Annotated in this window: 50 protein-coding genes, 5 tRNA genes and 2 pseudogenes (1 of these 57 cut by a window edge); 20 read left to right on the forward strand and 37 right to left on the reverse strand. The window is 71.1% G+C overall.

The genetic code is table 11. The features are described 5' to 3' along the window. Positions 1-30: 30 nt before the first annotated feature. Positions 31-630 (forward strand): annotated as a pseudogene (gene cofC, locus ACFYZ4_RS19335) (2-phospho-L-lactate guanylyltransferase); the annotation flags it as partial. A 324-nt stretch (positions 631-954) separates the two neighbouring features. Here cofC and ACFYZ4_RS19340 read toward each other — a convergent pair. From ACFYZ4_RS19340 to leuC, 4 genes are all read right to left on the reverse strand, one after another. Further along, the gene (locus ACFYZ4_RS19340; RefSeq protein ID WP_351287692.1) at positions 955-1,635 is read right to left on the reverse strand and encodes an HU family DNA-binding protein; all 681 of its coding nucleotides are present in this window, start codon (positions 1,633-1,635) and stop codon (positions 955-957) included. A 144-nt stretch (positions 1,636-1,779) separates the two neighbouring features. After that, a complete protein-coding gene (locus ACFYZ4_RS19345; RefSeq protein ID WP_351287690.1) occupies positions 1,780-2,007 on the reverse strand; it encodes a hypothetical protein in 228 nt (75 codons plus the stop codon). Positions 2,008-2,144: 137 nt separating this feature from the next. Next, positions 2,145-2,738, reverse strand: coding sequence for a 3-isopropylmalate dehydratase small subunit (gene leuD, locus ACFYZ4_RS19350; RefSeq protein WP_384342349.1), 594 nt, complete (start codon positions 2,736-2,738; stop codon positions 2,145-2,147). Between the two features lie 3 nt (positions 2,739-2,741). Further along, positions 2,742-4,166: a 3-isopropylmalate dehydratase large subunit gene (gene leuC, locus ACFYZ4_RS19355; RefSeq protein WP_390784425.1), complete on the reverse strand. Its 1,425-nt coding sequence runs from the start codon at positions 4,164-4,166 to the stop codon at positions 2,742-2,744. A gap of 183 nt (positions 4,167-4,349) precedes the next feature. Here leuC and ndgR point away from each other — a divergent pair, with 183 nt between their 5' ends. Continuing rightward, positions 4,350-5,066 (forward strand): IclR family transcriptional regulator NdgR, encoded by a 717-nt coding sequence (ndgR, locus tag ACFYZ4_RS19360; RefSeq protein WP_007266782.1) that lies wholly within the window; start codon positions 4,350-4,352, stop codon positions 5,064-5,066. A gap of 195 nt (positions 5,067-5,261) precedes the next feature. Here the strand turns inward: ndgR and ACFYZ4_RS19365 are convergent. The 10 genes from ACFYZ4_RS19365 to ACFYZ4_RS19410 form a co-directional block, all read right to left on the reverse strand. After that, positions 5,262-5,334 (reverse strand) — tRNA-Glu (locus tag ACFYZ4_RS19365). A 23-nt stretch (positions 5,335-5,357) separates the two neighbouring features. Continuing rightward, positions 5,358-5,429, reverse strand: a tRNA-Gln gene (locus ACFYZ4_RS19370). A gap of 24 nt (positions 5,430-5,453) precedes the next feature. After that, a tRNA-Glu gene (locus ACFYZ4_RS19375) sits at positions 5,454-5,526 on the reverse strand. A gap of 61 nt (positions 5,527-5,587) precedes the next feature. After that, a tRNA-Glu gene (locus ACFYZ4_RS19380) sits at positions 5,588-5,660 on the reverse strand. 27 nt (positions 5,661-5,687) lie between these two features. Then, a tRNA-Gln gene (locus ACFYZ4_RS19385) sits at positions 5,688-5,759 on the reverse strand. Between the two features lie 86 nt (positions 5,760-5,845). Then, complete coding sequence (locus ACFYZ4_RS19390; RefSeq protein ID WP_390784426.1) at positions 5,846-6,574, reverse strand: HAD family hydrolase; 729 nt, start codon at positions 6,572-6,574, stop codon at positions 5,846-5,848. Between the two features lie 10 nt (positions 6,575-6,584). After that, positions 6,585-7,262: a DUF4241 domain-containing protein gene (locus ACFYZ4_RS19395; protein WP_351287680.1), complete on the reverse strand. Its 678-nt coding sequence runs from the start codon at positions 7,260-7,262 to the stop codon at positions 6,585-6,587. An 89-nt stretch (positions 7,263-7,351) separates the two neighbouring features. After that, positions 7,352-8,827 (reverse strand): glutamate--tRNA ligase, encoded by a 1,476-nt coding sequence (gene gltX / locus ACFYZ4_RS19400; protein ID WP_351287677.1) that lies wholly within the window; start codon positions 8,825-8,827, stop codon positions 7,352-7,354. Further along, complete coding sequence (locus tag ACFYZ4_RS19405) at positions 8,820-9,608, reverse strand: fumarylacetoacetate hydrolase family protein (protein WP_030708445.1); 789 nt, start codon at positions 9,606-9,608, stop codon at positions 8,820-8,822. The genes gltX and ACFYZ4_RS19405 overlap by 8 nt, the downstream gene beginning before the upstream one ends. Positions 9,609-9,705: 97 nt before the next feature. Continuing rightward, a complete protein-coding gene (locus tag ACFYZ4_RS19410; RefSeq protein WP_351287673.1) occupies positions 9,706-9,897 on the reverse strand; it encodes a hypothetical protein in 192 nt (63 codons plus the stop codon). Positions 9,898-10,475: 578 nt separating this feature from the next. Between ACFYZ4_RS19410 and ACFYZ4_RS19415 the strand changes: the two genes are divergently transcribed. The 9 genes from ACFYZ4_RS19415 to ACFYZ4_RS19455 all read left to right on the forward strand — a co-directional run bounded on the left by ACFYZ4_RS19415 (position 10,476) and on the right by ACFYZ4_RS19455 (position 21,983). After that, complete coding sequence (locus tag ACFYZ4_RS19415) at positions 10,476-14,138, forward strand: nitrate- and nitrite sensing domain-containing protein (protein WP_390784427.1); 3,663 nt, start codon at positions 10,476-10,478, stop codon at positions 14,136-14,138. 9 nt (positions 14,139-14,147) lie between these two features. Continuing rightward, the gene (locus tag ACFYZ4_RS19420; protein WP_030708442.1) at positions 14,148-14,561 is read left to right on the forward strand and encodes a roadblock/LC7 domain-containing protein; all 414 of its coding nucleotides are present in this window, start codon (positions 14,148-14,150) and stop codon (positions 14,559-14,561) included. Between the two features lie 152 nt (positions 14,562-14,713). Then, positions 14,714-15,106: a DUF742 domain-containing protein gene (locus tag ACFYZ4_RS19425; protein WP_030037344.1), complete on the forward strand. Its 393-nt coding sequence runs from the start codon at positions 14,714-14,716 to the stop codon at positions 15,104-15,106. After that, the gene (locus ACFYZ4_RS19430) at positions 15,087-15,671 is read left to right on the forward strand and encodes an ATP/GTP-binding protein (protein ID WP_266605322.1); all 585 of its coding nucleotides are present in this window, start codon (positions 15,087-15,089) and stop codon (positions 15,669-15,671) included. The genes ACFYZ4_RS19425 and ACFYZ4_RS19430 overlap by 20 nt, the downstream gene beginning before the upstream one ends. Positions 15,672-16,004: 333 nt before the next feature. Beyond that, positions 16,005-19,184, forward strand: coding sequence for a nitrate- and nitrite sensing domain-containing protein (locus ACFYZ4_RS19435; protein ID WP_390784428.1), 3,180 nt, complete (start codon positions 16,005-16,007; stop codon positions 19,182-19,184). Positions 19,185-19,194: 10 nt separating this feature from the next. Beyond that, on the forward strand, positions 19,195-19,608 hold the full coding sequence (locus tag ACFYZ4_RS19440; RefSeq protein WP_030037347.1) for a roadblock/LC7 domain-containing protein: 414 nt from the start codon (positions 19,195-19,197) through the stop codon (positions 19,606-19,608). Between the two features lie 93 nt (positions 19,609-19,701). Continuing rightward, the gene (locus tag ACFYZ4_RS19445) at positions 19,702-20,256 is read left to right on the forward strand and encodes a DUF742 domain-containing protein (protein WP_351287663.1); all 555 of its coding nucleotides are present in this window, start codon (positions 19,702-19,704) and stop codon (positions 20,254-20,256) included. Further along, positions 20,237-20,824, forward strand: a complete 588-nt coding sequence (locus ACFYZ4_RS19450; protein WP_215149809.1) for an ATP/GTP-binding protein — start codon at positions 20,237-20,239, stop codon at positions 20,822-20,824. Before ACFYZ4_RS19445 ends, ACFYZ4_RS19450 begins: the two co-directional genes overlap by 20 nt. Positions 20,825-20,987: 163 nt before the next feature. Further along, entirely contained in the window at positions 20,988-21,983 is a 996-nt protein-coding gene (locus ACFYZ4_RS19455) for a DUF4158 domain-containing protein (RefSeq protein ID WP_390784429.1), read from the forward strand. Between the two features lie 221 nt (positions 21,984-22,204). On the opposite strand, the gene ACFYZ4_RS19460 is transcribed toward ACFYZ4_RS19455, so the two are convergent. The 3 genes from ACFYZ4_RS19460 to ACFYZ4_RS19470 are packed head-to-tail and all read right to left on the reverse strand — an operon-like array spanning position 22,205 to position 24,921. Then, on the reverse strand, positions 22,205-23,497 hold the full coding sequence (locus ACFYZ4_RS19460; RefSeq protein WP_390784430.1) for a multidrug effflux MFS transporter: 1,293 nt from the start codon (positions 23,495-23,497) through the stop codon (positions 22,205-22,207). A 3-nt stretch (positions 23,498-23,500) separates the two neighbouring features. Next, a complete protein-coding gene (locus tag ACFYZ4_RS19465; RefSeq protein WP_351287655.1) occupies positions 23,501-24,145 on the reverse strand; it encodes an NAD(P)H-binding protein in 645 nt (214 codons plus the stop codon). Between the two features lie 23 nt (positions 24,146-24,168). Continuing rightward, on the reverse strand, positions 24,169-24,921 hold the full coding sequence (locus ACFYZ4_RS19470) for an MBL fold metallo-hydrolase (RefSeq protein ID WP_351287652.1): 753 nt from the start codon (positions 24,919-24,921) through the stop codon (positions 24,169-24,171). 81 nt (positions 24,922-25,002) lie between these two features. On the opposite strand from ACFYZ4_RS19470, the gene ACFYZ4_RS19475 reads away from it, so the two are divergent. Together ACFYZ4_RS19475 and ACFYZ4_RS19480 are read left to right on the forward strand one after the other, a co-directional pair. Beyond that, complete coding sequence (locus ACFYZ4_RS19475) at positions 25,003-25,632, forward strand: winged helix-turn-helix transcriptional regulator (protein ID WP_384342337.1); 630 nt, start codon at positions 25,003-25,005, stop codon at positions 25,630-25,632. A 134-nt stretch (positions 25,633-25,766) separates the two neighbouring features. Continuing rightward, positions 25,767-26,297, forward strand: a complete 531-nt coding sequence (locus ACFYZ4_RS19480; protein ID WP_390784513.1) for a recombinase family protein — start codon at positions 25,767-25,769, stop codon at positions 26,295-26,297. A 138-nt stretch (positions 26,298-26,435) separates the two neighbouring features. On the opposite strand, the gene ACFYZ4_RS19485 is transcribed toward ACFYZ4_RS19480, so the two are convergent. Both ACFYZ4_RS19485 and ACFYZ4_RS19490 read right to left on the reverse strand, forming a co-directional pair. Then, a complete protein-coding gene (locus ACFYZ4_RS19485; RefSeq protein ID WP_351287646.1) occupies positions 26,436-26,636 on the reverse strand; it encodes an acyl-CoA carboxylase subunit epsilon in 201 nt (66 codons plus the stop codon). Positions 26,637-26,659: 23 nt separating this feature from the next. Then, positions 26,660-28,243: an acyl-CoA carboxylase subunit beta gene (locus ACFYZ4_RS19490; RefSeq protein WP_351287642.1), complete on the reverse strand. Its 1,584-nt coding sequence runs from the start codon at positions 28,241-28,243 to the stop codon at positions 26,660-26,662. A 274-nt stretch (positions 28,244-28,517) separates the two neighbouring features. On the opposite strand from ACFYZ4_RS19490, the gene ACFYZ4_RS19495 reads away from it, so the two are divergent. Further along, positions 28,518-29,138: a YceI family protein gene (locus ACFYZ4_RS19495; RefSeq protein WP_351287639.1), complete on the forward strand. Its 621-nt coding sequence runs from the start codon at positions 28,518-28,520 to the stop codon at positions 29,136-29,138. A 31-nt stretch (positions 29,139-29,169) separates the two neighbouring features. On the opposite strand, the gene ACFYZ4_RS19500 is transcribed toward ACFYZ4_RS19495, so the two are convergent. The 6 genes from ACFYZ4_RS19500 to ureA form a co-directional block, all read right to left on the reverse strand. Continuing rightward, positions 29,170-30,528: a hypothetical protein gene (locus tag ACFYZ4_RS19500; protein WP_351287637.1), complete on the reverse strand. Its 1,359-nt coding sequence runs from the start codon at positions 30,526-30,528 to the stop codon at positions 29,170-29,172. 62 nt (positions 30,529-30,590) lie between these two features. After that, complete coding sequence (gene cimA, locus ACFYZ4_RS19505) at positions 30,591-32,219, reverse strand: citramalate synthase (protein WP_351287635.1); 1,629 nt, start codon at positions 32,217-32,219, stop codon at positions 30,591-30,593. 495 nt (positions 32,220-32,714) lie between these two features. Beyond that, positions 32,715-33,335 (reverse strand): TetR/AcrR family transcriptional regulator, encoded by a 621-nt coding sequence (locus ACFYZ4_RS19510; RefSeq protein WP_351287632.1) that lies wholly within the window; start codon positions 33,333-33,335, stop codon positions 32,715-32,717. A 29-nt stretch (positions 33,336-33,364) separates the two neighbouring features. Beyond that, a complete protein-coding gene (locus ACFYZ4_RS19515; RefSeq protein ID WP_351287629.1) occupies positions 33,365-34,411 on the reverse strand; it encodes an agmatine deiminase family protein in 1,047 nt (348 codons plus the stop codon). A gap of 34 nt (positions 34,412-34,445) precedes the next feature. After that, the gene (locus ACFYZ4_RS19520; RefSeq protein WP_390784514.1) at positions 34,446-36,128 is read right to left on the reverse strand and encodes an urease subunit alpha; all 1,683 of its coding nucleotides are present in this window, start codon (positions 36,126-36,128) and stop codon (positions 34,446-34,448) included. A gap of 56 nt (positions 36,129-36,184) precedes the next feature. Beyond that, positions 36,185-36,931 (reverse strand): urease subunit gamma, encoded by a 747-nt coding sequence (ureA, locus tag ACFYZ4_RS19525; RefSeq protein ID WP_390784431.1) that lies wholly within the window; start codon positions 36,929-36,931, stop codon positions 36,185-36,187. Between the two features lie 155 nt (positions 36,932-37,086). Here ureA and ACFYZ4_RS19530 point away from each other — a divergent pair, with 155 nt between their 5' ends. Then, positions 37,087-38,520, forward strand: coding sequence for a cytosine permease (locus ACFYZ4_RS19530; protein WP_390784432.1), 1,434 nt, complete (start codon positions 37,087-37,089; stop codon positions 38,518-38,520). Between the two features lie 77 nt (positions 38,521-38,597). Here the strand turns inward: ACFYZ4_RS19530 and ACFYZ4_RS19535 are convergent, their stop codons facing one another. From ACFYZ4_RS19535 to ACFYZ4_RS19545, 3 genes are all read right to left on the reverse strand, one after another. Then, positions 38,598-39,683 (reverse strand): branched-chain amino acid aminotransferase, encoded by a 1,086-nt coding sequence (locus ACFYZ4_RS19535; RefSeq protein ID WP_351287621.1) that lies wholly within the window; start codon positions 39,681-39,683, stop codon positions 38,598-38,600. Between the two features lie 229 nt (positions 39,684-39,912). Next, positions 39,913-40,953, reverse strand: a complete 1,041-nt coding sequence (locus ACFYZ4_RS19540; RefSeq protein WP_351287618.1) for a 3-isopropylmalate dehydrogenase — start codon at positions 40,951-40,953, stop codon at positions 39,913-39,915. Between the two features lie 78 nt (positions 40,954-41,031). After that, entirely contained in the window at positions 41,032-41,160 is a 129-nt protein-coding gene (locus ACFYZ4_RS19545; RefSeq protein ID WP_351287615.1) for a hypothetical protein, read from the reverse strand. Positions 41,161-41,901: 741 nt separating this feature from the next. On the opposite strand from ACFYZ4_RS19545, the gene ACFYZ4_RS19550 reads away from it, so the two are divergent. Then, positions 41,902-43,932: a phosphocholine-specific phospholipase C gene (locus ACFYZ4_RS19550; protein WP_351287612.1), complete on the forward strand. Its 2,031-nt coding sequence runs from the start codon at positions 41,902-41,904 to the stop codon at positions 43,930-43,932. Between the two features lie 40 nt (positions 43,933-43,972). Here the strand turns inward: ACFYZ4_RS19550 and ACFYZ4_RS19555 are convergent, their stop codons facing one another. After that, the gene (locus ACFYZ4_RS19555) at positions 43,973-44,512 is read right to left on the reverse strand and encodes a GNAT family N-acetyltransferase (RefSeq protein ID WP_351287609.1); all 540 of its coding nucleotides are present in this window, start codon (positions 44,510-44,512) and stop codon (positions 43,973-43,975) included. Then, positions 44,512-45,030, reverse strand: a complete 519-nt coding sequence (locus ACFYZ4_RS19560; RefSeq protein ID WP_390784433.1) for an SMI1/KNR4 family protein — start codon at positions 45,028-45,030, stop codon at positions 44,512-44,514. Before ACFYZ4_RS19560 ends, ACFYZ4_RS19555 begins: the two co-directional genes overlap by 1 nt. 109 nt (positions 45,031-45,139) lie before the next feature. Between ACFYZ4_RS19560 and ACFYZ4_RS19565 the strand changes: the two genes are divergently transcribed. Further along, a complete protein-coding gene (locus tag ACFYZ4_RS19565) occupies positions 45,140-45,841 on the forward strand; it encodes a nitroreductase family protein (RefSeq protein ID WP_384341854.1) in 702 nt (233 codons plus the stop codon). On the opposite strand, the gene ACFYZ4_RS19570 is transcribed toward ACFYZ4_RS19565, so the two are convergent. The 4 genes from ACFYZ4_RS19570 to ACFYZ4_RS19585 form a co-directional block, all read right to left on the reverse strand. Further along, positions 45,825-46,040, reverse strand: coding sequence for a hypothetical protein (locus ACFYZ4_RS19570; RefSeq protein ID WP_351584682.1), 216 nt, complete (start codon positions 46,038-46,040; stop codon positions 45,825-45,827). The genes ACFYZ4_RS19565 and ACFYZ4_RS19570 overlap by 17 nt on opposite strands. Further along, complete coding sequence (locus tag ACFYZ4_RS19575) at positions 46,040-46,933, reverse strand: hypothetical protein (protein WP_390784434.1); 894 nt, start codon at positions 46,931-46,933, stop codon at positions 46,040-46,042. Before ACFYZ4_RS19575 ends, ACFYZ4_RS19570 begins: the two co-directional genes overlap by 1 nt. A gap of 251 nt (positions 46,934-47,184) precedes the next feature. Beyond that, positions 47,185-48,816: an L-glutamate gamma-semialdehyde dehydrogenase gene (gene pruA / locus ACFYZ4_RS19580; protein ID WP_390784435.1), complete on the reverse strand. Its 1,632-nt coding sequence runs from the start codon at positions 48,814-48,816 to the stop codon at positions 47,185-47,187. A gap of 31 nt (positions 48,817-48,847) precedes the next feature. Further along, a complete protein-coding gene (locus ACFYZ4_RS19585; RefSeq protein ID WP_351287592.1) occupies positions 48,848-49,828 on the reverse strand; it encodes a proline dehydrogenase family protein in 981 nt (326 codons plus the stop codon). Positions 49,829-49,988: 160 nt separating this feature from the next. Here ACFYZ4_RS19585 and ACFYZ4_RS19590 point away from each other — a divergent pair, with 160 nt between their 5' ends. Both ACFYZ4_RS19590 and ACFYZ4_RS19595 read left to right on the forward strand, forming a co-directional pair. After that, positions 49,989-51,248: a PucR family transcriptional regulator gene (locus tag ACFYZ4_RS19590; protein ID WP_390784436.1), complete on the forward strand. Its 1,260-nt coding sequence runs from the start codon at positions 49,989-49,991 to the stop codon at positions 51,246-51,248. Positions 51,249-51,418: 170 nt separating this feature from the next. Beyond that, a pseudogene (locus tag ACFYZ4_RS19595) lies at positions 51,419-52,392 on the forward strand (NAD(P)-dependent alcohol dehydrogenase). Between the two features lie 28 nt (positions 52,393-52,420). Here the strand turns inward: ACFYZ4_RS19595 and ACFYZ4_RS19600 are convergent. Together ACFYZ4_RS19600 and ACFYZ4_RS19605 are read right to left on the reverse strand one after the other, a co-directional pair. Beyond that, positions 52,421-53,260, reverse strand: coding sequence for a hypothetical protein (locus ACFYZ4_RS19600; RefSeq protein ID WP_390784437.1), 840 nt, complete (start codon positions 53,258-53,260; stop codon positions 52,421-52,423). Positions 53,261-53,401: 141 nt separating this feature from the next. After that, positions 53,402-53,995 (reverse strand): TetR/AcrR family transcriptional regulator, encoded by a 594-nt coding sequence (locus ACFYZ4_RS19605; RefSeq protein ID WP_351287584.1) that lies wholly within the window; start codon positions 53,993-53,995, stop codon positions 53,402-53,404. An 89-nt stretch (positions 53,996-54,084) separates the two neighbouring features. Between ACFYZ4_RS19605 and ACFYZ4_RS19610 the strand changes: the two genes are divergently transcribed. After that, on the forward strand, positions 54,085-55,641 hold the full coding sequence (locus ACFYZ4_RS19610; RefSeq protein ID WP_390784438.1) for an MFS transporter: 1,557 nt from the start codon (positions 54,085-54,087) through the stop codon (positions 55,639-55,641). 66 nt (positions 55,642-55,707) lie between these two features. Here the strand turns inward: ACFYZ4_RS19610 and serA are convergent, their stop codons facing one another. After that, positions 55,708-55,964: the 3' end of a phosphoglycerate dehydrogenase gene (gene serA / locus ACFYZ4_RS19615; protein WP_351287579.1), read on the reverse strand. Its footprint extends 1,333 nt past the window's final position; the window shows 257 of its 1,590 coding nt (coding positions 1,334-1,590); its start codon lies beyond the right edge, outside the window; the stop codon is at positions 55,708-55,710.

Consider the following 55,964-nt stretch of genomic DNA (forward strand, 5'->3'; position numbering starts at 1 on the left):
AAGGGGTCCGTCACGAACGCCGTCTGGAGTCTGGTGGTCCCGCTGAAGCCTCTGGCGGTGGCCAAGAGCCGTCTCGCGGCAGCCGTGGGCGCCTCCCGTCCGGGGCTCGCGCTGGCCTTCGCGCAGGACACCGTCGCAGGGGCTCTGGCCTGCGCGGCGGTCGCGGATGTGGTGGTCGTCACGGACGACGCGGCGGCCGGTGCGGAACTGTCCCGGCTGGGCGCGCGGATCGTGCCGGACGCCCCGGCGGCCGGGCTCAACGCGGCGCTGGCCCACGGGGCGCGGGCGGTGCGGTCGGGGCGGCCCGGTGCCGCGGTGGCCGCGATGAACGCCGATCTGCCGGCGCTGCGGGCCCCCGAATTGCTACGCGTGCTCGAAAACGCCTCGGTATTTCCACGGGCATTTCTGGCGGATGCGGCCGGAATCGGGACGACCTTGCTTTCCGCTGCGCCGGACGTGGAATTGGCCCCCTCCTTCGGCGGGCCGTCACGGGCCAGGCATTCGGCCTCGGGGGCGGTGGAAATCGCTCTGGCGGACGTCGACAGCGTGCGCCGGGACGTGGACACGGCGGCGGATCTGCGGACGGCGCTCGCCCTCGGTGTGGGGCGTCACACGGCCCGATACAGTGCCGGTATGCAGGCGACCGCGTACACGTACGACTCCCAGACCCGCAGCGGCAGCGTGCTGCTGGACGACGGCACCCCGGTGCCCTTCGAGGCCCCGGCCTTCGACGCGGGCGGCCTGCGGCTGCTGCGGCCCGGGCAGCGGGTCCGGATCGAGACGGACGGCGAGGGCGCGGGCCTGCGCATCACCCTGGTGACGCTGCAGACCTTCTGAGGGCCCGGCCGGCCGGACAGTCGGACGGCCGTCCGGCCGTCTGACCTGCGACGGAACGCACCGCGGGCCGGCTTCCCCAACAGGGGGAAGCCGGCCCGGCGTGTGTGACCCGTACCCCTACTTCTTGCGGGCCGTGGTCTTCTTCGCGGTGGCCTTGCGCGTCGCCGTCTTCTTGGCGGGCGCCTTCGTCGCGGCGGTGACCTTCTTGGCCGCCGGGGCGGTCTTCTTCGCGGCGGCCGTGGTCTTCTTCGCCGTGGCCGTGGCCTTCTTGGCGGTCGCGGTCGCCTTCTTCGCGGTGGCCGTGGCCTTCTTCGCCGTGGCCGTGCTCTTCACCGCCGCCTTCTTGACGGTCGCGGTGGCCTTCTTCGCCGTCACCTTCTTTGCGACCGCGGTCTTTGCCGCGGCCTTCTTGGCGGTGGTGGCCTTCTTCGCGACGGCCTTCTTGACCGTCGCGGAGGCGCCACCGGTGAGGCTGCCCTTGGGCGCCTTCTTCACCGACACCTCGCCGCCCTTGGGCAGCTTCTTGGTGCCGCTGACCAGGTCCTTGAAGCCCTGGCCGGCGCGGAATCGGGGCACCGAGGTCTTCTTGACCCGGACGCGCTCTCCCGTCTGCGGGTTGCGGGCGTAACGGGCCGGGCGGTCGACCTTCTCGAACGAGCCGAAGCCCGTGACCGAGACCCGGTCGCCCGCGACGGTAGCGCGGACGATCGCGTCCAGTACCGCGTCGACAGCGTCCGCGGCCTGCTGGCGGCCGCCCAGCTTGTCGGCAATCGCTTCTACGAGCTGCGCCTTGTTCACGTCTTCCCCTTCGGAGACTTCGCCAGAACGAATGTGTTCAAGCTTATTTCGCACGTTAGGCGGATATATACCGCAAATCAAACACGAAACGGGCTAATCACCCTAGTGCCGCAACGCCGGAGGACGTTACGGAGTTCCTTCGCATCAGTCGCCTTCAGGGAATCGACCCTCGTCGAGGTCCTTCATCAACCTGTCCAGGCGCCTTGCCGCATCGGCGAGATCGTGCTTCGCCGCGGACGTGACGACCAACAGCTTCCGGGACAGCGCCATCCTTACGCCCTCCGGGACTTGCAGTGAGCGCACCCGTGTGTGTGCTTCTTTCAACCGGTCCGCGACGAGTTCGTAGAGCTCGAGTTGACTGTCGCGTTCCATGCACAGATTGTGCCATCTGGGGCGAGTTGTCGCCTCACGGGGCCTCAACAAACGGCTGTGCCCCCCGCCGGAAGGCGGGGGGCACAGTGTTGCCGATGTGATCACCCTAGGGTGAATAAGCGCTGATCAGGCAGGAATCAGGCCCGAATCGTGCGCGGCTTGAAGGCCGGGCGGGTGCTTTCGTACTCAGCGATGTCCGCTTCGTTCTGAAGGGTGAGCGAGATGTCGTCCAGGCCCTCCAGCAGGCGCCAGCGGGCGTTGTCGTCGAGCTCGAACTCCGCGACGACGCCCTCCGCTCGCACCTGGCGGTCGACCAGGTCGACCGTGATCTCGGCGGTGGGGTCCGCCTCGGTCAGCTTCCACAGCCGCTCGACGGTCTCCTGCGGCAGCACGACCGTCAGCAGGCCGTTCTTCAGCGAGTTCCCGCGGAAGATGTCGGCGAAGCGGGAGGAGATGACCGTCTTGAAGCCGAAGTTCTGCAGGGCCCAGACGGCGTGCTCGCGCGAGGAACCCGTACCGAAGTCGGGGCCGGCGACCAGCACGGTCGCGCCGGCGCGCTCCGGGCGGTTCGTGACGAACTCCGGGTCCTTGCGCCAGGCCTCGAAGAGCCCGTCCTCGAACCCGTCGCGGGTGATCTTCTTCAGCCAGTGGGCCGGGATGATCTGGTCGGTGTCGACGTTGCTGCGGCGCAGCGGGACGGCCCGGCCGGTGTGGGTGGTGAAGGCTTCCATGGTTCAGACTCCGGCGGTCGCGTCGGCGGCGGACAGGTCGGCGGGCGAGGCCAGATGGCCCAGCACCGCGGTGGCGGCGGCCACCTGCGGGGAGACCAGGTGGGTGCGCCCGCCCTTGCCCTGCCGGCCCTCGAAGTTGCGGTTGGAGGTGGACGCGGAGCGCTCACCGGGCGCCAGTTGGTCGGGGTTCATGCCCAGGCACATCGAGCAGCCCGCGTGCCGCCATTCGGCGCCGGCCTCCTTGAAGACCTTGTCCAGGCCCTCTTCCACGGCCTGCAGGGCGACGCGGACCGAGCCCGGGACGACCAGCATCCGTACGCCGTCGGCGACTTTGCGGCCCTCGATGATGCCGGCGACGGCGCGCAGGTCCTCGATGCGGCCGTTGGTGCAGGAACCTACGAAGACGGTGTCGACCTTGATGTCGCGCAGGGCCTGTCCGGCGGTCAACCCCATGTACTCCAGGGCCTTTTCGGCGGCCTGGCGCTCCGAAGCGTCCTCGTACGAAGCCGGGTCGGGGACGTTGGCCGACAGGGGTGCGCCCTGGCCCGGGTTGGTGCCCCACGTGACGAACGGGGACAGCGTGGTGCCGTCGATGACGACCTCCGCGTCGAAGACCGCGTCGTCGTCGGTGCGCAGGGTCTTCCAGTACGTGACCGCCGCGTCCCAGTCCTCGCCCTCGGGGGCGTGGTCACGGCCCTGGAGGTAGTCGAAGGTGGTCTGGTCGGGGGCGATCATGCCCGCGCGGGCGCCGGCCTCGATCGACATGTTGCAGATGGTCATGCGGGCTTCCATCGAGAGCTGCTCGATGGCCTCGCCGCGGTACTCCAGGATGTAGCCCTGGCCGCCGCCGGTGCCGATCCTGGCGATGATCGCCAGGATCAGGTCCTTGGCGGTGACGCCCTCGGCCAGCGCGCCGGTGACGGTGATCGCCATCGTCTTCGGGCGGGCCAGCGGCAGCGTCTGGGTCGCCAGCACGTGCTCGACCTGGCTGGTGCCGATGCCGAAGGCCAGCGCGCCGAAGGCGCCGTGCGTGGAGGTGTGCGAGTCACCGCAGACCACGGTGGTGCCGGGCTGGGTGAGTCCCAGCTGCGGTCCCACCACGTGGACGACCCCCTGCTCGACGTCGCCCAGCGAGTGCAGGCGGACACCGAACTCGGCGCAGTTCGCCCGCAGCGTCTCCAGCTGGGCCCGGGAGACGGGGTCGGCGATCGGCTTGTCGATGTCGATGGTGGGGGTGTTGTGGTCCTCGGTCGCGATGGTGAGGTCGAGGCGTCGGACCTTGCGGCCGGCCTGGCGCAGACCCTCGAAGGCCTGCGGGCTGGTCACCTCGTGCAGCAGGTGCAGATCAATGAAGAGGAGGTCGGGCTCGCCTTCGGCGCGCCGGACGACATGGTCGTCCCAGACCTTCTCCGCGAGTGTCCTACCCATCGCTTTCCCTCCGGCCGGCCGGTTGTGCCGGCGCTTCATAGAGATCTTGTGCGCCTGTCGTCCGTACCCCACGTCCTGGACGACGGCTCGGACCCAGTGGTTCGTGGACCCGCACATACAGACTCGCTGGTTCTTGGAAAAATTGAACTTGCGTTTCACAGTGTGAGACGCGAATATCGTTTCATGGACAACTCTAGCGGCGTCGGCGTTCTCGACAAGGCAGCTCTGGTACTGAGCGCACTGGAGTCCGGTCCGGCCACCCTCGCCGGGCTGGTCGCGGCGACAGGGCTCGCACGACCCACGGCACATCGCCTTGCCGTGGCACTGGAACACCACCGGATGGTGGCGAGGGACATGCAGGGCCGGTTCATCCTCGGTCCGCGGCTGGCGGAGCTCGCCGCCGCGGCCGGCGAGGACCGCCTGCTGGCCACGGCGGGACCGGTACTCACCCACCTCCGTGACGTGACGGGCGAGAGCGCGCAGCTCTACCGCCGTCAGGGAGACATGCGCATCTGCGTGGCGGCCGCGGAGCGGCTGTCGGGCCTTCGGGACACCGTCCCGGTGGGCTCCACGCTCCCGATGAAGGCCGGCTCGGCCGCGCAGATCCTGATGGCCTGGGAGGAGCCCGAGCGGCTCCACCGCGGGTTGCAGGGCGCGCGCTTCACGGCGACGGCGCTCTCGGGCGTACGGCGTCGCGGCTGGGCGCAGTCGATCGGCGAGCGGGAGCCCGGCGTGGCCTCCGTCTCGGCGCCGGTGCGCGGGCCGTCGAACCGCGTGGTGGCCTCCGTGTCGGTCTCCGGACCGATCGAGCGGCTGACCCGCCACCCGGGCCGGATGCACGCCCAGGCCGTCATCGACGCGGCCGCTCGCCTCACGGAGGCCCTGCGCCGCTCCGGCTGAGCCCTCCCGGCCCCGAAGGCCTCCCCCATCCGTCCCCCGGGCCCGGGGGCGCGTACGACGCCGCACACGTCCGAACACGCGCCTCCGGGCCCGCACTTACGTCCACGCCCGCAACGCCCGCGCCCGTACGCGCTCCTGCGCCGGCGCAACGCGAAGAGGCCCTCCGCGATGAACGCGGAGGGCCTCTTCGATGCGTACCCCCGACCGGATTCGAACCGGCGCTACCGCCTTGAGAGGGCGGCGTGCTAGGCCGCTACACAACGGGGGCTAGCTGGTGTTGCTGTTACTGCGCTGGGCTACCAGGACTCGAACCTAGAATAAGGGAACCAGAAACCCTCGTGTTGCCAATTACACTATAGCCCAAAGTGGTCTAGACCAGACCAACAGTACCCCCGACCGGATTCGAACCGGCGCTACCGCCTTGAGAGGGCGGCGTGCTAGGCCGCTACACAACGGGGGCCCTAGCGATCCTGCATCAAGACGTCCGGGTGCGACCCTGGAGATCTCGCGGGAAGGATCTGTACCCCCGACCGGATTCGAACCGGCGCTACCGCCTTGAGAGGGCGGCGTGCTAGGCCGCTACACAACGGGGGCAAAGCACTGCGTTACTACTGCACTGCGCTGGGGTACCAGGACTCGAACCTAGAATAAGGGAACCAGAAACCCTCGTGTTGCCAATTACACTATACCCCACCAAAAGTCAACCCCTTGGCGGGGTTTTCCTTCGGGTGGCGCCTCCGTCCGGCCTTTCGGCCCGCTCCGGCGGCGCAGAAAGAACATTACCGGATGCCTGACCGTGCTCCAAAACGGGTATCCCCTGCCAGCAGCTCCGGGAGCTGGTCAAGGCCCTGGATGCGGTACGCGCCGTCCGGTCCGGGCCCGCGGCCGCCGTCGCGGTCGATCCAGACCGCCAGCAGCCCGGCGTCACGGGCCCCGCGCGCGTCGATCTCGGGCTGGTCCCCCACGTACGCCACCTCTCCCGGCGGCAGCCCGAGCGCCTCGCACGCGGCGAGGAACGCCGCCGCCTCGGGCTTGCTGACGCCGAGTTCGACCGCGCAGACCAGCACCTCGAAGCGGTCGCGCAGCCCGAGGTGACGCAGTTTGGGGTCCTGGTTGGCGCTGGAGGAGTTGGAGAGCACCCCGTGCCGGTAGCCGGCCGCGAGGACGTCCAGCACGGGCACCACGTCGGGGAAGACGGTCCAGGCGGCCTTGTAGTGCTCGACGTAGCGGTCGAACCAGGCGTCGGCCTCGTCCGCGGTCATCCCGGGCCGCTCCAGGAACTCCCGCACCCGGTCCTGCCGCTGCCCCTGGAAACTTCCCTCACCGGCGGCGAAGCGCGCCCAGTGCCGGTCGGTGATCTCCCGCCACAGCGCGAGCGCCTGCGCGGGGGTGCCGTACCGGTCCGCGAGTTCCTCGGTGTCCAGCTGCCGCGCGAGCCCGGCGGCATCGGCCCCCGTGTAGTCGAAGAGGGTGTCGTCGATGTCCCACAGCACGGCGCGGATCGGCATAGGGCCGAGCCTACGCGGTAGCCTCGCGCTCCGGCGGCACGACGAAGAAGTCGGTGAGGAAGCTGGTCACGCCGCCGCGCTCGTCCCGCCCGGTCCAGGTCGGATACACGCCGTCGCCCCAGCCTGACTGGAAGACCGCCACCTGGTGGCCTTCGGGGCCGGTGATGACGTACGGGCCGGGATGCCGGTACCCGTCGGCGAGGAACGGGGCGCGCAGCAGCTCGCGGGTGGCCTCGCGGTCGGCGAAGTCCGGCCAGGCGGCCGCGTCGTGGAACGCACCGAGGCCCGCGTCCACTCCGTAGCCCTGCAACTCGTCCGGCCCGAGGTCGCCCGCGCGCCGCGCGCTGCTGAGCGCCGGCTCCCAGGACGCCGTCGGTTCCTCCGTGATCACGAGCCGCACGGCGGCGAGGTCCCGATAGGGCGACGCCTGCGGCGGCTCGTCGGCCAGGGACCAGGTGACGAGTGCCGCTTCCAGCCGGTAGCGGCCCGGGCTCACCTGATCGTGGAACGGGGGTACGCCCTCCTCCAGGACCGGATAGGCCATCGGATCGCAGGCCACGAGCCGCCCGCTCGGCAGCCACAGCGTGCCCCCGGCGGCCACGGACAGGGTCCCGAGGTCCCCGTTCTCGTCCCGGAAGGCGTTGCCCGGCGTGAAGTGCCAGGAGAAATCGGGGGCGGCCGGCGGCATCGCGGGTCCTTCCGGGTCGAGGGCGGGAACGCCGAAGGGGCGGCGGCCGGGGATCCGGCTGCCGCCCCCTGCGGGACGTACGGGGAGAGCTACGCGGCCAGCTTGGCCAGCGTCGCGTCGATGCGGGCCAGGGAGCGGTCCTTGCCCAGGATCTCCAGGGACTCGAACAGCGGCAGGCCGACCGTGCGGCCGGTGACGGCCACGCGGACCGGGGCCTGGGCCTTGCCGAGCTTGAGGCCGTGGGCCTCGCCCGCGGTCAGGACGGCCTGCTTGAGGGACTCGGGGTCCGACCAGTCGGCGTTCGCCAGGTTCTCGCGCGCCGTCGTCAGGAGGGCCGCCGGCTCGCCCTTCATCGCCTTGTCCCACGAGGCCTGGTCCTCGACCGGCTCCTTCAGGAAGAGGAAGTCGACGTTGGCCGTGATGTCCGACAGGACGGTGACGCGGGTCTGGGCGTACGGGGCGATGCGCTCCCAGGCCGCGGCGTCGAAGTCCTCGGGCGCCCAGTTGGCGTGCGGGGCCCGCAGCCACGGGGCGCAGGCGTCCGCGAAGGCCTTCGGGTCGAGCAGGCGGATGTGGTCGCCGTTGATCGACTCGGCCTTCTTCAGGTCGAAGCGCGCCGGGTTGGCGTTCACACCGTCGATGTCGAACTTCTGGACCATCTCCTCGATCGAGAAGACGTCCTGGTCCTTGGAGAAGGACCAGCCGAGGAGCGAGAGGTAGTTCAGCAGGCCCTCGGGGAGGAAGCCGCGCTCGCGGTACAGGTTGAGCGAGGCCTCGGGGTCGCGCTTGGAGAGCTTCTTGTTGCCCTCGCCCATCACGTACGGCAGGTGGCCGAACGCGGGGGTGGACTTGGCGACGCCCAGCTCGATCAGTGCCTTGTAGAGCGCGATCTGGCGGGGGGTCGAGGAGAGGAGGTCCTCGCCGCGCAGGACGTGGGTGATCTCCATGAGCGCGTCGTCGACGGGGTTGACCAGCGTGTAGAGCGGGGCGCCGTTGGCCCGGACGATGCCGAAGTCCGGCACGTTGTCCGGGGTGAAGGTCAGCTCGCCGCGGACGAGGTCGGTGAAGGTGATCGGCTCGTCGGGCATCCGGAAGCGGACGATCGCCGGGCGGTGCTCGCCCTGGTACGCCTCGACCTGCACGGTGGTGAGCTCGCGGCAGTGGCCGTCGTAGCCGGAGGGCTTGCCGGCGGCGCGGGCGGCCGCACGGCGCGCGTCGAGCTCCTCGGTGGTGCAGTAGCAGTGGTACGCGTAGCCGCCGTCGAGCAGCTTCTTCGCGACGTCCTGGTAGATGTCCATGCGCTCGGACTGGCGGTACGGGGCGTGCGGGCCGCCGACCTCGGGGCCCTCGTCCCAGGTGAAGCCGAGCCAGCGCAGCGAGGCGAGCAGCTGGTCGTACGACTCCTCGGAGTCGCGGGCCGCGTCGGTGTCCTCGATGCGGAAGACGAACGTGCCGCCGTGGTGGCGGGCGAACGCCCAGTTGAACAGGGCGGTGCGGACCAGACCCACGTGGGGGTTGCCGGTCGGGGAGGGACAGAAACGTACGCGGACAGGTCCGTTAACCACGCTTGATCACCTTGTTGGTGAGAGTGCCGATGCCTTCGATGGTGACGGCGACCTCGTCGCCGACGTTCAGGGGGCCGACTCCGGCCGGGGTCCCCGTGAGGATGACGTCGCCCGGGAGCAGCGTCATGGCCTCGGTGATGTGGACGACGAGGTCTTCGATGGAGCGGACCATGTCGCTGGTGCGGCCGAGCTGGCGCTGTTCGCCGTTCACGGTGCACTGGATGGTCAGGTCGCCCGGGTCCAGGTCGGTCTCGATCCAGGGGCCGAGGGGGCAGGCGCTGTCGAAGCCCTTGGCCCGGGCCCACTGCTTCTCCCGCTGCTGGACGTCGCGGGCGGTGACGTCGTTCGCGCAGGTGTAGCCGAGGATGACGTCCTTGACGCGTTCCCTGGGGACCTCCCGGCACATGCGGCCGATGACCACGGCGAGCTCCGCCTCGTGGTGGACGTCCTGGGAGAACGAGGGGTACGTGATCGGATCACCGGGGCCGACCACCGAGGTGGAGGGCTTGAAGAAGGTGATCGGCGCGTCCGGAACCTCGTTGCCGAGCTCTGCCGCGTGCTCCGCGTAGTTGCGGCCGATGGCCACGACCTTGTTCGGGAGCACGGGCGGCAGCAGCCGGACCTTGCTCAGCGGCACCTTCGTGCCCGAGAGCTCGAAGTCCGCGAACGGGATGCCCTTGATGATGTCAAGCACGAGCGTCGCTTCGTCGCCGGGGGCGGTGCTGCCCTCGACCGCGCCGAACGCGACATTTCCGTCGATCGAGAACCTGGCGATGCGCACGTGTTGCGTCTGCCCCTCTGTATGTCCGCCGGCTGGAGTCTGCGAACCCCAGGCTAACGCGGCGGGCGGGGACGCTTCGCGTTCCGCAGCTGTGCGGCTACTGCGCGGCGGCGGCGACCGGCGCGTCCATCAGGACCGTGCGCCGGGGGTTGGCGGTCTGCGTGGGCAGCTCGACGGAGTGTTCCGGGGTGGCCGGCGCCGCCTGCAGCTCCTCGGCGTCCTTGAGGTGCGCGAGGGTGGTGCGGCGGGGGTTGGCTATGTTGCGGAACATCATCGTCGTCGTCTTCATGGGAGTTCGGGGTCCTCGGTTCGATCTGGGAGTGTCGGCTGTCGATGCACCAACCCTGGCGCCAACCCTTTAAGGGGCAAGGCTAAACATCTGAATCCCCCGCCGAACCGGGAAGTAATGGCCACGGCTGTGTGAGTTTGCTCACCTGTGACCAGTCATTTCAGGCATAGTGGACAGTCAACTTCACCCGACGAAACGGACATTGCGCCACTGAATGCGGCATTCCGCTCCTGATCATCGCGACTGGGACACCTTGCCAGCCTTGTTGTTTGGATGACGTAAGTCCGGTTTCTACCGAATGCGGTCGCACATCGCGTAGCGCGCCCGTCACGTGCCGTGAGCAACTCTCCGGGCCGACACGCGCACCTTGTTGGAGATCCTCCACTGTGCTGGAATTCGCGGGACCGCCGCGGGAAACAGCCGGCGCGCAGGTGGCGCGACTCAGCGCCGAGCGCGGCGGCAAGGAGAGGGAGACGCGCCGGTCACCGACGACCACCATGGGGCCGCACGTGCCCCACGACTCGACACCGTCCCACCGGTCGCCCGGCGGGACGCCTGGTCCAGAGGTTGCGACGCTAGTGCAGGGACGATTCAAGAGGGATGGCAGCGCTGCGGCGGAGCAGGAGCCGCGCGGCGGGACCGACCGTGGCTCCTCGCCCCAGCACGCCCAGAACCGCGGGCCGGCTGTCGAAGGCGCAGGCCCCGACTCCTCCGCCGCGGTGAAGGCGAAGGGCCGTGGGAAGTCCGCGAAGGCCGGCAAGTCCAAGGCCGGGCCGGCTGAGCAGGACGTGGCGATACCGAAGGCCCCCAGTGGGCCCGGCTCTCGCCTCGCCATGCAGAACTGGCGCATCAGCACGCGACTCGTGTCGCTGCTGACCCTGCCGGTCGTCGCCGCCACCACGCTCGGTGGCTTCCGCATCAACGACTCGCTCAACGACATCGCGCAGCTGGAACACATGCAGCTGCTCACGACGATGACCCGGCAGGCCACCAACCTGGCCGCCATGCTCCAGGAGGAGCGCGACCTCTCCGCGGGTCCGCTCTCGATCTCCAAGGGCAAGAGCACCAGCTCGGTCGACGGTGTCCGCCAGCAGACCGACACCGCCGCCAAGGCCTTCGCCGCCGCGACGGACAGGGTCGACGGCACGGGCGAGAAGGACGACACCCTCAAGTCGATCCGCAACAACGTGCTGCAGATCGGCCGTCAGATCGCGAACATCCAGACGGTCCGCGACAAGGCGTACGTCAACGGCGCCCAGCAGACCGTCAGCGAGTACAACGCGATGATCGTCTCGCTGCTCTCGCTCTCCCAGGACATGGCGCAGGCCACCTCCAACCCGGAGATGATCAAGCGTACCCGTGCCCTGGCGGCCTTCTCCGCCGCCAAGGAGTACGCCTCCATCCAGCGCGCGATCATCGCCGCCTCGCTCCCCGACACCTCGGAGAAGCAGGGTGAGCTGAAGGAGAACGACCGGCTCTACGCCCTCTCCGCGCAGAAGGGCGAGCAGCAGTCGAAGACCACCTTCGAGCTCGTCTACCAGGGCCGCACCGAGGAGCTCCTCGCCGGCCTCGGCGACAGCAACTCGGAGATCTCCACCGCCGACCACTACGCGCGCCGCGTGCTGGCCAGCCAGGACGCCTTCCTCCGCGAGAAGAACCGGTCCTGGCTGGACTGGTACGACGCCGACGGCACCAAGCTCCAGGCCATGAAGGTCATCGAGCTGACCCTGCTCGAGGAGATGGAGCAGAAGGCCCGCGAGCTGAAGAACGAGGCCCAGCAGGACGCCATCATCAACGGTGCCCTGATCCTCCTCGTCCTCGGTGTCTCCCTCGTCGGCGCCTTCGTCATGGCCCGCTCGATGATCCGCTCGCTGCGCCGCCTGCAGGACACCGCGACGCGGGTCGCGCAGGACCGGCTGCCCGAGCTCGTCAAGCAGCTGTCCGAGTCGGACCCGCAGGACGTGGACACGTCCGTGGAGTCGGTCGGTGTGCACACCCGCGACGAGATCGGCCAGGTGGCCGCGGCATTCGACGACGTGCACCGCGAGGCCGTCCGCCTCGCCGCCGAGCAGGCCCTCCTGCGAGGCAACGTCAACGCGATGTTCACCAACCTCTCGCGCCGCTCCCAGGGCCTCATCCAGCGTCAGCTGTCGCTCATCTCCGAACTGGAGTCGCGCGAGGCCGACCCGGACCAGCTCTCCTCGCTCTTCAAGCTCGACCACCTCGCGACCCGCATGCGCCGTAACGGCGAAAACCTCCTCGTCCTCGCGGGCGAGGAGCCGGGCCGCCGGTGGACCCGCCCCGTCCCGCTGGTCGACGTGCTCCGTGCCGCCGCCTCCGAGGTGGAGCAGTACGAGCGCGTCGAGCTGGCCTCGGTGCCCGGCACCGATGTCGCCGGCCGCGTCGTCAACGACCTCGTGCACGTGCTCGCCGAGCTGCTGGAGAACGCCACGTCGTTCTCCTCCCCGCAGACCAAGGTCAAGGTCACCGGTCACGCGCTGCCCGACGGCCGCGTGCTCGTCGAGATCCACGACACCGGTATCGGCCTCTCCCCCGAGGACCTCGCCGCGATCAACGAGCGGCTCGCGTCGCCGCCGACCGTGGACGTCTCGGTCTCCCGCCGCATGGGTCTGTTCGTGGTCGGCCGCCTGTCCCTGCGACACGGCATCCGCATCCAGCTGCGCCCCTCCGACTCGGGCGGTACGACGGCCCTCGTCATGCTGCCGGTGGACGTCGCCCAGGGCGGCAAGAAGCCGGGTCCGATGCCGGGCCAGGGCGGCCCCGGTGGCGCCCAGGGTGCCCCCGGCGGTCAGGCTTCCGTGCCCGGTGCGGCCGCACGGCCGTCCGTGGGTGCGGGTCCGCAGCGCGGTCAGGTCGGTGCGGGCGGCCAGCGCGCCGCCCTCCCGGGCCGCGACGGCTCCGGTCAGCGTCCGCAGGGCCCGCAGGGCGGGCGGCCTCCGCAGCAGGGCGGTCCCGGTGCTCCCGGTGCCCGTCCGCAGCAGGGTCCGACCACCACGGGCCAGGGCCAGGGTGCCTTCGGCGCCGGTGGCCCGCTGCCGGCCCGCGGTCCGGTCGCCGGTGCCGGTGCCGGATTCGGCGGCGGCCCGCAGGCCCGTCCGGCCCAGTCGCCCTCGGCGGCCGGTCCGTCCGGGTTCCCGCAGGGCAACGGCTTCGAGCGTCCTCAGCAGCCGCAGCCGCAGCCCCAGCAGCAGGCCCAGCCTCAGCAGCAGCAGCCGGCCCCGGGTCCGAACGGCGCCCGCCCGCAGCTGCCGCCGCGCGGCGGCGCCGCGCGTCCGGAGCTTCCCGGACCGCAGACCACCAGCTGGGGCGCCGACCAGGCGCGCGGCCACGACGAGCTGTCGGGCCCCGGCTCGACCGCGGAGTTCGCCCGCCCGGACTTCAACGCCCCGATGCCGCAGGCCGACGGCCTGGGCAGCACGACCGGACAGTTCGAGCGTCCGGACGTGCGGGGCACCGTGGACCCGTCCACCACCGGACAGTTCGAGCGCCCGGGCTACCAGCCCCAGCGGCCCGGCGGCCCCGGTGTCGGCGGCTTCGCCCGTCAGCCCCAGGCCCCGCAGCAGCCGCAGCACACGCAGCCGCAGCCTCCGCAGCCCGGCGGCGGGTACGCACCCGTACCGCCGGCGCGCCCGGAGACCCCGCGACTGCCGCAGGCTCACCGGCCGGAGGCGCTGCCGCCGGCCCAGAGCTCCGGCGACGGCCGCAGCCCGATCTTCGACACGCTCGAGTCGAACTGGTTCCGCGAGGAGGGGCAGCAGCCCCCCGCGCAGGGACCGGGCTCGGCGATGCCCCAGCAGGGCCGGCAGCCGCAGCAGTCCGCTCCGGCGGCCCCCGCGCCGCAGCAGCCGCTGCCGCAGCGCGGCCAGGAGTCCGCGGCCGAGCCCGCCGCGGCGGCGACCGGCAGCATGCCGACCGTCAGCTGGAAGTCCTCGCCGAACGACGAGCTGATGCGCCAGGCCGAGCGCGTGCGCCAGCCCGCGGCCGGCGGCATCACGACCTCGGGGCTGCCCCGCCGGGTCCCGCGAGCGAACCTCGTGGCCGGCACCGCGCAGCAGCAGGCCGAGGCGCAGGCGGGTCCGCAGGTCTCGCGGGCGCCGGACGACGTCCGCGGCCGTCTGACCAACCTCCGACGCGGTATCCAGCAGGGCCGTCAGGCCGGCAACAACGGACCGGCGACCGGCAGTTACCACATCGACCCCACTTACCAGCAGGAGCGATAGTTGAGTTCGATGAGCCAGGCGGCACAGAACCTGAACTGGTTGATCACCAACTTCGTGGACAACACCCCCGGGGTGTCCCACACGGTGGTGGTCTCCGCCGATGGACTCCTTCTGGCGATGTCCGAAGGATTCCCCCGCGACCGCGCCGATCAGCTGGCGGCCGTGGCCTCCGGACTGACGTCGCTGACCGCCGGTGCCTCCCGCATCTTCGAGGGCGGCGCCGTCAACCAGACCGTGGTCGAGATGGACCGGGGGTTCCTCTTCCTCATGTCCGTCTCGGACGGATCCTCGCTGGCCGTACTGGCGCACCCCGAGTGCGACATCGGCCTCGTGGGCTACGAGATGGCTCTTCTGGTGGATCGCGCGGGCAGTGTCCTCACCCCGGACCTGCGCGCCGAACTTCAGGGAAGCCTGCTCGGCTGACTTCCCCCCTCCCGGCCGGACGGTACTACCGGCCGGGAGACCGGGGCCCCGCCCCCGGAATCCAGTACCCCCGCCAGGCCGTCATACAGTCCCCCCCACCGGCCGCCCCGTCAGACGGCACGCTGACCACTGCTGTCCAGCCCGGAGGATCCATGACCCCGCCCCCCGCCTACCCCGATGCGTACGGAGATTCGTACTCGGAAGGCGATCAGCCGCTGGTGCGTCCGTACGCGATGACCGGCGGCCGTACCCGGCCGCGCTACCAGCTCGCCATCGAGGCGCTGGTCAGCACCACCGCCGATCCGATGCACCTGTCCGGCCTGCTCCCGGAGCACCAGCGCATCTGCACCCTGTGCCGCGAGGTCAAGTCGGTCGCCGAGGTCTCCGCACTGCTGTCGATGCCGCTCGGTGTCGCCCGGATCCTCGTCGCCGACCTGGCGGAGGCCGGAATGGTGGCCATCCACCAGCCGGGCAATGGAGAGGCCGGCGGCACGCCGGATGTAACGCTGCTCGAAAGGGTGCTCAGTGGCCTTCGGAACATCTAGCGGAGCGGCTCCTGCTCGCTCCACCACCTCCGCCAAGATCGTGGTGGCGGGCGGCTTCGGCGTGGGCAAGACCACGTTCGTCGGAGCCGTGTCCGAGATCAACCCGCTGCGCACCGAAGCCGTCATGACCTCCGCGAGCGCGGGCATCGACGACCTCACGCACACCGGTGACAAGACGACCACGACCGTCGCCATGGACTTCGGCCGCATCACCCTGGACCAGGACCTGATCCTGTACCTCTTCGGTACGCCGGGCCAGGACCGCTTCTGGTTCATGTGGGACGACCTCGTCCGCGGCGCGATCGGTGCGATCGTGCTGGTGGACACGCGCCGCCTCGCCGACTGCTTCCCCGCGGTCGACTACTTCGAGAACAGCGGCCTGCCGTTCGTCGTGGCCCTCAACGGATTTGAGGGACACCAGCCGTACACGCCGGAGGAAGTCCGCGAAGCCTTGCAGATCGGCCCCGGCGCCCCCATCATCACGACGGACGCCCGCCACCGGGCGGACGCCAAGAGCGCGCTCATCACGCTCGTCGAGCACGCCCTCATGGCCCGTCTCAAGTAACACCACGCAGGCAGCCGGACTCAAGCGGCACCACTCAAGTCCCACGGGTTCTTCACAACGTGAGAGGGCGGGCTGTGTCATAGGACACGGCCCGCCCTCTCCGTTCATAACGTTTCGACAGACAATTGCCGCCAGTTGGCCACGGGGTGCGTTCGGTTGGTGCCGCTACGCGCACAACTCCCCCTATTTTTGCCGCAGGAAGCTCTTTATGTCCGATTTACGTGGGGCATAAGGATCTTGGAATGGCTGATTCCAACTGTTTGGAACACGGCCGTGAACCGTGCTGGAATTCAACGAACTAGCTAGTAGCACCGCCGGAAGGTTGTTGGTCGAGTGAGGCGAAGCAACGCAAGCCCCGCGGTTGAACCCGCGCGCGGCAACTTCACCCCGCCGCCGCGAGCGGCCGCGTCGCCCGTCGACGTGCCCGTGGAGCCGCCCGCGCGCCCCGGGAGCACCAGCAGATTTTCGCCCCGCAACTGGCGCGTACCGACCCGCCTGAACGCGATCCTGCTCGTGCCGGCCCTCGTGGGCCTGGTCATGGGCGGCTTCCAGGTGAAGGGCTCCGTCGACCAGTGGAACGAGGCCAAGGACGCCGAGCAGATAGCCCGGGTCGTCCAGGCAGCCTCGGAGTACAGCCAGGCACTGCTCAACGAGCGTGACCTGACCGCCGAGCCCCTCCTGAACGGCCAGACCAACTCCCAGCAGGTCACCAAGGCCTACGCGGTCACGACCGAGGCCAAGGAGAAGTTCGACAAGGCCGTCCAGGACATGCCGAAGAACCAGGGCCTGGAACGGCGTCTGGACCTCTTCCGCGCCGAGGAGCCCAAGCTCAAGGAAGTCCGGGAAAAGGCCTACCAGGTCGCCTTCGAGACCCCCAAGAAGAACCTCCCCTCCGCGGCTGGCCCCATCCCGACCGAAGAGGGCTACGTCGGCGTCGAGCACTACCTCATGCAGTTCGCCAACGAGCTCGGCCTCGGCACCGGCAACGTGACCTCGTACGGCCGCATGGTCTACGCGGTCCAGCTGGCCAAGGCGGCGAACTCGCTGCAGCGCTCCGTCGGCACCCACCTACTCGTCCGTCCCAGCACGGACGAGAACGTGCGCAAGGCCCAGCTCGTCGCCTTCTCCTCCTATGCCTACCTCGAGGAAATCGCCATCGGCGAGTACGTCGCGGCCGGCACCGAGGAGGACGTGAACCGCCTCAAGGAGGTCATGGGCAAGAAGTCGGACGAGGGCAAGGCCAAGCTCGCCGAGGCCAAGCACCAGGCCGAGCAGGCCGGAACCCGCTTCGTGCCGCCGCCCGCCCCCAACGGCAACCCGCTGCTCGGCATGACCGAGGCGATCGCCAGCGGCGAGAGCAAGAAGAAGCTCGCCGAGAACGGCACGAACCCCGTGTTCTGGCAGGCCGCCGCCACCGCCAAGTTCGACGGCTACGACGAGATCGAGCGGGAACTCCTCGACAAGGCCGTCAACGACGCCGTCGCGGTCTCCGACGAGGCCCGCACCGACGCCATCGTCAACGGCGCCATCGTGGTCGTGGCGCTGCTCGCCGCGTTCATCATGGCCGGCCTCATGGCCCGCCAGATGGGCCGCGCGATGCGCCGCCTGCGCAGCTCGGCCTTCGACATCGCCGAGCAGCGCCTGCCGATGCTCGTCGACCAGCTCTCGCGCACCGATCCGGGCAAGGTCGACACCCGTGTCCTCCCGATCCCGATCGACTCCCAGGACGAGATCGGCGAGGTCGCCCGCGCCTTCGACCAGGTCCACCGGGAAGCCGTACGGCTCGCCGCCGAGCAGGCGCTCCTGCGGGGCAACGTCAACGCGATCTTCACGAACCTCTCCATGCGCAACCAGTCGCTGATCGAGGGCCAGCTGACCCTCATCACCGACCTGGAGAACAACGAGGCCGACCCGGACCAGCTGGAGAACCTCTTCCGCCTGGACCACCTGGCGACCCGTATGCGCCGCAACGGCGAGAACCTCCTCATCCTCGCGGGTGAGGAGCCGGGCCGCCGCTGGGACCAGCCGGTGCCCCTCGTCGACGTACTGCGCGCCGCCTCCTCCGAGGTGGAGCAGTACGAGCGCATCGAGCTCTCCGGCGTCTCCGAGGCCGAGATCCACGGCCAGGCCGTGACCGACCTCGTGCACCTGCTCGCCGAGCTCCTGGAGAACGCCACCACGTTCTCCTCCCCGCAGACCAAGGTCCGCGTGAACGCGACCCGTCTTCCCGACGGCCGCGTGATGGTCGAGATCCACGACAAGGGCATCGGCCTCACCGCCGAGGACTTCGCGGACATCAACCACAAGCTGGCCAACCCGCCGACCGTGGACGCCGCGATCTCGCAGCGCATGGGTCTGTTCGTGGTCGGCCGGCTGGCGGACCGCCACAGCATCCGCGTCCAGCTGCGCCCCTCGGGCGAGGCGGCCGGCACCACCTCGCTGGTCATGCTCCCCGACGCCATCACCCACGGTGGCGGTGGCGAGGGCGTACCGGACGACGACTTCACGGTCTCCCAGATCATCCCGGAGCAGAAGGCCCAGCAGGCCGCCCCGCTGCGCACCGCCGCCGAGCTCGGCTTCGACGACTCGCGGTACGACCAGCAGGGCGCCGACGGCCTCCTGGGCGACCCGGTCGGCCGGTCCCTGGGACAGCAGGACCGCCGGGCCGCGCTGGCGGCCCAGGTGACCTTCCCGCAGGACCAGCAGCAGTACGCCGAGCCGGGCTCCCAGGAGTATCCGGAACCTCAGCCGGAGCACGGGTACCAGGAGTACCAGGGCTTCGAGCAGCAGTCCGGGCAGGCCTACGACACCTCCTACGAGGCACAGCAGGCCCAGCAGGGCTACGAGGCGTACCCGCAGCAGGACTACGGTTATACGGAAGACGGCTACCCGGACCAGCAGCCGACCGCTCAGGGCTACGACAATGGCTTCGATGCCAGGTCGGAGCAGGCCGAGTGGCCCGATCAGAACACGTATCCGGCTGCCTACCAGCAGGATTACGGGACCGAATCGGAATCCCGGGCCGTCCCCGAACCGGCTCCGGAACGCGTAGGCTTCGACCGTCCGGGCGCCGCTGCCGACACCGGTCACGTGATGACCGGAGCGGGCCTGCCGCGCCGCGGCAGCCAGCAGCAGTGGCAGCCGGCACAGAAGGAAGCGGAGTCCACCGGATCCCTCTTCGAGCAGCGGTCGCCGCGTCAGCAGCCCGCCGTTCCGGAGCAGGAGAAGGAAGGCGGCACCGACTGGCGCTCGGGTAACGACGAGCGCTGGCAGCAGGCCGCCAAACTCCGTGAGCCGAAGGCGGGCGGGGTCACCCCGTCCGGTCTCCCTCGGCGCGTGCCCAAGGCCAACCTGGTCGAGGGCGCGGCGGAGACGACCCCGCAGGGCGGCCCCCAGGTCTCCCGCGCTCCGGAGGACGTCCGCGGCAGGTTGAGCAACCTGCGGCGCGGTGTCCAGCAGGGACGCAGCGCGGGTTCTGAGCAGTCAAGTAACAGCTATGACCAGGAGCGTTAGTGTGAGCCCGATGAGCCAGGCGGCACAGAACCTGAACTGGTTGATCACCAACTTCGTGGACAACACCCCAGGGGTGTCCCACACGGTGGTGGTCTCCGCCGACGGCCTTCTTCTGGCGATGTCCGACGGGTTTCCGCGCGACCGCGCCGATCAGCTGGCGGCCGTGGCCTCCGGACTGACGTCGCTGACCGCCGGAGCCTCCCGCATCTTCGAGGGTGGCGCCGTCAACCAGACCGTGGTCGAGATGGACCGGGGGTTCCTCTTCCTCATGTCCGTCTCGGACGGATCGTCCCTCGCGGTGCTCGCGCACCCCGAGTGCGACATCGGCCTCGTGGGCTACGAGATGGCCCTTCTGGTGGATCGCGCGGGCAGTGTCCTCACCCCGGACTTGCGCGCCGAGCTGCAGGGAAGTCTTCTCAACTAGCAGACAGGCAGTGCGTTTCGCGCCATCGCACCATAGGGTGCGGTGGCGCGGTTCCACAGGGAGTACTGCGTACTTGGAGTCGGAGGAGGAAACGTGACAACACCCGGAGGACATCCTTATGGCGGCGCGCAGCAGCCGCAGGGTGGGCACGACCAGAACCGCTTCAACTTCCCCTCCGCACCCAGCCGGCCCGTGCCGGAGCAGAACCCATACCAGCAGCAGCCGTACGGACAGCCCCAGCAGCCCCAGTACCAGCAGCCCCAGCAGCCGCCTCCGCGCGCCGCTCGGCAGCCGGCGCCGAAGGCCCACAACCCGCTGGTGCGCCCGTACGCGATGACCGGCGGCCGTACCCGGCCGCGCTACCAGCTCGCCATCGAGGCGCTGGTCAGTACCACGGCCGATCCCGCGCGGCTGCAAGGGCAGTTGCCCGAGCACCAGCGCATCTGCCGCCTGTGCCAGGAGATCAAATCCGTCGCGGAGATCTCGGCACTTCTCTCCATTCCTCTTGGTGTCGCCCGCATCCTCGTCGCCGACCTGGCGGAGGCGGGCCTTGTCGCCATTCACCAGCCCGGCGGCGACGAGTCTGCCGGTGGCCAGCCAGATGTGACACTGCTCGAAAGGGTGCTCAGTGGACTTCGCAAGCTCTAACGGCGGAGCGGCTCCTGCTCGCTCCACCACCTCCGCGAAGATCGTGGTGGCGGGCGGCTTCGGCGTGGGCAAGACCACGTTCGTCGGAGCCGTGTCCGAGATCAACCCGCTGCGCACCGAAGCCGTCATGACCAGCGCCTCCGCCGGCATCGACGACCTCACCCACACCGGTGACAAGACGACCACCACGGTCGCCATGGACTTCGGCCGCATCACCCTGGACCAGGACCTGATCCTGTACCTCTTCGGTACGCCGGGCCAGGACCGCTTCTGGTTCATGTGGGACGACCTCGTCCGCGGCGCGATCGGTGCCGTCGTGCTGGTGGACACGCGCCGCCTCGCCGACTGCTTCCCCGCGGTCGACTACTTCGAGAACAGCGGCCTGCCGTTCGTCGTGGCCCTCAACGGCTTCGACGGGAACCAGGCCTACACCCCGGAGGAAGTCCGCGAGGCCCTGCAGATCGGCCCGGACGCCCCCATCATCACCACGGACGCCCGCCACCGGGCGGACGCCAAGAGCGCGCTCATCACGCTCGTCGAGCACGCCCTCATGGCGCGCCTGCGGTAGCGGTCACGGTCCGCAGCATCCGAAAGGCCCCTGTGTCACTCGACGCGGGGGCCTTCGGCGTGGGCGGGGCGGCCGGGCGGCCAACCGCCGGTGTGGGCCCGGCCGTTACGGCCCTGTCCTCCCGAAGCTGCCACGAAGTGACAAGTAGCTCTCTGCAGCAGGGTTGCTGAAGTTCTTCGAGGTGGAGGCCCTGTTCCCGGAGGATCCCGGCGAGATCCCGGCGCCTGCGGTGTCGTACGTGGCCCAGCAGGTGAAGGTGCCGGCCGAGGAGTGGGCCGGGTACGACTGGTCGGGCCGGGCGATCAAGCGGCACCGGGTGGAGATCCGGGGTGCGTTCGGGTTCCGGGAGTGCACCGCGGAGGACCAGGCCCAGCTCGCCGAGTGGCTGGCGGCGGAGCTCTGTGGGGTGGAGCTGAGCCGGGACCGGCTGGCGGAGGCCGTGGTCGTGCGCTGCCGGGGTGACCGGATGGAGCCGCCGACGCCGGGACGTATCGCCCGCCTGGTCGGGTCGGCGGTCACCACCTTCGAGGAACGGTTCTGCGCGGCCACCGTGGACCGGCTGTCGGCGGCGACCCGTTCGCGGCTGGACGACCTGGTCGCCGAGGACACCGGCGGGCAGGAGTCGGCGGGTGGCGGCGTTTCGTTCTTTTCCGAGCTGAAGGCGGACCCGGGGGCGCTGGGCTTGGACAGTCTGCTGGCGCCGGGGCTGTTCGGGGACGTGTCGGAGAAGCTGGTGGCGGCGTGGCGGGCGCGGGCGTCGAAGGAGTACCCCTCGGACCTGCGGGCGGCGGCCGGGCCGGTGCGGTACACGCTGCCGGCCGCGCTGTGCCACGTGCGGCAGACGGAGATCACCGACTCGCTGGTGGAGCTGTTCATCCAGCTGGTGCAGCGGATCAACACGCGGGCGGAGAAGAAGGTCGAGGGCGAGTTCGCCAAGGACCTCAAGCGGGTCCGCGGCAAGGAGGGCATCCTGCTGCGGCTGGCGGAGGCCGCGGCGAACGAGGACCGCCACCGGGCCCGAGTGCGTACGGTGTTGCGGTCGTCGTACTCGGGGCACTGGCGGCGAATGCTTTCCCCGCTGCTGGGGGCGCTGGAGCTGAAGTGCGACAACACCGCCTACCGGCCGGTGATGGACGCCATCGACCTGCTGAAGCGCTGACTGGACCAGCCCATCGCCAAGGATGGCGCGTTCTTCGACGAGTCGGAGAGGATCCCGCTGGCCGGGGTGGTGCGTGAGGAGTGGCGCAAGGCTGTGGTGGACGAGCGCGGACGGGTCGAGCGCATCCCGTACGAGCTGTGCGTGCTGGTGTCGCTGCGGGACGCGCTGCGGCGCCGCGAGATCGGGGTGCCGGGCGCGGGCCGGTGGCAGAACCCGGAGGGTCACAGCCCCGGCCTGACGGGCTCGCCGGGCCGGGGCCCGTCAGGGCCTGACGGGCAGCCTCGGGCAGCCCGGGGCGGGCGTGGAAGGGCCGGGCTGAGTTCAGCCGGGGTGCGCTCTCCGGGCATCGACCGGGTGAGGACGCCGAGTGTGAGCAGAGCGAGCGCCGGCAGCACGGCGACGATGATTCCCATCGGCAAGGCGTCGGTGGCGCCACCCGCGCCGGCCAGCGGAGCAAGTGCCCCGCCGATCATGAACTGGCTGAAGCCGAGCAGAGCGGCGGCCGACCCGGCGTGCCCGCCGTGGTCGGCCAGGGCCTGGGCCGCGGCGTTCGGCATGACCAGGCCCACGCTGGAGACCAGGACGAACAGGCCGATCAGGAGCACGGGCAGGGGTGCCCGTGTCAGCACCGCGCCCAGGACCGTGGCGCCACCGGCTGTCGCGCCCAGCAGACCGGCGAGCAGCAGCACGCGGGCGCCGGCCCGGGCCACCAGCCGGCCGCTGATCTGGGCGGCCGCAATGAGTCCGGCGGCGTTGACGGCGAACACGGCGCTGTACTGCTGCGGTGACAGGCCGTGGATTTCCTGCAGGACGAACGGCGAGCCGGAGATGTAGGCGAACATCGCCGCGAAGACCAGGCCGTTGGCCAGGACGTACCCGGTGAAGACCCGGTCGCTGAGCAGCTGCCCGACGACAGCCGGCAGCGGCTGGCGTGACGCGGAGGACCGGGTCTCCGGCAGTCCCGCGGCGGAGGCCGCCAGCATCACGGCGCCGAGTACGGCCAGGCCCACGAAGATCCCCGGCCAGGCCGTGACGCGCAGTAGCTGGCCACCGAGGACCGGCGCGAACACCGGCGCCAGGCCGGTGATCAAGGTCAGTGCGGAGAAGAGACGTGCGGTGCGGGTTCCGGAGGTGCGGTCGCGGACCATGGCGTTGGCGATGACGATGCCGAACGCCCCGCCGATGCCCTGGACCAGGCGTAGGCCGATGAGTGTCCGGACGTCGGGTGCCACCGCGCAGAGCGCGCTGGCGATCGTGTAGAGGGCGAGGCCCGCCAGCAACGGACGCCGCCGGCCGTAGGTGTCGCTCAGCGGCCCGGCGATCAGCTGCCCGATGGCCAGCCCGGCCAGGCAGGCGGTGATGGTGAGCTGGGTGGCCGCGGCGCTGGCGCGCAGGTCGCCGGCGAGGTCCGGCAGTCCGGGCAGGTAGCCGTCGATGGACAGTGGTCCCAGGGCCACGAGCGCTGCGAGCAGGACGATGAATCGGGTTTGCCGGCCGGCGGCGTCGTTGCTCATGGCTCAGTACGCCACGGTGATGCGACGGCGGATCGCGGTGCCACTCTCGATCGTGTCGGCCAGGGCGATCGCGTAGTCGGCGTACGAGATGCGGCTGTTGCCGTCGTCGTCGGTGAGCAGGGTGTCCCCGGCGCTGCGGTAGGCCCCGGTCCGCTCGCCCGCTCCGATGACCGCGGCGGGCGACACGTACGTCCAGTCGAGGTCGTGCACGCCGAGGTAGAGGTCGAGCGCTTCGGACTGGGCCTCGGCATTGGCCTTCCACAGCGCGGGGAAGCCCGGGTCGTCCATGACCCGGGCGCCGGTCGGCGTGCGCAGGCTACCGGCGCCGCCGATGGTGACCAGGCGGGTGACGCCGGCTCGGCGGAGTCCGTCGATCAGCGCACGGGCGGCACCGACGATCGTGGCGCGGTCGTTCTCCTGGCCGATCCGGGGGCCGACGGCCGACAGTACGGCGTCGTGGGAGGCGGCGAGGCCGGCGACCGCGGCGGCGTCGGTGACGTCACCGGTGGTCACGGTCAGGGCCTTGTGCTCGAGGCCGTCGAGGTGGCCGGCTCGGGTGACCGCGGTGACGGTGTGGCCGCGACGCAGTAGTTCCTCGGTGGCGGGCCGGCCGATGTTGCCGCTGGCACCGAACAGGACGATCTTCATGTGTTGCTCCTTGTTTCTGATGGTCAGAGGACGGGCTGGCCGTCGGCGACGATGGCCGCGGTGATGCCGCGCTCGGCGGCGGCGTGCTGGAACCGCTGCTCGATGTCGGGTTGTTCGGTGTAGAACGGCGGATTGTGGAACAGGCCGTAGTGCATGGCGCAGACGGTGCCGGCGCCGAGTGCGACGGCGGCCTCGACGCCCTGCTCGGGGGTCATGGTCGCCGGGACGTTGGCCGCGTAGCCCTCGAAGTGGGCGATGACGCCGTTGACCGGGACGAACGCGACGTCGAACGGGCCGTGGTCGCGGGCGATCTGCCACCAGCTGCCGTGCCACTGGGTGTCGCCGCAGTGGATGATCCGCCGGCCGGCGCCCTCGACGACCCAGGCGACCTGGTCGCAGTCGTTGCCGCGCCAGTCCAGCGAGGTCACCGGGGTGACGGTCAGCTCTCCGATGCGGCGTGACTGGCCCAGGTCCTGGGCGACGGGGGTGATGCCCGCCTCGTGCAGCCCGGCCGCGCTCGGGGTGTGGCAGCCGATCGTGCCGGTGGCCGCGATCCGGGCGATCAGGTCGTGGTCGTAGTGGTCGGGGTGCAGGTGGGTGATGAGGGCGTGGGTGCCGGGCGGAGTATCGACCGGGTCGACCGGCCGGTGCGGCGGCCCCATCACCGGCGCCAGCGGAGCGACGTTCTCGAGCGGGTCGATCAGCAGGCGGGTGTCGCCGAGACGGATCTCGACGCCGGCCCAGGCCAGCCGACGTACGGAAAGGGTGGTGGTCATGGGCAGCGACGCTAGACCGAGGTTGTTGAGAAAGTCAACAAGAGAGTTTTGAATCTCAACACCACGATGTAGGGTGGTGGCATGCGCACCTACGGGCAGTACTGCGGCATCGCGAAAGCACTGGACACCATCGGCGACCGATGGACCCTGCTGATCGTCCGAGAACTGCTCGCCCTGGGTCCGTGCCGGCACACCGACCTGCGCAACGGGCTGCCCGGGATCGCCAGCAACCTGCTGGTCGACCGGCTCCGCGAACTCGAGGAAGCCGGCTTGGTCCACCGCGAGGCCGCCCCGCCGCCGGTGGCCACCAACCTGTTCTCTCTCACCGAGCGTGGCCGCGAGCTGGAGCCGGTGCTGCAGGAGCTGAGCCGGTGGGGAATTCCGCTGTTGCGTGAACCGGCCGGCAGCGACACCTTCCGCACCCACTGGCTGGACATGCCCGCCCGGGCACTGACCGACCACTGCCCCGACCAGCCGGCAATCGCCCTGCAACTGCACGCCGACGGCAACGAAGACCTGGTCATCGAAGTCAAGGACGGCTCGGTGCACACACACGCCGGCCGGGTCGACCACCCCACCGCGTCACTGACCGGACCGCCGCACCTGCTGGCCGCGACCCTGCTCGGCGACCTCGATCTGAGCGCCGCAGTACAGCAAGGCCTGCGGCTCAGCGGTGAACGCGAGGCAGTACTGCGCATCCTGCCCCGCTGATCGACCGGCCGCTCGCGGGCCGGGCCGGCCGTGGCGGCCGGGCACCCCGCCCCCCGCGCCGATCGACCCGGACCTGCCGGGCGCGGACATCCGCATCGGCTGCGCCCGCTGCTCGACCCTCGGCCGTGTACGAGATGAAGCGCCTCGGCCGCGACGCCGCCGAACTCACCGCGCTGGCCGACCACCTCACCGCCCACGGCCTCATCCTGGAGATGCTCGCCGGACCCCTGCCCGGCATCTACGACCCCACCGGCCCGGGCAAGCTGCTGTTCGCGTTCTTCGCGGCGATGGCGGAGACCGAGCGGGAGAACATCCGCGAGTCGACCCTGGAAGGGCTCGACACCGCAGCCCACAAGGGCAAGCACGGCGGCCGGCCCCCCGTCATCACCGACGACATGCTCCACACCGTGCTCCGACGCCGCGGGGGGGGGGGGGGGGGAGAGAGAGAGTCCGTTGAGCAGATCCAGCCCGACCTGATCATCCCCACCGGCAAGCGCAAGGGGCACCACCCCTCGGTCGCCAGCATCTACCGGGCGCTGACCGAGCACGCCAAACGCGAGGCGTACCCCGAAGCCGTCGAGCAAGCCCGCGCCGACTTCGCCGCCGACCGGACCGGCGCGGTCCCCGAGCCCCGCCCCGCCACCTCTGACCGAGCGTCACTCTGATCACAGAGAGCTACTTGTCACTTCACGGCAGCTTCGGGAGGACAGGGCCGTTACGGGACGGTCTACGCGGCCCCGGACCGGGGATGCGGAAGGCCCCGCACCCGGAGGGGGTGCGGGGCCTTGCGCCGGGCTCTGGACTCAGCCCTGCCAGCTGTGCGGGGCGCGGAAGCCCGGGGTGCGCTCCAGGCGGCGCCAGCCGGCCTGGCGCGGCGTGCGGACCGCGGTCTCCTCGGGGGTGGCGGCGGCGCGGGCGAGCAGGATCGCGGTGATCGCGGCCAGCTCCTCGGGCGCGGCGTTGCCCTTTTCGACGCGCAGCAGGGTGTCAGTGGCGGTGGTCATGGGGTGGCAGGTCTCCTTCGCGGTTACTGCGGCGGGTTGCCGTGCTTGCGGGACGGCAGATCGGCGTGCTTGTTGCGGAGCATCGCGAGGGCGCTCACGAGGACCTCGCGGGTCTCGGCGGGGTCGATGACGTCGTCGACGAGGCCGCGCTCGGCCGCGTAGTACGGGTGCATCAGTTCGGCCTTGTACTCCTTGACCATGCGGACGCGCATGGCCTCGGGGTCCTCGGCGTCCGCGATCTGCTTGCGGAAGATGACGTTGGCGGCACCCTCGGCGCCCATCACGGCGATCTCGTTGGTGGGCCAGGCGTAGGTGAGGTCGGCGCCGATGGACTGGGAGTCCATGACGATGTACGCGCCGCCGTAGGCCTTGCGCAGGATCAGCGAGATCCGCGGGACGGTGGCGTTGCAGTACGCGTACAGCAGCTTGGCGCCGTGGCGGATGATGCCGCCGTGCTCCTGCGAGACGCCCGGGAGGAAGCCGGGGACGTCCAGCAGGGTGACGATCGGGATGTTGAAGGCGTCGCACATCTGGACGAAGCGCGCGGCCTTCTCGGAGGCCTCGATGTCCAGGACGCCGGCGAGGTGGCCGGGCTGGTTGGCGACGATGCCGACGACCTGGCCGTTCATCCGGGCCAGGGCGCAGATGATGTTGCGGGCCCAGCGCTCGTGGATCTCCAGGACGTCGCCCTCGTCGACGATCTCCTCGATGACCTTGAGCATGTCGTACGGGCGGTTGCCGTCGGCGGGCACCAGGTCCAGCAGGACCTCGCTGCGGCGGTCCGCGGGGTCGCTCGTCTCGTGGACGGGCGGGTTCTCGCGGTTGTTGGAGGGCAGCATCGAGATGAGGTAGCGGACCTCGGAGATGCAGGTCTCCTCGTCGTCGTACGCGAAGTGCGCGACGCCCGAGGTCTCGGCGTGCACGTCGGCGCCGCCGAGGCCGTTCTGGGTGATCTCCTCGCCGGTCACCGCGCGGACGACGTCCGGGCCGGTGATGAACATCTGCGAGGTCTCCCGGACCATGAAGACGAAGTCCGTGAGGGCCGGGGAGTACGCGGCGCCGCCGGCGCACGGGCCGAGCATGACCGAGATCTGCGGGATGACGCCCGAGGCCTTGGTGTTGCGCTGGAAGATGCCGCCGTAACCGGCGAGGGCGGAGACGCCCTCCTGGATGCGGGCGCCGGCGCCGTCGTTCAGGGAGACCAGCGGGGCACCGGCCGCGATGGCCATGTCCATGATCTTGTGGATCTTCGTGGCGTGGGCCTCGCCCAGGGCGCCGCCGAAGATCCGGAAGTCGTGCGCGTAGACGAAGACCGTGCGGCCCTCGACCGTGCCCCAGCCGGTGATGACGCCGTCGGTGTAGGGCTTCTTGGCCTCCAGGCCGAACCCGGTCGCCCGGTGGCGGCGGAGCTGTTCGACCTCCTTGAAGGAACCTTCGTCGAGGAGCAGCGCGATGCGCTCGCGGGCGGTCAGCTTGCCCTTGGCGTGCTGGGTCTCGGTCGCGCGGTCACTGGGGCCGCGCCGTGCCTGCTCGCGCAGGGAGTGCAGCTCGGCCACGCGCCCACGGGCGTCCGTCGGCTCGCTCGGGGTCTGGTCCACAACGGTCATGTACCGACCTTACGAAGATCGCGATGAAAAACCTCCGTTCATTCCGCACAGTCTCGGGAGTCTTCCGCTGTGTGGCCCGCACAGTACGACCGGAGGATGTAGGGACTCCGCCAGACGGGACCTCCGCCCGTTGTAGGACTTTCACAAAATGGTCTGACACTCCGCCTAGATGTTGAAATTTGAACGGAATGGGTCTACCGTCATTCCCGTCGAAGTTGTTGAACATTCAACAGATAGTCGGTCGATCCGATCGGCACACCACCGAGGAGCAGTCATGGGCATCTTCAACCGCCGCAACCAGAACGTGAACGTCCAGGACGGCGCCGCCGTCGCCACCCTGGAGATCGACCCGGCGCTCGCCGCCCTCACCGGCGACTACGTCATCGACCCGGCGCACAGCAGCATCGGCTTCACCGTCCGGCACGCCATGGTCACCAACGTCCGCGGCGCCTTCGCCGAGCACGAGGGCACCCTGCACCTGGACGGCGCCGACCCGGCCCGCTCCACGGCCGCCATCGAGGTCAGGATCGCCTCGGTCGACACCGGCATCGCCGACCGCGACGCCCACCTGCGCGGCGGCGACTTCTTCGACGCCGACGCCTTCCCGCTGATGACCTTCCGCTCCGGCACCGCGGCCGCGCTCGGCGGGGACACGTACCGCATCACGGGCGACCTGACGATCAAGGACGTCACCCGCCCGCTCTCCATCGACCTGGAGTTCAACGGCTCGGCCACGGACCCCTACGGCAACGAGCGCGTCGGCTTCGAGGGCTCCGCCGAGATCCTGCGCTCCGACTGGGGCCTCACCTGGAACGCCGCGCTGGAGGCCGGCGGTGTCATGGTCAGCGACAAGGTGAAGCTGACCTTCGACATCTCCGCCATCAAGCAGGGCTGACCGGCAGGTTCCGGCGAACCCCCGGGGGCGGTCAGAAGCCGCCCCCGCCGTCGAAGCCGCCGCCCCCGTCGAATCCGCCACCGCCGCCGAAGTCCCCGCCGCCGAAGTCGGACGGGTTGAAGTCGGCCCCGGAGACGTCCCCGCCGTCGAAACCGCCGCCCATGCCGCCGCCGAGGTCCGAGGCGTAGGCCGGGCTGGACATCATCGAACCGAGCATCGTGCCCACCAGCAGGCCGGGCAGGATGCCGCCGCCGAAGTAGCCGCCGGCCCAGGGACCGTACGCCGGGCCGGCGTCGTAGTACGGCCGCGGCCCGTGCTCGGTGTCGACCGTGCGGACCGCCGGGTCCAGGCCGTCGCGCAGGCGTACGGCGTCCGCCGCGCAGACGGGCACGGTACGGGCCGCCCCGCCCGCCGGAGCCCAGGTGGCGTCCTCGGTGCTCGGCCCGTGGCGCGGGTCGAAGAAACAGGGCGAGCGGCGCTCGGGCACCGGCTTCCCCTGCCGGCGCGCGTCCAGGCTGGCCAGCGCGTACCGGCCGTCCTCCAGGGCCTGGGTCACGCCCTTGACCTCTTCCGGGTACTGCACCGAGCCCATGATCTGCTTGGCCTTGTCGTACGAGTCGAGCCCCTGCTCGTAGTCCTTGCGCATGGCGTCGTCGGCGCCGGGCTCGGCGGGATGGAAGTCGAGCCGTTCGAGCTCCTCGCCGAAGGCCGTGATGTCCTCGTCGACGACCACGCTCAGGCGCTCCAGGGCCTCGCGCCGGGCCTCTTCCTTCTTCTTCCGGTTGCGGCGGACCAGTGCGTACGCACCGCCGCCGCCGATCACGGCCACCGCGCCGAGGGCGATCAGCCCGCCGACGGGAGCGCCGGCCTCGGCGCCCGTCGTGCCCCAGGAGGCCGGGGCGCTGCCCTTTGCTTGGCTCAGGGCCTGGTCGACGAAGTTGTCGAGCTGGGTCGCCGCGTCGGGCGTCCCCACCTTCACCGCGTCGGTCAGGTTGCGCACGGCGTTGGCCGGCATGACCGACTGGTCGGCGCGGGCGCTGAAGCCGTCGCCGAGCCGGATCGCGTAGAGCCCGGTGATGCCGGTCTCGGCCCGGACGGCGCCGAACACCTTGTCGGCGGGGAACTCGCTCGTCGCGGGCAGCACGGCGACGAACACCGGCTTCCCCGCGTCCTTGATCTTCTTCGCGAGCGCGTCGGCCTCGGCCTGCGACAGCTGTGCCCGCGCCCCCGGGTCCACGTAGACGGGCCCGTCCTTGAGGGCCTCCCCCACGGCGGCGACCCCGGTCGCCGCCGACGCCTGCGGGGCGACCGCGAGCGCGGTCCCCGACAGGCCCAGCAGCAGACCGGCCAGCACTGATCCAAGACGTACGGATATAAGCCTGGTCCTCATACGGACGACGCTACCCGAACCCGGACTTTCCTGTGTGAGCAGGACATAAGGCCGCCGCGGGCCTACTCGGCCGGTTCGACCCCCGCGTGCAGGAGGCCGTACGTGAACGCGTCCTCCAGGGCCTGCCAGGAGGCGGCGATCACGTTCGGGGCGACGCCGACCGTGGACCACTCGCGGACGCCGTCCGTCGTGGCGATCAGCACGCGGGTCGTGGACTCCGTGCCGTGCGTGCCCTCCAGGATGCGGACCTTGTAGTCGACCAGCTCGAACTTGGCCAGTTGCGGGTAGAACCGCTCCAGCGCCACCCGCAGCGCCCGGTCCAGCGCGTTGACGGGGCCGTTGCCCTCGGCCGTCGCGACGATCCGCTCGCCCTTCGCCCACAGCTTGACCGTGGCCTCGTTGGCGTGGGTGCCGTCCGGGCGGTCCTCGACGATCGCGCGCCAGGACTCGATGCGGAAGTACTTGCGGGCCCGGCCCTCGGCCTCGGCGCGCAGCAGCAGCTCGAAGGAGGCGTCGGCGGCCTCGTACGTGTAGCCCTTGAGCTCCCGCTCCTTGACCCGCTCCACGACCCGGGAGATCAGCGCGCGGTCTCCGCCGAGCTCGACGCCGAGCTCCTTGCCCTTGAGCTCGATGGAGGCGCGGCCGGCCATGTCGGAGACCAGCATCCGCATGGTGTTGCCGACCCGCTCGGGGTCGATGTGCTGGTAGAGGTCCGGGTCCACCTTGATGGCCGAGGCGTGCAGGCCCGCCTTGTGCGCGAAGGCGGAGACGCCGACGTACGGCTGGTGCGTGGAGGGGGTGAGGTTCACGACCTCGGCGATGGCGTGCGAGATGCGGGTCATCTCGGCGAGCGCGCCCTCGGGGAGCACCGTGCGCCCGTACTTGATCTCCAGGGCGGCGACGACGGGGAAGAGGTTCGCGTTGCCGACGCGCTCGCCGTAGCCGTTGGCCGTGCACTGGACGTGCGTGGCGCCCGCGTCCACGGCGGCCAGGGTGTTGGCGACGGCGCAGCCGGTGTCGTCCTGGGCGTGGATGCCCAGGCGGGCTCCGGTGTCGGCGAGGACGGTGGCGACGGTGGCGGTCACCTGGGCGGGCAGCATGCCGCCGTTGGTGTCGCAGAGGATGACCACGTCGGCGCCGGCCTCGTGGGCGGTGCGGACGACGGCCTTCGCGTACGCGGGGTTGGCCCGGTAGCCGTCGAAGAAGTGCTCGCAGTCGACGAAGACGCGGCGGCCCTGGCCGACCAGGTGGGAGACGGTGTCCCGGACCATCTCCAGGTTCTCGTCCAGGGTGGTGCGCAGGGCGAGTTCGACGTGGCGGTCGTGGGACTTGGCGACGAGCGTGATCACGGGGGCGCCGGACTCCAGCAGGGCCCGCACCTGCGGGTCCGCGGCGGCCGTGCCGCCCGCGCGGCGGGTGGCGCCGAAGGCGACCAGCTGGGCGTTCTTGAAGTCGATCTCGGCGCGTGCGCGGGCGAAGAACTCGGTGTCACGGGGGTTGGCGCCGGGCCAGCCGCCCTCGATGAAACCCACTCCGAAGTCGTCCAGATGGCGGGCGATCGTCAGCTTGTCGGCGACCGTGAGGTTGATGCCCTCGCGCTGGGCGCCGTCGCGCAGGGTGGTGTCGAAGACGTGGAAGCTGTCGTCCAGGCCCCCTGAGCGCACAGTTGCCGCCTCTGGTGTCGTCGTCATGCTGATCTGACTCCTGTCGGATGAGTGGTTCCGGATGCCCGCCAAGGGGGCAGGCCGCCGTCACTGCCCCCATCATCGCGCGCGGTCCGGTCCCGGCTCGGATGGTCCGGGAAACGAAAAAACCTCTCGCGGGTAGCGAGAGGTCTGCGCGCGGGTCCGAGGCACGGTGGCCGCTTCCGCGAAGTTCTTCCGCGGTTCAGCGGCCACTGGGGACCGGCGCGCTGCTGGCGATAATCATGAGCTGAGCAGGCACGCTGGCAGTGTGCCACACCGCTCGCCGCGGATGGACGGGGATCTCAGCATGCGGGCAGCGGCTCGCGCGGGCGTTCGGGGTGCTGGACACCGTGGGCGACCGCGGCGCCGTTGCGGGGCTCCGCCCCGGACCCCGCGCCTCAAACGCCGGCGAGGCTGAGGGTGGCGGGGCTGAGCGTGTGCAGGGCTGGGGGTTGCGGGGCTGAGGGCGTGCAGGGCTGAGGGTGTGCAGGGCTGAGGCTGCTACGGCCTGAGCGACAGGGTGTCCGTCAGGAACTCGCGGACGTGGTCGAGGATGGCCATCCTGTCGAGGGTCGGCAGGCCCACCGCCAGCTGGATGCTGAATCCGTCGAGCAGGGCCCGGATGCGGGTCGCCACGCGGTCGGCGTCCACCGGGCGGAACTCCCCGCGCGAGATGCCCTCGGCGAGCAGTGCCACCAGGTCGCGGTGCCAGGCGCCCTCGATGGCCGCCTGCCGCTCGCGCTCCTGCGGGCCGGCGTTCTGGGAGCGGTTCCACACCTCCAGCCACAGCGTCCAGTGCGGGTCGCGGGCCTGCGTGGGCACGTACAGGTCGACGTACGCGCGCAGGCGCTCGGCGACCGGACCGCGCCGGGAGAGCAGGGCCCGCCGCTCGCCGCCCAGTGCCGCCTCGCTCCACTCCAGGGTCTGCAGCAGGAGCTCGTCCTTGCTGCGGAAGTAATAGAGGAGATGGCCGCTGCTCATGCCGACCTCACGGCCCAGACCGGCCATGGTCAGGCCTTCCAGGCCGCGCTCGGCGATCGTGGCCATGGCGGCGACGAGTACGTCCTCGCGCGGGGGCGCGTTCTTTCTCGCCGCCCGTACCGGTACTCCACCCGCCACCATGGGCCCACTCCTCGTCCGTTGCCCGAAGGTCAGACCTTCGGCTGCTGCTGGGTGATGCAGTGGATACCGCCACCCCCGGCGAAAATCGTACGTGCGTCAACCAGTGTCACGGTCCGCCCGGGGAACAGTCCGCGGAAGATCTCCGCCGCTTCCTCGTCGCGCGGGTCGTCGAAGGAGCACAGCACCACGCCGCCGTTGCACAGGTAGTGGTTGATGTACGAGTAGTCCACCCACTCCCCGTCCTCCTCCAGCACGGTCGGCGCGGGGATCTCCACGACCTCCAGCTGCCGGCCCCGCGCGTCGGTGGAGGCGCGCAGGATGGCGGCGATGGTCTTGCAGCGCTCGTGGTCCGGGTGGGCCGGGTCGGGCTGGGTGTGGACCATGACGACGCCGGGGCGGGCGAAGGCGGCGACGATGTCGACGTGGCCCTGGGTGCCGTAGGTGCCGTAGTCCCCCGCGAGGCCGTACGGCAGCCAGATCGCCTTGGTGGTGCCGAGGTGGGCGTGGATCTCCGCCTCGACCTGCTGGCGGGTCCAGCCGGGGTTGCGGCCCTCTCCCAGCTGCACGGTGTCGGTGAGGAGCACGGTGCCCTCGCCGTCGACGTGGATGGCGCCGCCCTCGTTGACGAGCGCGGTGCTGTACGTACGGGTGCCGGCCACGTCCGAGACGTGCCGGGCGATCTTCGCGTCGTGGTCCCAGCGGGCCCACTCCTGCGCGCCCCAGCCGTTGAAGGTCCAGTCGACGGCCGCGATCTCGCCGGCGTCGTTGGTGACGAAGGTCGGGCCGATGTCGCGCATCCAGGCGTCGTCGAGCTCCTGCTCGACCAGCTGGACGTCGTCGCCGACGATCGCGCGGGCGCTCTCGGCGTCGCCGGGCGAGACGACCAGGGTCACGGGCTCGTACGAACGGACCGCGCGGGCGACGGCGCCCCAGGCCTCGCGGGCCTCGGCGAGCTCCTGCTCGTTGGTGAAGGTCGGGTTGGGGCTCGGCCAGGCCATCCAGGTGCGCTCGTGGGGCGTCCACTCGGCGGGCATCCGGAAGCCGTCGTTCACGGGCTTGGCGGGCTGTGCAGTCATGGCAGGGGTCCTCACAGGCTTACAGGCGGTGCTCTTACAAGAAGTACAGGCGGTTGAGGGAGACGGATTCGGCGGGTTCGGAGCGCAGCGGTTCCCCGTCGAGGGAGACGAGTCCGCTGCGCGCGTCGACATCGACCGCGCCCACCCGGGAGTTGAGGAGGAGGTCCTTGGGGCCGATGCCGCGGGTGCCGCGGACGGCGACGCGGCGCCGGCGGGTCGGCATCTCGTCGGAGCCGAGCGAGGCGGCCGCGGCGGAGACGAAGGCGACGGAGATGTCGGCCGCGGTGGCCCCGTACGCACCGAACTGTGGGCCGAGCACCAGCGGTTCGCAGGTGTCGGTGGCGGCATTGGGGTCGCCGGTGACCCCGTACGCCGGGAAGCCGGACTTGAGGACGAGTTGGGGCTTGGCGCCGAAGAACTGCGGGCGCCAGAGCACGATGTCGGCGAGCTTGCCGACCTCGATGGAGCCGATCTCGTGGGCCAGGCCGTGGGCGATGGCCGGGTTGATGGTCAGCTTGGCCATGTACCGCAGCACGCGGGCGTTGTCGTCGCCCTCGCCGTCACCGGCGAGGGGGCCGAGCTCGCCCTTCATCTTGGCGGCCATGGCGAAGGTCCGGCGGATGGTCTCCCCCGCGCGGCCCATGCCCTGGGCGTCGGAGGAGGTGATGCCGATCGCCCCGAGGTCGTGGAGCACGTCCTCGGCGCCCATCGTGCCCGCGCGGATCCGGTCACGGGCCATGGCGGCGTCGCCCGGCAGGTCCGGCTTCAGGTCGTGGACGGAGACGATCATGCCGTAGTGCTCGGCGACCGCGTCCCGGCCGAAGGGCAGCGTCGGGTTGGTGGACGAGCCGATGACGTTGGGCACGCCCGCCATCTTCAGCACGTTCGGCACGTGCCCGCCGCCGCAGCCCTCGATGTGGAAGGCGTGGATGGTCCGGCCGTCCAGCACCCGCAGGGTGTCCTCGACGGACAGGCACTCGTTGAGACCGTCCGAGTGCAGGGCGACCTGTACGTCGTGCTCCTCGGCCACCCGCAGGGCGGTGTCCAGGGCGCGGGTGTGGGCGCCCATGTCCTCGTGGACCTTGAAACCGGAGGCGCCGCCCTCGGCCAGCGCCTCCACCAGCGGAGCCGCGTCCGAGGAGGAACCACGGGCGAGGAAGCCGATGTTGACGGGCCAGGCGTCGAAGGCGTTGAAGGCGTGCTTCAGCGCCCACGGGGAGTTGACGCCGACGCCCCAGACCGGGCCGAACTCCTGGCCGATGACCGTGGTGACACCCGCGGCGAGCGAGGCCTCCATGATCCGCGGGGAGAGCAGGTGCACGTGGGTGTCCACGGCTCCGGCGGTGGCGATCAGGCCCTCGCCGGAGACGATCGAGGTGCCGGTGCCGACGACCACGTCGACGCCGTCGAGGGTGTCCGGGTTGCCGGCCCGGCCGATCGCGTGGATGCGGCCCTCGCGGATGCCGATGGACACCTTGCGGATGCCCAGCACCGCGTCGATGACCAGCACGTTGCTGATCACCACGTCACAGGTGTCGCGGACCGCGGCCGCCTTCAGGTGCAGACCGTCACGAGCGGTCTTGCCGAAACCCGCCAGGAACTCGTCGCCGGGCTTCTGCGCGTCCGATTCCACCCGGACGGTCAGCCCGGAGTCGCCGAGCCGGACCCGGTCCCCGGCGCGGGGGCCGAAGACGGAGGCGTACTCGTGCGGGTCGATGTGCCGGCTGCCGGGGGCGCAGTGCGCGCTGTGATCGCTGTGGGGGGTCTGACGGCTCACGTCCGTGCTCCTTCGCCACCGGTCTCGCCACCGGTCTCGCCACCGGTTTCGTCCCTGGTTCCGGCCACTCCGAGATATCCGCAGGCCGCCGCGCGCCGCAGGGCCTCCTCCTTGGCTCCGGGGGCGTCCAGCGGGCCGTCGACCAGGCCCGCGAAGCCGATCGCGATGCGGTCGCCGCCGAGGGGGACGAGGCCGACCTCGCCCTCGCCGTGCGGGTCGAACCGTACGGACGAGCCTGCGGGCACGCACAGCCGCATCCCGTAGGCCGCGGCGCGGTCGAAGTCGAGCCGCGGGTTGGCCTCGAAGAAGTGGAAGTGGGAGGTGACGCTCACCGGCACGGCGGCGGTGTTGCGCACGCGCAGGTGCACGACCGGCTCCGGCTGGGGGACGCCGGGGCCGGGGACGACCGCGCCGGGGGCGTCGTCGCCGAGCCCCTGCGCGCCCCGGATCGGCGACGAGACCACCGCGAGGCGGGACCCGTCGTCGAAGACGGCCTCCACGTGCACCTCGGTGACCACGTCGGAAACGCCCGGCAGGACATCGCCGGGGCCCAGCACGCTGCGGGCCTCCTCGATGGCCTCCGCGAGCCGCTTGCCGTCGCGCGCGGCCTCGCAGACCGTGTCGGCGATCAGCGCGGTGGCCTCCGGAACGTTGAGTTTCAGGCCACGGGCCCGCCGGGCCCTGGCCAGTTCCGCTGCACTGCGGAGCAGCAGCCGGTCACGCTCCGTAGGGGTCAGCCGCACGCCGATCCACCACCTCTTGAGTCGATGGGTTAGAGCATCACTCTAACTCTTCATTTCGTTGTAGGGAATCATTGACCTGGGACATGGGCTTGAGTCACATTGAGTGTCGCTCAAATAATGCGAACCACCCCCCGCCCTGCCAAGGGAGTCCCCCCATGCCCATCGAACAGCGCGGAGTCGACACCATCCCGGAGGAGGAGCGGACGAGCGGTCCCCGTGACCTGATCTCGATCCTCCTCGGCTCCAACCTCTGCCTCGGTGTGATCGTCTTCGGCTGGCTGCCCCCGTCCTTCGGACTGGGCCTGTGGCCCTCGGTCACCGCCATCGTGACCGGCACGCTCGTCGGCATCGCCTTCACCGCGCCGCTCGCGCTCGTCTCCCTGCGCACCGCGACCAACCTCTCCACCTCGAGCGGCGCACAGTTCGGCGTCCGCGGCCGGCTCGTCGGCTCGGTGGTGGGCCTGCTGCTCTCGCTCGGCTACACCGCCCTCACCCTGTGGATCGGCGGCGACGTGATGGTGGGCGCCCTCTCGCGGCTCACCGGGCTTCCCGACACCGGTGTCTCGCGCGCGGTGATGTACGGGGTGCTCGCCGCGTGTACCGCCGTCGGGGCCGTCTTCGGCTACCGGCTCCTGCTGCGCATGAGCAAGATGCTCTCCATCGGCATGGTGGTCCTGCTGGCCGTCGGCTTCCTCGCCTACGCCCCGGACTTCACCACCGCCGCCCCGCCGGAGACCTCGTACCTGCTCGGCTCCTTCTGGCCGACGTGGCTGCTGGCCGCCGTCGCCGCCGGGCTCAGCGGGCCCGTCGCCTTCATCACCCTGCTCGGCGACTACACCCGCTACATCTCCCCGCGCCGGCACGGCTCCCGCAAGGTGCTCTGGGCCACCGCCTTCGGCCTGCTGATCGGTCTGCTGATACCGCAGCTGTTCGGTACGTACACCGCGCTGGCCGCCAGGGCGGGGCTGGACTACGCCGGGCCGCTCGTCGAGACCGCGCCCTTCTGGTACCTGGTCCCGCTGCTGGTCGCCGCGGCGGCCGGCTCGGTGGGCAATGCCGGGCTGATGCTCTACTCCATGGGGCTGGACCTCGACGCGATCGTCCCCAAGGCCACCCGCACCACCGCCACCCTGGTCGCCGCCGCCGTCGCCACCGCCTTCGTCTTCGTCGGCTCCTTCGAGTGGGACGTGCAGTCCGCGATGACCTCCTTCGTACTGCTGCTGACCGCGATCGGCACCCCGTGGGCCGTCATCACCCTCATCGGGTACGTGCGCTGCCGCGGGGTCTACGACGCCGACGCGCTCCAGGTCTTCAACCGCCGCTCGGTGGGCGGGATCTACTGGTACCGCTCCGGCTGGAACCTCGCGGCCACCGCCTCCTGGGCGGTCGGCGCGGGCGTCGGTCTGCTCGCCGTGACCACCCCCTTCTACGAGGGCCCGCTGCTCGCCCTCACCGGTGGCGTGGACTGCTCCTTCGTCCTCTCCGGCCTGACGGGCGGGCTCGTGTACACCGCGCTCACCGCCCGCCGCTCCCCCGCCCCGGTCCCGGCACTCGCCGCCCCCGCCGCCGAGGAGCCCGCGAACGCCTGAGCACCCCCGTACGCACACAGGCCCGCACCCCGGAATCTCCGGGGCGCGGGCCTGCGTACGTACGGGGCCGGTCGGGACTAGCCCAGCGGGTGCATCCAGCCATGGGTGTCGGCGCTGTGGCCGGTCTGGAGCTCCAGGAGCGCCTTGCGCAGCCGCATGGTGACCTCGCCGGGCTCGCCGTCGCCCTGGGTCCAGTCGGCGCGCTCGGACTTGACGGAGCCGACCGGGGTGATGACGGCGGCGGTGCCGCAGGCGAACACCTCGGTGAGGGTGCCGTTCGCGTTGTCGCGCTGCCAGTCCTCGGTGGTCAGGCGGCCCTCCTCGGCGGTGTAGCCGAGGTCGCGGGCGATGGTGAGGAGCGAGTCGCGGGTGATGCCCGGAAGGAGCGAGCCGGTGAGCTCCGGGGTGACGATGCGGTCGCCGTACACGAAGTACAGGTTCATCCCGCCCATCTCCTCGATCCAGCGGTGCTCGACGGCGTCGAGCCAGACCACCTGGTCGCAGCCGTGCGAGGCCGCCTGGGCCTGCGCGACCAGCGAGGCCGCGTAGTTGCCGCCGGTCTTGGCCGCGCCGGTGCCGCCCTTGACCGCGCGGACGTAGTCCTCGGACAGCCAGACGGAGACGGGCTTGACGCCGCCGGGGAAGTACGCGCCGGCGGGCGAGGCGATGACGATGAAGAGGAACTCGTTGGCCGGGCGGACCCCGAGGCCGACCTCGGAGGCGAACATGAACGGCCGCAGGTACAGCGAGGCCTCGCCGGAGTCCGGCACCCAGGCACGGTCCTGCTTGATCAGCGCGTCGCAGGCCTCGATGAACAGCTCGGCCGGCAGCTCCGGCATGGCCATGCGGCGGGCGGAGGCCTGGAAGCGGGCGGCGTTGGCCTCGGGGCGGAAGGTGGCCACGGTGCCGTCGGGCTGACGGTAGGCCTTGAGCCCCTCGAAGATCGTCTGCGCGTAGTGCAGGGTCATGTTCGCCGGGTCGATCGCGAGCGGCGCGTACGGGACCAGCTCGGCATCGTGCCAGCCGCGGCCCTCGGTCCACTTGATCGTCACCATGTGGTCGGTGAAGTGGCGGCCGAAGCCGGGGCTGGCCAGGATCGCCTCGCGCTCCGCATCGGACAGCGGGTTCGAGGAGGGCTTGAGCTCGATCGTGGGCGTCGTCATGAGTGCTTGTCCTTCACCGGTTGTGTATGGCGGACCGCGCTCACGGCGTACTAGGACGTCCGAGCTTCCCCGCATTCCGCGGCCTCGCGTTCGATTATCGCGCGCGAGGGAGCTGCGGAGAAGCGGGGACTGCGGCCCAGGGGAGATGGTGGCACCCGGGGCCGCACAGGAAAAGCCGCCAGGGCCCATTGTGACCCGGCGGCTTCCTACCTGAGGTGGGGCTGCCGGGTCAGCCGGCTACTCGAGCGGCGAGCGCGTCGCCGATCGCGTCGGTGGAGCGGAAGGTGCCGTCGCGCTCCGCCAGGTCGGCGGAGACCGCGTCCTCGATGCGGGCGGCCTGGGCCTCGTAGCCGAGGTGGCGCAGCAGGAGGGCGACGGAGAGGATCGTCGCGGTCGGGTCGGCCTTGCCGGTGCCGGCGATGTCCGGGGCCGAGCCGTGGACGGGCTCGAACATGGACGGGAAGGCGCCGGTCGGGTTGATGTTCCCGGAGGCGGCGAGGCCGATTCCGCCGGTCACGGCGGCGGCCAGGTCGGTGAGGATGTCACCGAAGAGGTTGTCCGTGACGATGACGTCGAAGCGGTCGGGCTGGGTGACGAAGAAGATCGTCGCGGCGTCGACGTGCAGGTAGTCGGTGGTGACCTCGGGGTACTCCTGGCCGACCTTGTCGAAGATGTTCTTCCACAGGTGACCGGCGTACACGAGGACGTTGTTCTTGTGGACCAGCGTCAGCTTCTTGCGGGGGCGGGCGTTGGCCCGCTCGTACGCGTCGCGGACCACGCGCTCCACGCCGTACGCGGTGTTGAGGCTGACCTCGGTGGCCACCTCGGCGGGGGTGCCGGTGCGCAGGCTGCCGCCGTTGCCGGTGTACGGACCCTCGGTGCCCTCGCGGACCACGACGAAGTCGATGTCCGGACGGCCGGCGAGCGGGGTGGCCGTGTTGGGGAACAGCTTCGACGGGCGCAGGTTGATGAAGTGGTCGAACGCGAAGCGGAGCTTCAGCAGCAGACCGCGCTCCAGCACGCCGGACGGGACCGAGGGGTCGCCGATGGCGCCGAGGAGGATCGCGTCGTGGTGCTTGAGGGCTTCGAGCTCCGCGTCCGGGAGGGTCTCACCGGTGCGGTGCCAGCGCTGCGCGCCGAGATCGTATTGCCTGGTCTCCAGCTTCACATCCTGGGGCAGGACCGCGGTAAGGACCTTGAGTCCCTGAGCCACGACTTCCTGGCCGATGCCATCACCGGGGATCACTGCGAGATTGATGCTGGTCGACATGGCGAAACCGTACTCCCTGTCCCAGCCCTCAGACATATTGCGTCCATCATGTGGACGCAATATGTCCGCACGGGTGGCTCAGTGGCCGGTCGATCCGCCGTTGTCACGGCGGTCGAGGGCGCGCTGGAGGGCGGCGGCGGCGTTCTTGCGGTCGGCGGCCGAGGCGGAGGTGTGGCGGACGCGACGGACGGCGGTGGTTGCGGTCATGGTGATCGACTCCTTGAGATCACGGCGTGGCGGGGCCACGGATGAGGGGTTCCTTCAAGGCGCCGGAAGAGGCGGGGAGCAGTGCGCCGCAGGGGTTGCCTGCCAGGGGCGCGCGCTCTCGACCGCCATTCGCCGGATCGGCGAGACGTTCGGCTCCTACAAAGCTAGGCCAGGTCTCGCTGTATGTCTCGGCAATTACTCGGACTTCCTACTATCTGAGACGCGGAACCCCCCGGAAGGCTCCGTCGAGAGGGTCCGCTTCAGCCCGTCCTGGAGGGTGATTTCCCAGGTCAGCGGCCTGATGGCGAGGACAGATCCCGCTTCCGGTGCAGTGACGCATCCCACCCTCCGCACGAGCCCGGGCACCGGCCTCCGGGGGCCGTACGGGTGATCCGCGGGGCCTGTCCGGCCGCCGCGGCGAGATGCGCCGGTCCGACGGCCGCGGCAGCGGGCACGGCGACGGTCGGGCCGGCCCGACCGTCGACCCCCACCGCACCCGAAAAGGGGCATTGGTTCGCGGTCACACCAATCCACGGGACGGGTCAGAGGGCGCCCAGGCGGCCCCGGATACCAGCCCCACGGGGACATTTCAGGCAAGGGTCCTGCGCGTCTCACCGATCGATTCCAGCCACCCGGAAGTTCACCGAACTCTTACCGCACGGATGTAGACCTTTGAACCGACCCCCGTCACTCTTGCCGTCGATGTGCCAGCGGGGCACTTGAGTGGGAGGCGAGGGGCCAGTGACACCGATCAGCCGCAGGGGTTTCGTGGGAATCGGCGCCGGGCTGATGGCGGGGGCCGCCCTGCCCGCGGTCCTGCCGACGACGGCGGCCGCGGCCGCCGCGACCGGCACCATCACCGACGTGAAGCACGTGGTGATCCTCATGCAGGAGAACCGCAGCTTCGACCACTACTTCGGCAGGCTGAAGGGCGTCCGCGGATTCGGCGACCGCGCCGCCGGCAACATTCCCGGCGGCTGGGGCATGTTCAACCAGCCCAACTGGGGCGGCCGCCAGTACCCCTGGAAGCTCAGCTCCACCCCGCCGGCCGGCGGCGTCGACGGCGAGACCCTGGCCCAGTGCAACGGCGACCTCCCGCACAGCTGGTCCTCGCAGCACGCGGCCTGGAACAAGGGCCGGATGGACAACTGGGTCACCGGCGTGGGCAACACCCGCACCCTCGGGTACCTGGACCGGGGGGACATACCGTTCCACTACGGCCTCGCCGACAACTACACGATCTGCGACGCCTACTTCTGCTCCACCCTCAGCGCGACCGGCCCCAACCGCACCTTCCTGTGGAGCGGCAAGGTCGACGCCTCCAGCAAGGACGGCGGCGACGAGTCCGGGCTGACCTGGGAGACGTACGCGGAGGCCCTCCAGCGCGCCGGCATGAGCTGGAAGGTCTACCAGAACGCGCAGGACAACTACGGGGACAACGGTCTCGCCTACTTCAAGAAGTTCACGGACGCGGCCCCCGGCAACCCGCTGTGGGACCGGGGCATGGGCTCGGTCCCCAAGGTCACCGGCTCCACCCCGGACGACATCGCGGCCGCGATCCGCGCCGACGTCGTCGCGGGCACCCTCCCCCAGGTGTCCTGGGTCGTCGCCAACGAGGCCTTCTCGGAGCACCCGTACGCCCCGCCCGGCGACGGCGCGCACTTCGTCGACCTGGTCTACCGCGCCCTGGCCGCGAACCCGGAGGTCTTCGACTCCACCGTCCTCTTCCTCAACTACGACGAGAACGACGGCTTCTTCGACCACGTGCCCCCGCCCATCGCCCCGCCCGGCACCCCCGGCGAGTACCTGGACGGCATCCCGATCGGGCTCGGCTTCCGCGTTCCGATGATCGTGATGTCCCCGTGGACCCGCGGCGGCTGGGTGAGCTCGGAGGTCTTCGACCACACCTCGGTCCTGCGGTTCATGGAGCAGTGGACGGCCGCCCTCGGCACCCCCGCCACCTGTCCGAACATCAGCGCGTGGCGCCGGAAGGTGGTCGGCGACCTGACCGGCGTCTTCGACTTCGCGCACCCGGTCTACGGGGTGCCGGCCGGCCTGCCGTCCACCGCGAAGGTCATCGGCCAGGCGACCTGCGGCCCGCTGCCCAACCCGGCGCCGCAGGACAACGCCCTCCCCGCGCAGGAGCCCGGCACCCGCCCGGCACGGGCCCTTCCGTACCAGGTGAACGGCAACCTGGACCGCTTCGAGTTCGGGGCGGCCGGCAAGATCCTGGCCTGGTTCTCGATGACCAACCAGGGCGCGGAGGCGAAGCGGCCCGCGCACTTCTCCATCCACCCGCACCAGCACCGGGACACGGCGGCCTGGCAGTACACGGTCGACCCGGGCGCCACCGGCAGCGACTACTTCAACATCGGCCTCGGCCACGGCTCGGGCAAGTACGACATCTCGATGTACGGGCCGAACCGCTTCCTGCGCCGCTTCATCGGCGACGCCTCGAAGGCGGGCAAGGACATCGAGGTGGCGGCCCGCTTCGCGGTCGAGCCGGGCACCGGCAAGACGGCGGTCTACTTCAGGATGACGAACTCCTCCGCCTCCGCCGTCACCTTCACGATCCGCTCGAACGCCTACCGCACGGACGGACCCTGGACCTACACCGTCCCGGCGAAGTCCTCGCGCGAGGACTACTTCAACGCCGTGGCCTACGGCAACGGCTGGTACGACTTCACGATCCTGGCCGACTCCGACGGCACCTGGTCGCGCCGCTACACGGGCCACATCGAGTCCGGGGCACCGAGCATCTCGGGCTCGTGATCCCCGCCCGCCGGAGCCCGGCAGAGCCCGGCGGAGCCCGCTAGAGCACGTCCCCGTCCCGCCAGTCGAAGTCGAGCCGCCCGGCCGGGTCCAGCCGGATCCCGCCGGGCGGCAGCCACACGTACGTGGAGCCCTCCTCCTCGGGGAGGCGCACCGGGCCGTCCGGCGACAGCGCGCCGACCCGGCCCGGCCACACCGACCAGCCGCGGCCGAGGTAAAGCCCGGCGCCCTCCTCCGACGCCGACAGCGCGCCCAGCACGTAGGCGCGCGCGACGATCCGTTCGAGCTCGGCCATGACCTGCCCGCCGAGGCCCCGCCGCCGCGAGCCGGCCCGTACGGCGACGGCCTCCACGTACCCGGTCCGCAGGGCCCGGCCGCCGTGCACGATCCGGCGCTGCACCACGCTGCCGTGCGCGACGAGCACGCCGCCCGCGTCCCGGACCAGCACGTGCATCCCGCCGAGCGCGTGCTCGAAGTCCTCCTCGCCGAAGTCCCCCTCGAAGGCCTCGTCCAGCAGGGCCCGCACCTCGCGGAGCTCGTCGCCGGTCAGCCCGGCGGTGTGCGCGACGCGCGCGTCCATCACTTCTCCAGCCAGTCGGTGTACCAGGTGCGGAAGTCCGGGCTCTCGGGCAGGCAGGTCCCGAAGTCCTGGTCCAGGTGCCAGACCTGGCCGGCCAGCGGCCCGTTGAGGATCAGCCGCGTGTACATGCCGCACCCCTGCTCGGTCAGCACGAGCGTGCCCAGGGTCAGCCCCTCGCGCTCGTCGAACCTCCGGTTCACGTCGAACGGGCGGGGTTCCCGGATCGGGCAGGGCGCGGCCAGCCGGCCGGGGCGGCGGTCGTCCTCCCACTCCCCGTCCACCGCCCAGGCGTCGTCGACGTCCGGGCGCGGGGTGACCAGCGGCATCAGCCCGTAGTCGGGGCCCGCAGGGCCGTCGCCGACGGTCGTGACGAACGTCCGGTACTCCTCGGGCAGCCGGATGCCGTGCTCGTCCTCGAAGGCCCGGACCTCGGCCTCGGGAAGCGGCGCGCGCAGCTCGTACCGGAGGACCTTCGCACGCAGTCGCGCCCGTACGGCGTCGGCGTCCCAGTCGCTCATCCCGCGACCGTACCAAGGACCGCATTGCGGACGCCGGACGCCGTCCACCGGCCGGAATCGGCCGACGCGGCCCTGGCGGTCCGGACCAATGCCTCGGCAGACTCGCCGCATGTCGCCCGATACCCAGCAGTGGACCCCGATCCACGGCCAGCCGTACCGTCCCGCCCCCTACCGGCCCGCGCGGATGCCGCAGGAGGAATCCCTCGCGCGGGCCGCCGAATTGCGGGCCCGGATGGACGAGCGGCGGACCGTACGCCACTTCTCCCCCGACCCGGTACCGGAGCAGGTGGTCCGGGACGCCATCGCCTGCGCGGCGACCGCCCCCTCCGGGGCGCACCAGCAGCCGTGGACCTTCGTCCTGGTCAAGGACCCGGCCGTACGGCAGCAGATCCGCGCGGCCGCCGAGCAGGAGGAGCAGCTGTCCTACGACGGCCGCCTCGGCGACGAATGGCTCGCCGCCCTGCGCCCCATCGGCACGGACGCCGTCAAGACCCACCTCACCGACGCCCCGGCGCTGATCGTGGTCTTCCAGCAGCGCTACTGGCTCGGCCCGGACGGCACGAAGCGCAAGCACTACTACGTCGACGAGTCGGTCGGCATCGCCGTCGGCATGCTCCTGTCCGCCCTCCACCTGTCGGGCCTCGCCGCACTGATCCACACCCCGAGCCCGATGCGCTTCCTGAGCCACGTCCTGAACCGCCCGGAGAACGAGAAGGCCTTCGCGGTCATCCCGGTCGGCTACCCCTCCCCCGACTGCGAGGTTCCCGACCTGGTCCGCAAATCCCTCTCCCAGGTCATCGTGGAGGTGTGACGACCTCCCCGGCGGGCGGCTCCGGGGCCGGCCCGGACTGCCCGCCGCCCAGCGCCTCCGCGAGCCGCATCCCGATCCGCACCCGGTCCTGCGCCGTGCCCGCGTCCATGGCCGCCCGCACCTGCCGCAGGATCAGCCAGTCCCGCACCACCTTGGCCACGCCGAGCACGGCCGCCGTCACGATCGCCGCGGTCAGCATCAGAACCCCCTCCGCGCCGAGGGGTCCGGGGCGTAACAGGCCCCGCGCCGCAGGGTGACGAACCCCCCGCCCATCGCGATCTCCCCGGGGAACCACGGCTGGTCCCGCAGCCGCTCGGCGATCCGGCCCGGCCGCTGCGCCAGGCCGCTCCGGCGCAGCCGCCGCTCGAGTTCGTCCCGTTCCACGGCACAGCACCACTCGACGACCACGTCCCCGCCGCCGTGGGTGTAGACGTTCGCCGACCCGTGCGCGGCCCCAGCCTCGCCCAGCAGTCGTGGGCGCCTCAGGAGCCTGCTGTTCAGCCAGTCCTGCGCCGCGACCGATCCGGGGTCGCCCCCTGCGTCGGCGCGCTCGCTCAGCTCCGCCGCCTCGGCGGGGTGCAGGCGGTGGCGGTTGCGCCGCCACAGTTGTGTCAGTCCGTCACCGTGTTCCGGCAGCACCGGGCGCCAGTCCGGGTCGGGGTGCAGCAGATGGACCGCGGCCCGGTCCCGCAGCCGGGTCAGCGCCCAGCTCCGGCCCGCCGGGACGATACGCAGCCCGGGCACCCCGCGGAGTCCGCCGTAGTGCTCATCGATGCGTGGCAGCACCGTGGCAAGGACCCGGTCCGCCATGGCCGGGTGAAGTCCGAGGGCCAGCCCGGTGCGGGCCGGCCGGGCGGAGGTGAAGCCGAAGAGGGCCCCGTCGCGGTGCTCGCTCTCACGGAGCCCGTCGGCGAGCTCGGCCACCATGAGCGACTCGAAGACGCGCTGCCCCTCGTCCTCGGCGTCCGGGACCGGTTGGCGGTAGTCGATCAGCCCCGCTTCGGCCCAGCCGAGGCAGGTACGGTGCGGCAGTCCGGTGGCCGCACGGCAGATGGTCGCGGCACGGTGGTGGTTGTCTGTACGCCTGGACATACGTCTCCCCGGGCGCCGGTCCCGGTACGGGCGCGTAGAGGTTGCGTATCTCCAGCGGTCTGTCCCACCCCGTACGGGAACTCGTCAGAGCCCTTGGCTCCCCCGGGTCACCGGGCCCGGGTAGTGGAGCTGGTCGCCGTACACGACAACTACGCCCAGGCTAGCAGCAGTTGCCCGGTGGGGAAATGGAAACCGCCCCCGCTCCGGACTTGGGGGTACCGGAGCGGGGGCGGGGTTCAGGGGGCTGGGGGTCAGCCCATGTGGGGGTAGCCGTACTCGGTCGGCGCGACCAGGGTCTCCTTGATGGAGCGGGTGGAGCTCCAGCGCATCAGGTTCGACGCGGCGCCCGCCTTGTCGTTGGTGCCCGAGGCGCGGCCACCGCCGAAGGGCTGCTGGCCGACGACGGCGCCGGTGGACTTGTCGTTGATGTAGAAGTTGCCCGCCGCGAAGCGGAGCTTCTCCATCGCGTCCGCGGCCGCGTAGCGGTCGGCGGCGATGATCGAGCCGGTCAGGGCGTACGCCGAGACGGACTCCATCTGCGCCAGCATCGCGTCGAAGTCGGCGTCCTCGTAGACGTGCACGGCGAGGATCGGGCCGAAGTACTCGGTCGTGAAGACCTCGTTCTCCGGGTCGGTGCACGCGATGACCGTCGGGCGGACGAAGTAGCCCTCCGCGTCGTCGTACGTGCCGCCGGCGATGATCTCGCAGGTCGGGTCGGCGATGGCGCGGTCGATCGCGGCCTTGTTCTTCGCGAACGACCGCTCGTCGATGACGGCGCCGATGAAGTTGGTCAGGTCGCGGACGTCACCCATGGCGATGCCGTCGACCTCGGCCGCGAAGGCCTCCTTGAAGCCGTCGTTCCAGATCGAGGCCGGGACGTAGGCGCGCGAGGACGCCGAGCACTTCTGGCCCTGGAACTCGAAGGAGCCGCGGGTCAGGGCGGTCTTCAGGACGGCGCGGTCCGCGGACGGGTGCGCGACGACGAAGTCCTTGCCGCCGGTCTCGCCGACCAGGCGCGGGTAGGACTTGTACTTCTCGATGTTGTTGCCGACCGTCTTCCACAGGTACTGGAAGGTCTTGGTCGAGCCGGTGAAGTGGATGCCGGCCAGCTCGGGGTGGTTCAGGGCCACCTCGGACACGGCGATGCCGTCGCCGGTGACGAGGTTGATGACGCCCTTGGGCAGGCCGGCCTCCTCCAGGAGCTCCATCAGGAGGACCGCGGAGTGGGTCTGCGTCGGGGACGGCTTCCACAGGACCACGTTGCCCATCAGGGCCGGGGCGGTCGGCAGGTTGCCCGCGATGGCCGTGAAGTTGAACGGCGTGATCGCGTAGACGAAGCCCTCGAGCGGGCGGTGGTCGCTGCGGTTCCACACGCCGGCGGAGTTCGCGACCGGCTGCTCGGCCAGGATCTGGCGGGCGAAGTGGACGTTGAAGCGCCAGAAGTCGACGAGCTCGCACGGGGTGTCGATCTCGGCCTGCTGCGCGGTCTTCGACTGGCCCAGCATGGTCGAGGCGGCGAGCTTCTCGCGCCACGGGCCGGACAGCAGCTCGGCGGCGCGCAGGATGATCGCGGCGCGGTCGTCGAAGGACATCGAGCGCCAGGCCGGGGCGGCGGCGAGGGCGGCGTCGATGGCCTCCTGCGCGTCGCCCTGGGTGGCGTTGGCGAAGGTGCCGAGCACCGACTTGTGGTCGTGCGGCTGGACCACGTCGAAACGCTCGCCGCCGCCCATCCGCTTGACGCCGTTGATCGTCATCGGGAGGTCGATCGGGTTCTCGGACAGCTGCTTGAGCTGTGCTTCGAGCCGCGCGCGCTCCGGGGTACCGGGGGCGTACGAGTGGACCGGCTCGTTGACCGGCGCGGGGACCTGGGTCACAGCATCCATGGGGCTGGTAACTCCTTGACCTAGTTCTTGGCTAGTTCTTGGTGATCATCGAGCGGAGGAAGAACAGCAGGTTGGCCGGCTTCTCCGCGAGGCGGCGCATGAAGTAGCCGTACCAGTCCGTCCCGTACGCGGTGTAGACCCGCATCCGGTGGCCCTCGGCGGCGAGCCGCAGGTGCTCCTCGCTGCGGATGCCGTACAGCATCTGGAACTCGTACTCGTCCAGCTTGCGCCCGGCCTGCCGGGCCAGTTCCTGGCCGATGGCGATCAGCCGCGGGTCGTGGGACCCGATCATCGGGTAGCCCTCGCCCTCCATCAGGATCTTCATGATCCGGACGTACGCCTTGTCGATCTCCGCCTTGTCCTGGTAAGCGACCTCGGCGGGCTCCTTGTAGGCGCCCTTGACGATCCGGACGCGGCTGCCGGCGGCGGCCAGGCGGCGGGCGTCGGCCTCGGTGCGGAAGAGGTACGCCTGGATCACGCAGCCGGTCTGCGGGAAGTCGCGGCGCAGCTCCTCGTGGATGGCGAACATCGAGTCGAGGGTCGTGTGGTCCTCGGCGTCGAGCGTCACGGTGGTGCCGATGGCGGCCGCGGCCTCGACGACCGGGCGGACGTTGGCGAGGGCCAGCTCGTGGCCGCCCGGGAATGTGGCGGCGAGCCCGGAGGGCTCTCCGTTGAGGGTGGTGGCGGGCGACGGGAGGGACTGGCCGAACATCGACAGCTTCACGGACATCTCGGCCTTCTCGCCGAGGCCGAGCTCCGCGAGGCGCTCGATGAGCCGGAGGTAGGCGTCCCGGGCGGCGTAGGACTGCTCCACCTCGGTGATGTCCTCGCCCACGACGTCGAGGGTCACCTCGAGCCCGGCCTGGGTGAGCTCCTCGACGATCGGGATGACCTGGTCGACCGTCTCGCCGGGGATGAACCGGTTCACCACGGGCTTGGTCACCGGGGCGGCAGAGACGATACGACGCATCTTGTCGCTGCGCGAAGCGGCGAGGATCACGGGACCCAGCACGGGGGCACCTCCAGCGGGTGGCAGAAGAAAAGCGCAAGTAAAACCACCGTGAAACCTAAGGATCGCTTTGATCCTCTGCCATCGACAGCTGTCACGCATCCGTGTCCCGGATCTCATACATCTGTCTGAAGAGCCGGTCCCGGGGTGGGAGAATATCCGGGTGAAGGGCGATTACCAGGACCTGGTGGACGAGATCTCGGCGCTGCTCGGCGCCCCGGCGACCCTGGAGAACCGGGACTTCCGCCTCATCGCCTTCGGCGCGCACGACAGCGACGACGATCTGGCGATGGACCCGGTACGGACCCGCTCGATCCTGACGCGGCAGTCGACGGCGGCCGTCCGGTCCTGGTTCGAGGGCTTCGGCATCGCCCGTGCCACCGGCCCCGTCCGCATCCCGGCGGCGCCCGACGCGGGGGTCTTCCGGGGGCGGATCTGTCTGCCGGTGCGGTTCCGGGGCATCGTGCAGGGCTACGTGTGGCTCCTCGACCAGGAGCCCGGCACGCCCGGCCCCGATGCGGCGGCCCTGGCCGCGGCCATGGAGGTGGCCCAGCGGATCGGGGTGCTGCTCGCCGAGGAGGCGAAGGCGGGGGCGGACCTGTCGCGGGAGTTCCAGGCGGTGCTCACCGCGGGGCGCGGCTGGCAGCAGGACATGGCGGTGGCCGCGCTGCGGGCCGCCCTCGGCCCGGGCGGGGACGGGCTGCACGCGGCGGTGTGCGTGGCGCCCTGGTCCGGGGAGGCTCCGGCGTCGGTACCGGGCGCGGCGGCCGTGTGCCTCGTACCGCGGCGGGGCGGGGACGAAGCGGGCGCGGCGGGCGACCTGGTCCTGGCGGTGCTGCTCCGGCTGCGCTCGACGGACGCGCTGACCCCGGCCCTGACGGCGGTGGCCCGGCTGCTGCCGCGCGCGCCGGAACCGGCGCGGACGGCCGGGGCGGGCGCAGTGCCCGCGGCAGGCGGAACGGGCGGCGCGGCCAAGGCCAAGGCCGCGCCCGCGGCCGCCCCCGCCCGCCGGATGACCGCGGGCGTCGCCGACCCCGTCCGCGGCCTCGCGGAGCTGCCCGCCGCCTGGGAGCAGGCCGTGGCGGCGGCCCGGGCGGCCGTCGCGCAGCCCCGGCTCGGCCCGGTCGCCCAGTGGTCGGCGATCGGCCCGTACCGGCTGCTCGCGACCCTCGCCGCCGACCCGGTGGACGATCCGGCGGTGCGCACCCTGCTGACCCCGGCCCACCGCGAACTCGCCCGAACGGCCGAGGTGTTCCTGGACTGCGCCGGTCAGGCGGGCCGTGCGGCGGCGGCTCTCGGCATCCACCGCCAGACGCTCTACTACCGCCTCGCCCGGGTGGAACAGCTGACCGGCCTCGACCTGGACGAGGGCGAGGACCGTCTGCTGCTCCACATGGCCCTGAAGGCGGCCCGCCTGACATAGGGGATGCCTGAGGGGGTGCCCGAGGATGCCTCTGAGGGAAATCTCCGGGCCTTGGTCAGGGACCGTCCCCGATGCCCTCCCGGCCATCGGCCGCCCAACGTCGCGCACAGCGTTGGCCTTCCGGTCAGCCGACCCCTTCCGCACCGGAACCGGTGCGCCACGGAGGCCCGATGAAGGCGATCGTCCAGGACCGGTACGGCTCCCCCGACGTACTGGAGTTGCGGGAGATCGGCCGGCCGGTGGCCAGGGACCACGAGGTGCTCGTACGGGTCCGCGCGGCCGCGGTCAACGCGCGCGACTGGCACCTCATGCGGGGCGACCCGTACCTGGCACGCCTGGTGCTCGGGTTCGGCGGGCCGAAGGCGAAGGTCCGGGGCACGGACTTCGCGGGCGTGGTGGAGGCCGTGGGCAAGGACGTGACCCGACTGCGCCCCGGTGACGAGGTGTTCGGCGAGGCCGAAGGCGCCTTCGCCGAGTACGTGTGCGCCCCGGCCGACGTGGTGGAGGCGATGCCGGCCGGTCTGTCCTTCGAGCAGGCGGCCGCGCTGCCGCCGGCGGGGAACACCACCCTGATGGGCCTGCGCGATCTGGGGCGCGTACGGCCGGGGCAGAAGGTCCTGGTCAACGGCGCGTCAGGCGGGGTGGGCACCTTCGCCGTTCAGATCGCCAAGGCGTCGGGCGCGGAGGTGACCGGCGTGTGCGGGACGCGGAACGTGGACCTGGTCCGCTCGCTCGGCGCCGACCACGTGGTCGACTACTCCCAGGAGGACTTCACCCGCGGCGGCCCGCGCCACGACCTCGTGCTCGACCTGGTGGGCAACCGTTCGCTGGCCGCCTGCCGGCGCGCGCTGACCCCCGGGGGCACGCTGGTCCTGTCCGGGGGCGGCGTCTCCGACGGGGGCAGCCTGCTGGGACCGATGGCCCTCCTCATGAAGGGCCAGGCCCTCTCCCCGTTCGTCGGCCACCGGCTGGTCGTGCTCACGGCGACCCCCAGCGGCGCGAACCTGGCGGCGCTCCGGGAACTCGTCGAACCGGGCAAGGTCACCCCGGTCATCGACCGGACCTACCGCTGCACGAGGTGCCCGAGGCCATCCGGTACCTCGAAGTGGAGCACGCGCGGGCGAAGGTGGTCATCACGGTGTGACGGCCGCCGGCGCCGGCCGCAATCGCGCCTACCCGAGGGGTTCGCCCGTCGCGGCGTCGATGACGAGCCGGGCGCCCAGCGGACGGGCCAGCGTGACCAGAACCGTCTCCACGCGCATCGCCGCGTCGCAGGACGTGCCCGGCTCGGCGTCGGCCACGATCCGGCCGGCCAGCACCACGGTGTCGGCTCCCTCCAGGACGTCCACGGCGACCCCGCCGTCGCAGCTGCCGTGGCCGGCCCGCACGGTGAGATCCGCCGCGTCCGGTGTGGCCGTGTAGCTGAGGAGGGGTGCCGTGCCCTCGCCGAAGGTGTCCAGGGGCTCGACCGGGGCCTTGGGAAGCTCCTGCGGGGCGACGGCGATCCGGGCGAGCGGGGTCTCGTACCCGTCGACGGTGAACAGCCAGGCCGGCACCCGGGCCGGGCCGCGGCTGGTGCGTACCGCGATCTCGCCGAAGCGGACGTCCGTGACGGCCAGCGCGGGTTCGCCGTCCGGGCCCCGGTCCAGCTCCCGGTACGTCTCAGCGGCGGTCTGGAGGGACAGCGTGAGCGTGGTGCCGCCGCCGTCGCCGCTGCCGCTGCCGTCGGGCCACCGGATCGCGGTGGCGGGCGGGGGCGTGGCGGGCAGTTCGGTGCGCAGGACGAAGCTCTGCGCAGCGTAGGCGTCTTGGTCCTGCTCGGAGTGGAAGCCCTCCGGCGGCTTCCACTGCTGCCTGTCCAGGGGGTGGAAGCCCTCGCGCCACTGCTTGAGGGCCGCCGAGCCCTCCCAGGCCGCCGCCACCTGCTTCATGCGCGGCCGGTTGTCCGGCTCCGCCTGCGGCGCACCGCATCCGACCGCCAGGACCACCGCCGCCAGGACGCTCGCGCGCACCGCGGGCCCGGACCCGGCCCTCCCCCTCGTGCGCGTTCGCGTTCCCGCCCCTGCTCCGGCTCTCGCCATGACGACTCCCCCTCGTCTCGGGCCGATTCGGGGGTGGGACGGGGCGCTCCCGACGGTGGTTCCCGCTCCGCTTTACTCCCCCTTCTCGGGCTCCCGGGGGCGGATCATCGCCTCGGCGGCCCGGCGCATGCCCTCGGTGAACTCCTCCGCCGTGGCCGCCGACTCCGGGTCGAACAGCCACTGGATCATCAGGCCGTTCAGCAGCGCCTGGTAGAAGGTGCCCAGCGTGCGCACGTCCCGGTCGTCGAGCTGGTCCTCGGGCGTGCCGGTCAGCATGGAGATCAGGCCGCGGCGCCCCTCGGCCTGCGAGGCCGCGAGCATGGCGCGCAACTCCGGCCGCTGGTCCCTGCCGAGCGCCACCTCCAGGCTGGCCGCCCAGACCGGACCCGACGCGTCGTGCTGGGCGAGGACTCCCTCCCAGAGCGCGCGGAACCGCTCCAGCGAGCCGCCCTCACCGTCCAGGCCGGCCTGGAAGACGGCGCCCCATTCCTCCATCAGGCCGATGAAGGCCTGGGTGAGCAGGGCGTCCTTCGAGCCGTAGTGGTAGCCGATGGACGCCAGGTTGGTCCCCGAGGCGCTGACGATGTCGCGCGCGGTCGTGCGCACGAACCCCTTCTCGACCAGGCACTTCTTGGCGCCTTCGAGCAGATCTTCGCGATGTCCCATGGCCACACGGTAGCAAGACAACCGTCTCAGACAACAGTTCTAGACAGTCGTCATAGACAGACGTTTAAGACGTATGTATATTCCTGCTCATGACAAACCCCGTCGCCACAGCGCGACTTGCCGGCCGCCGCGAATGGACCGCCTTCACCGTCCTCCTGCTGCCCCTCCTCCTGGTGTCGATGGACGTCTCCGTCCTCTACTTCGCCATCCCGGCCATCACCGACCAGCTCGCCCCGAGCGCCACCCAGCAGCTCTGGATCTTCGACAGCTACGCCTTCGCCCTCTCCGGCCTGCTGATCACGATGGGCTCGCTCGGGGACCGGATCGGCCGCCGCAAACTGCTGCTGATCGGCGCGACCGCCTTCGGCATCGCCTCGATCGGCGCCGGCTACGCCACCAGCGCCGACATGCTCATCGCCTGCCGCGTCCTGCTCGGCATCGGCGGCGCGACCCTGATGCCGTCCACCCTGGCCCTCGTACGGAACCTCTTCCAGGACGACAGGCAGCGCGGCAAGGCCATCGCCATCTGGTCCGGGGCCATGACCGGCGGCATCGCCCTCGGCTCGGTGCTCAGCGGTGTGATGCTGAACCACTTCTGGTGGGGCTCGGTCTTCCTCGTCAACGTGCCCGCGATGCTGCTCCTGCTGCTCCTCGTCCCGGTCCTGGTCCCGGAATTCAAGGACCCGGCCCCCGGCCGCTTCGACCTGCTGAGCGTCCCGCTGTCCATGGCCGCGGTGCTGCCCGTCGTCTACGGCCTCAAGGAGATCGCCGCCGAGGGCTTCGAGCCGCTCCACCTGGGCTGCCTCGGCGTCGGCCTGGCCTTCGCGTACGTCTTCGTCCGCCGCCAGCGCACCCGCGACGACGCCATGATCTCCCGGGCCCTCTTCCGGGGCCGCGGCTTCGGGGCGGGCATCGCGCTGAACACCGTCTCCGCCTTCGCCGTGATGGGCTCGGCCTACTTCACCACCCAGTACCTCCAGTCGGTGCTCGGCATGGGCACCCTGGAAGCGGCCCTGTGGAGCCTCGCCCCCTCGGTCGTCATCGGCGCCGCGGCCCCCGTCTCCGCCGCCCTCGCCCAGAAGGTGGACCGGGGCTACGTCATCGCCGGCGGATTCGTCCTCGCCGCCGCCGGGTTCGTCCTGTTCAGCCTCGTGGACACCGACTCCCTGTGGCTGGTCCTGACCGGCGCCGGGGTGCTCTCCTCGGGCGTCGTCGCCGTGATGTCGCTGGTCTCCGACATGGCGCTCGCCGCGGCCCCCGCCGAGAAGGCCGGCTCCGCCGCCTCCCTGCTGGAGACCGGAACGGAGTTCGGCGGCGCCCTGGGCATGGCGGCCCTCGGCAGCCTCGGCACCGCGGTCTACCGCGGCGACCTGGCGGACTCCGAACCCGCCGTGCGGGAGACCCTCGGCGGGGCCGTGGCCACCGCCCACCGGATCGGCGGGGAGGCGGGCGAGCAGGTCCTGACCCTGGCCCGGGAGGCCTTCGTCCACGGGATGCAGTACGCGGCCTGGGGCGGCGCGGCCCTGCTGCTCGGGGCGGCCGTGCTCGCCGCGGCTCTGATGCGGGGCATCGAAACCCCGGCCCCGGCCGCGGCGGAGCAGGCCGAGGCTGCGGAGGACAACCTGCCGGTGCCGACGTACAACTGATCGGGACGGCACGGAACGTGAAAGGGCCCGGGGGAATCCCCCGGGCCCTTCGTCGTGTCACACGGGTCAGCCGAGGCTGACCGTACGCGCCGAGACGGCGCCGATCTCGGCGGAGATGTCCGCGAGGACGTTCGCCGGCACCTCCGCGTCGACGGTGAGGACGGCGAGCGCCTCGCCGTGCTCCTCCGCACGGGCGACCTGCATGCCCGCGATGTTCAGACCGGCCTCGCCGAGGACGCGGCCGACGGTGCCGACCACGCCGGGGCGGTCGGTGTAGCGCAGCACGACCATGTAGTCGGCGAGCGCCAGGTCCACGTCGTACT

This window comes from Streptomyces sp. NPDC001513, assembly GCF_042894695.1.
Taxonomy (GTDB): Bacteria; Actinomycetota; Actinomycetes; order Streptomycetales; family Streptomycetaceae; genus Streptomyces.

Coding starts and splice junctions, on each gene's coding strand:
- ACFYZ4_RS19545 (WP_351287615.1), bottom strand. CDS start 41,160: ATGACCGCAACCACCGCCGTCCGTCGCGTCCGCCACACCTCCGCCTCG.
- ACFYZ4_RS19410 (WP_351287673.1), bottom strand. CDS start 9,897: ATGAAGACGACGACGATGATGTTCCGCAACATAGCCAACCCCCGCCGC.
- ACFYZ4_RS19555 (WP_351287609.1), bottom strand. CDS start 44,512: ATGGACGCGCGCGTCGCGCACACCGCCGGGCTGACCGGCGACGAGCTC.
- ACFYZ4_RS19605 (WP_351287584.1), bottom strand. CDS start 53,995: ATGGGACATCGCGAAGATCTGCTCGAAGGCGCCAAGAAGTGCCTGGTC.
- ACFYZ4_RS19390 (WP_390784426.1), bottom strand. CDS start 6,574: ATGCCGATCCGCGCCGTGCTGTGGGACATCGACGACACCCTCTTCGAC.
- ACFYZ4_RS19470 (WP_351287652.1), bottom strand. CDS start 24,921: ATGACCACCACCCTTTCCGTACGTCGGCTGGCCTGGGCCGGCGTCGAG.
- cimA (WP_351287635.1), bottom strand. CDS start 32,219: ATGACGACGACACCAGAGGCGGCAACTGTGCGCTCAGGGGGCCTGGAC.
- ACFYZ4_RS19560 (WP_390784433.1), bottom strand. CDS start 45,030: ATGAGCGACTGGGACGCCGACGCCGTACGGGCGCGACTGCGTGCGAAG.
- ACFYZ4_RS19540 (WP_351287618.1), bottom strand. CDS start 40,953: ATGTCGACCAGCATCAATCTCGCAGTGATCCCCGGTGATGGCATCGGC.
- ACFYZ4_RS19495 (WP_351287639.1), top strand. CDS start 28,518: ATGGGCATCTTCAACCGCCGCAACCAGAACGTGAACGTCCAGGACGGC.
- leuD (WP_384342349.1), bottom strand. CDS start 2,738: ATGGAAGCCTTCACCACCCACACCGGCCGGGCCGTCCCGCTGCGCCGC.
- ACFYZ4_RS19500 (WP_351287637.1), bottom strand. CDS start 30,528: ATGAGGACCAGGCTTATATCCGTACGTCTTGGATCAGTGCTGGCCGGT.
- ACFYZ4_RS19535 (WP_351287621.1), bottom strand. CDS start 39,683: ATGACGACGCCCACGATCGAGCTCAAGCCCTCCTCGAACCCGCTGTCC.
- ACFYZ4_RS19530 (WP_390784432.1), top strand. CDS start 37,087: ATGCCCATCGAACAGCGCGGAGTCGACACCATCCCGGAGGAGGAGCGG.
- ACFYZ4_RS19515 (WP_351287629.1), bottom strand. CDS start 34,411: ATGACTGCACAGCCCGCCAAGCCCGTGAACGACGGCTTCCGGATGCCC.
- ACFYZ4_RS19475 (WP_384342337.1), top strand. CDS start 25,003: ATGCGCACCTACGGGCAGTACTGCGGCATCGCGAAAGCACTGGACACC.
- leuC (WP_390784425.1), bottom strand. CDS start 4,166: ATGGGTAGGACACTCGCGGAGAAGGTCTGGGACGACCATGTCGTCCGG.
- ACFYZ4_RS19345 (WP_351287690.1), bottom strand. CDS start 2,007: ATGGAACGCGACAGTCAACTCGAGCTCTACGAACTCGTCGCGGACCGG.
- ACFYZ4_RS19420 (WP_030708442.1), top strand. CDS start 14,148: ATGAGCCAGGCGGCACAGAACCTGAACTGGTTGATCACCAACTTCGTG.
- ACFYZ4_RS19570 (WP_351584682.1), bottom strand. CDS start 46,040: ATGCTGACCGCGGCGATCGTGACGGCGGCCGTGCTCGGCGTGGCCAAG.
- ACFYZ4_RS19480 (WP_390784513.1), top strand. CDS start 25,767: ATGAAGCGCCTCGGCCGCGACGCCGCCGAACTCACCGCGCTGGCCGAC.
- ndgR (WP_007266782.1), top strand. CDS start 4,350: ATGGACAACTCTAGCGGCGTCGGCGTTCTCGACAAGGCAGCTCTGGTA.
- pruA (WP_390784435.1), bottom strand. CDS start 48,816: ATGGATGCTGTGACCCAGGTCCCCGCGCCGGTCAACGAGCCGGTCCAC.
- ACFYZ4_RS19395 (WP_351287680.1), bottom strand. CDS start 7,262: ATGCCGCCGGCCGCCCCCGATTTCTCCTGGCACTTCACGCCGGGCAAC.
- ACFYZ4_RS19565 (WP_384341854.1), top strand. CDS start 45,140: ATGTCGCCCGATACCCAGCAGTGGACCCCGATCCACGGCCAGCCGTAC.
- ACFYZ4_RS19510 (WP_351287632.1), bottom strand. CDS start 33,335: ATGGTGGCGGGTGGAGTACCGGTACGGGCGGCGAGAAAGAACGCGCCC.
- ACFYZ4_RS19465 (WP_351287655.1), bottom strand. CDS start 24,145: ATGAAGATCGTCCTGTTCGGTGCCAGCGGCAACATCGGCCGGCCCGCC.
- ACFYZ4_RS19440 (WP_030037347.1), top strand. CDS start 19,195: ATGAGCCAGGCGGCACAGAACCTGAACTGGTTGATCACCAACTTCGTG.
- ACFYZ4_RS19610 (WP_390784438.1), top strand. CDS start 54,085: ATGACAAACCCCGTCGCCACAGCGCGACTTGCCGGCCGCCGCGAATGG.
- ACFYZ4_RS19485 (WP_351287646.1), bottom strand. CDS start 26,636: ATGACCACCGCCACTGACACCCTGCTGCGCGTCGAAAAGGGCAACGCC.
- ACFYZ4_RS19490 (WP_351287642.1), bottom strand. CDS start 28,243: ATGACCGTTGTGGACCAGACCCCGAGCGAGCCGACGGACGCCCGTGGG.
- ACFYZ4_RS19425 (WP_030037344.1), top strand. CDS start 14,714: ATGACCCCGCCCCCCGCCTACCCCGATGCGTACGGAGATTCGTACTCG.
- ACFYZ4_RS19575 (WP_390784434.1), bottom strand. CDS start 46,933: ATGTCCAGGCGTACAGACAACCACCACCGTGCCGCGACCATCTGCCGT.
- ACFYZ4_RS19460 (WP_390784430.1), bottom strand. CDS start 23,497: ATGAGCAACGACGCCGCCGGCCGGCAAACCCGATTCATCGTCCTGCTC.